Origin of the sequence: Aquidulcibacter sp. (assembly GCF_020253525.1) — a bacterium.
In the GTDB taxonomy this organism is placed as follows: Bacteria; Pseudomonadota; Alphaproteobacteria; order Caulobacterales; family Aquidulcibacteraceae; genus Aquidulcibacter.
The window spans coordinates 1-47316 of record NZ_JADCBK010000067.1 but is presented as its reverse complement, the minus strand read 5'-3'; the positions used below and the strand labels follow the sequence as shown (position 1 = coordinate 47316).

40 protein-coding genes and 1 pseudogene are annotated in these 47316 nt (G+C 56.3%); 15 read left to right on the top strand and 26 right to left on the bottom strand.

Annotation, left to right across the window (positions count from 1 at the left end; genetic code table 11):
* Positions 1-342 (bottom strand): annotated as a pseudogene (locus tag IOB61_RS09215) (hypothetical protein); the annotation flags it as partial.
* Positions 343-356: 14 nt separating this feature from the next.
* Complete coding sequence (locus tag IOB61_RS09210; protein ID WP_290815444.1) at positions 357-1718, bottom strand: terminase family protein; 1362 nt, start codon at positions 1716-1718, stop codon at positions 357-359.
* A gap of 302 nt (positions 1719-2020) precedes the next feature.
* Here IOB61_RS09210 and IOB61_RS09205 point away from each other — a divergent pair, with 302 nt between their 5' ends.
* Positions 2021-3976 carry a transglycosylase domain-containing protein gene (locus tag IOB61_RS09205; RefSeq protein WP_290815442.1) on the top strand — a complete coding sequence of 652 codons (1956 nt, stop codon included), beginning with the start codon at positions 2021-2023 and terminating at the stop codon, positions 3974-3976.
* Between the two features lie 2 nt (positions 3977-3978).
* Here IOB61_RS09205 and IOB61_RS09200 read toward each other — a convergent pair whose 3' ends face one another.
* Positions 3979-5622, bottom strand: a complete 1644-nt coding sequence (locus IOB61_RS09200; protein ID WP_290815439.1) for a GMC family oxidoreductase — start codon at positions 5620-5622, stop codon at positions 3979-3981.
* Between the two features lie 212 nt (positions 5623-5834).
* On the opposite strand from IOB61_RS09200, the gene IOB61_RS09195 reads away from it, so the two are divergent.
* A complete protein-coding gene (locus IOB61_RS09195; RefSeq protein WP_290815436.1) occupies positions 5835-6551 on the top strand; it encodes a TonB family protein in 717 nt (238 codons plus the stop codon).
* Here IOB61_RS09195 and IOB61_RS09190 read toward each other — a convergent pair.
* From IOB61_RS09190 to IOB61_RS09125, 14 genes are all read right to left on the bottom strand, one after another.
* Positions 6548-7996 (bottom strand): serine hydrolase, encoded by a 1449-nt coding sequence (locus IOB61_RS09190; protein WP_290815433.1) that lies wholly within the window; start codon positions 7994-7996, stop codon positions 6548-6550. The two genes, IOB61_RS09195 and IOB61_RS09190, sit on opposite strands and share 4 nt — an antisense overlap.
* A gap of 36 nt (positions 7997-8032) precedes the next feature.
* Positions 8033-8749 (bottom strand): DUF6445 family protein, encoded by a 717-nt coding sequence (locus tag IOB61_RS09185; protein WP_290815430.1) that lies wholly within the window; start codon positions 8747-8749, stop codon positions 8033-8035.
* 5 nt (positions 8750-8754) lie between these two features.
* Positions 8755-9309 (bottom strand): DUF1254 domain-containing protein, encoded by a 555-nt coding sequence (locus IOB61_RS09180; protein ID WP_290815427.1) that lies wholly within the window; start codon positions 9307-9309, stop codon positions 8755-8757.
* Complete coding sequence (locus IOB61_RS09175) at positions 9309-9908, bottom strand: DUF1214 domain-containing protein (protein ID WP_290815423.1); 600 nt, start codon at positions 9906-9908, stop codon at positions 9309-9311. Before IOB61_RS09175 ends, IOB61_RS09180 begins: the two co-directional genes overlap by 1 nt.
* Before the next feature lie 89 nt (positions 9909-9997).
* Positions 9998-10795 (bottom strand): hypothetical protein, encoded by a 798-nt coding sequence (locus tag IOB61_RS09170; RefSeq protein ID WP_290815420.1) that lies wholly within the window; start codon positions 10793-10795, stop codon positions 9998-10000.
* A gap of 54 nt (positions 10796-10849) precedes the next feature.
* A complete protein-coding gene (dapE, locus tag IOB61_RS09165; RefSeq protein WP_290815417.1) occupies positions 10850-12004 on the bottom strand; it encodes a succinyl-diaminopimelate desuccinylase in 1155 nt (384 codons plus the stop codon).
* 28 nt (positions 12005-12032) lie between these two features.
* Positions 12033-13004 (bottom strand): Gfo/Idh/MocA family oxidoreductase, encoded by a 972-nt coding sequence (locus IOB61_RS09160; protein WP_290815415.1) that lies wholly within the window; start codon positions 13002-13004, stop codon positions 12033-12035.
* A 181-nt stretch (positions 13005-13185) separates the two neighbouring features.
* Entirely contained in the window at positions 13186-13668 is a 483-nt protein-coding gene (locus IOB61_RS09155; protein ID WP_290815412.1) for a DUF3291 domain-containing protein, read from the bottom strand.
* An 8-nt stretch (positions 13669-13676) separates the two neighbouring features.
* Positions 13677-14528 (bottom strand): 2,3,4,5-tetrahydropyridine-2,6-dicarboxylate N-succinyltransferase, encoded by an 852-nt coding sequence (gene dapD, locus IOB61_RS09150; RefSeq protein WP_290815409.1) that lies wholly within the window; start codon positions 14526-14528, stop codon positions 13677-13679.
* A 102-nt stretch (positions 14529-14630) separates the two neighbouring features.
* Entirely contained in the window at positions 14631-15002 is a 372-nt protein-coding gene (locus IOB61_RS09145) for a tRNA-binding protein (protein WP_290815406.1), read from the bottom strand.
* Positions 15003-15010: 8 nt separating this feature from the next.
* Positions 15011-15328, bottom strand: a complete 318-nt coding sequence (locus tag IOB61_RS09140; RefSeq protein ID WP_290815403.1) for a cupin — start codon at positions 15326-15328, stop codon at positions 15011-15013.
* Complete coding sequence (locus tag IOB61_RS09135) at positions 15321-16043, bottom strand: pyrimidine 5'-nucleotidase (RefSeq protein WP_290815400.1); 723 nt, start codon at positions 16041-16043, stop codon at positions 15321-15323. Before IOB61_RS09135 ends, IOB61_RS09140 begins: the two co-directional genes overlap by 8 nt.
* Positions 16040-16969: an acetylglutamate kinase gene (argB, locus tag IOB61_RS09130; RefSeq protein WP_290815397.1), complete on the bottom strand. Its 930-nt coding sequence runs from the start codon at positions 16967-16969 to the stop codon at positions 16040-16042. Before argB ends, IOB61_RS09135 begins: the two co-directional genes overlap by 4 nt.
* 104 nt (positions 16970-17073) lie before the next feature.
* Entirely contained in the window at positions 17074-17940 is an 867-nt protein-coding gene (locus IOB61_RS09125) for an isoaspartyl peptidase/L-asparaginase family protein (RefSeq protein WP_290815395.1), read from the bottom strand.
* Between the two features lie 128 nt (positions 17941-18068).
* Between IOB61_RS09125 and IOB61_RS09120 the strand changes: the two genes are divergently transcribed.
* From IOB61_RS09120 to IOB61_RS09105, 4 genes are read left to right on the top strand one after another with little or no spacing between them, the layout of a single operon-like run.
* Entirely contained in the window at positions 18069-19064 is a 996-nt protein-coding gene (locus IOB61_RS09120) for an NADPH:quinone oxidoreductase family protein (RefSeq protein ID WP_290815392.1), read from the top strand.
* Positions 19061-19384 carry a putative quinol monooxygenase gene (locus tag IOB61_RS09115; protein ID WP_290815389.1) on the top strand — a complete coding sequence of 108 codons (324 nt, stop codon included), beginning with the start codon at positions 19061-19063 and terminating at the stop codon, positions 19382-19384. The genes IOB61_RS09120 and IOB61_RS09115 overlap by 4 nt, the downstream gene beginning before the upstream one ends.
* Before the next feature lie 30 nt (positions 19385-19414).
* Positions 19415-20269, top strand: a complete 855-nt coding sequence (locus IOB61_RS09110) for an SDR family NAD(P)-dependent oxidoreductase (protein WP_290815386.1) — start codon at positions 19415-19417, stop codon at positions 20267-20269.
* A 12-nt stretch (positions 20270-20281) separates the two neighbouring features.
* The gene (locus IOB61_RS09105) at positions 20282-21214 is read left to right on the top strand and encodes a DMT family transporter (protein WP_290815383.1); all 933 of its coding nucleotides are present in this window, start codon (positions 20282-20284) and stop codon (positions 21212-21214) included.
* On the opposite strand, the gene IOB61_RS09100 is transcribed toward IOB61_RS09105, so the two are convergent.
* Positions 21186-21890 carry a lysoplasmalogenase gene (locus IOB61_RS09100; RefSeq protein WP_290815380.1) on the bottom strand — a complete coding sequence of 235 codons (705 nt, stop codon included), beginning with the start codon at positions 21888-21890 and terminating at the stop codon, positions 21186-21188. The two genes, IOB61_RS09105 and IOB61_RS09100, sit on opposite strands and share 29 nt — an antisense overlap.
* Before the next feature lie 4 nt (positions 21891-21894).
* A complete protein-coding gene (locus IOB61_RS09095) occupies positions 21895-22647 on the bottom strand; it encodes an SDR family NAD(P)-dependent oxidoreductase (protein WP_290815377.1) in 753 nt (250 codons plus the stop codon).
* A gap of 322 nt (positions 22648-22969) precedes the next feature.
* Here IOB61_RS09095 and dapF point away from each other — a divergent pair, with 322 nt between their 5' ends.
* From dapF to IOB61_RS09075, 4 genes are all read left to right on the top strand, one after another.
* On the top strand, positions 22970-23803 hold the full coding sequence (gene dapF / locus IOB61_RS09090; protein ID WP_290815374.1) for a diaminopimelate epimerase: 834 nt from the start codon (positions 22970-22972) through the stop codon (positions 23801-23803).
* A 76-nt stretch (positions 23804-23879) separates the two neighbouring features.
* Positions 23880-25169 (top strand): adenylosuccinate synthase, encoded by a 1290-nt coding sequence (locus tag IOB61_RS09085; protein ID WP_290815371.1) that lies wholly within the window; start codon positions 23880-23882, stop codon positions 25167-25169.
* Between the two features lie 6 nt (positions 25170-25175).
* Positions 25176-26876, top strand: a complete 1701-nt coding sequence (locus tag IOB61_RS09080; RefSeq protein ID WP_290815368.1) for an AAA family ATPase — start codon at positions 25176-25178, stop codon at positions 26874-26876.
* Between the two features lies 1 nt (position 26877).
* Entirely contained in the window at positions 26878-27096 is a 219-nt protein-coding gene (locus tag IOB61_RS09075) for a hypothetical protein (RefSeq protein ID WP_290815365.1), read from the top strand.
* Between the two features lie 3 nt (positions 27097-27099).
* Here IOB61_RS09075 and IOB61_RS09070 read toward each other — a convergent pair whose 3' ends face one another.
* Both IOB61_RS09070 and IOB61_RS09065 read right to left on the bottom strand, forming a co-directional pair.
* Positions 27100-28302 (bottom strand): chromophore lyase CpcT/CpeT, encoded by a 1203-nt coding sequence (locus IOB61_RS09070; RefSeq protein WP_290815362.1) that lies wholly within the window; start codon positions 28300-28302, stop codon positions 27100-27102.
* A 103-nt stretch (positions 28303-28405) separates the two neighbouring features.
* Positions 28406-32101, bottom strand: a complete 3696-nt coding sequence (locus IOB61_RS09065) for an EAL domain-containing protein (RefSeq protein ID WP_290815359.1) — start codon at positions 32099-32101, stop codon at positions 28406-28408.
* 261 nt (positions 32102-32362) lie between these two features.
* Here IOB61_RS09065 and IOB61_RS09060 point away from each other — a divergent pair, with 261 nt between their 5' ends.
* Both IOB61_RS09060 and IOB61_RS09055 read left to right on the top strand, forming a co-directional pair.
* On the top strand, positions 32363-33514 hold the full coding sequence (locus IOB61_RS09060; protein ID WP_290815356.1) for a hybrid sensor histidine kinase/response regulator: 1152 nt from the start codon (positions 32363-32365) through the stop codon (positions 33512-33514).
* A 147-nt stretch (positions 33515-33661) separates the two neighbouring features.
* Entirely contained in the window at positions 33662-34882 is a 1221-nt protein-coding gene (locus tag IOB61_RS09055; RefSeq protein WP_290815353.1) for a pilus assembly protein TadG-related protein, read from the top strand.
* On the opposite strand, the gene IOB61_RS09050 is transcribed toward IOB61_RS09055, so the two are convergent.
* The gene (locus tag IOB61_RS09050) at positions 34883-35821 is read right to left on the bottom strand and encodes a nitronate monooxygenase family protein (RefSeq protein ID WP_290815350.1); all 939 of its coding nucleotides are present in this window, start codon (positions 35819-35821) and stop codon (positions 34883-34885) included.
* Between the two features lie 25 nt (positions 35822-35846).
* The gene (locus IOB61_RS09045; protein ID WP_290815346.1) at positions 35847-37961 is read right to left on the bottom strand and encodes an acylase; all 2115 of its coding nucleotides are present in this window, start codon (positions 37959-37961) and stop codon (positions 35847-35849) included.
* 12 nt (positions 37962-37973) lie between these two features.
* Here IOB61_RS09045 and IOB61_RS09040 point away from each other — a divergent pair, with 12 nt between their 5' ends.
* Together IOB61_RS09040 and IOB61_RS09035 are read left to right on the top strand one after the other, a co-directional pair.
* Positions 37974-38102: a hypothetical protein gene (locus IOB61_RS09040; RefSeq protein WP_290815343.1), complete on the top strand. Its 129-nt coding sequence runs from the start codon at positions 37974-37976 to the stop codon at positions 38100-38102.
* A 35-nt stretch (positions 38103-38137) separates the two neighbouring features.
* Positions 38138-39268: a zinc-binding dehydrogenase gene (locus IOB61_RS09035; protein WP_290815340.1), complete on the top strand. Its 1131-nt coding sequence runs from the start codon at positions 38138-38140 to the stop codon at positions 39266-39268.
* 9 nt (positions 39269-39277) lie between these two features.
* Here the strand turns inward: IOB61_RS09035 and IOB61_RS09030 are convergent, their stop codons facing one another.
* Together IOB61_RS09030 and IOB61_RS09025 are read right to left on the bottom strand one after the other, a co-directional pair.
* Entirely contained in the window at positions 39278-40324 is a 1047-nt protein-coding gene (locus IOB61_RS09030) for a LacI family DNA-binding transcriptional regulator (protein ID WP_290815337.1), read from the bottom strand.
* 347 nt (positions 40325-40671) lie between these two features.
* Complete coding sequence (locus IOB61_RS09025; RefSeq protein ID WP_290815334.1) at positions 40672-43920, bottom strand: TonB-dependent receptor; 3249 nt, start codon at positions 43918-43920, stop codon at positions 40672-40674.
* Positions 43921-44085: 165 nt separating this feature from the next.
* Between IOB61_RS09025 and IOB61_RS09020 the strand changes: the two genes are divergently transcribed.
* Positions 44086-45591: a tryptophan halogenase family protein gene (locus IOB61_RS09020; RefSeq protein WP_290815331.1), complete on the top strand. Its 1506-nt coding sequence runs from the start codon at positions 44086-44088 to the stop codon at positions 45589-45591.
* A 59-nt stretch (positions 45592-45650) separates the two neighbouring features.
* Here IOB61_RS09020 and IOB61_RS09015 read toward each other — a convergent pair.
* A partial coding sequence (locus IOB61_RS09015; RefSeq protein WP_290815328.1) for a glycoside hydrolase family 3 C-terminal domain-containing protein occupies positions 45651-47316 on the bottom strand: 1666 nt, incomplete at its 5' end.

Below are 47316 nucleotides of genomic sequence, written 5' to 3'. Positions count from 1 at the left end.
AATTTGCAAGTGACCAAAGAAGGCTTCCAACAATTCCGGCCCAGATTGTTCGGGATTGGGGCGCGTCAACAGGGCTGCAAAGCGGTGTGTCTGTCCCTGATCGCTTGTGATGGAAAACGGCACTGATGCCGCAGCTTCGGCCACCAAACGCACGCAACGATAGGCAATTGCGTTGCGCTGAAAGCCCTCCCGCGCCAGCGCCCCATAGTCACGCGGGGTCCAGACCGGACGCCCCGGGCTGGTATAGGCCAAGAGGGATGACCCCATTTTGGCTTCAGGCCACGCCTCTGCCGCATTGGAATTTGATTTTGAGAAACGGTTGAGTAAAGGAAAGACGGCCATGACTGAATATCCGTTCATAGGCTACGGGCGGAGGGATTAGTCCCTTGATCGAGAATGAGGTCGGTGAGGGCCCAGACGAGCGCATCGACGCGATCAGGAGAGCCTGTGAAGCCCGGCGCGCCGAAACTGCACATCTGATCCTCTAATTCTCGAAAGTGCGCGGCGTGGCACACACGATCCTGGGCATAGAGAAGCGCGATAGGTTCAGCCCGGGCGCGTTTGCCATGGCTGGCATGAACCAAACGGATCGGGGCCATGGGAACAGCAAGCCGCAGCACGGTGCGCACCATTTCTCCGCCCTGATTGGCTTCGGCGACGATCATATTGGCGCGGAAGTGCTCATAAGCCCCCGCAACGCGCGCAGCCCAGTCGGCCGGCTGTAAGCCTTGTTCAGAAAGGTCCGCCAGAATAATCGCACGACGGCTAAGCCCGACACCGGATGCTGCGGCCACAATGATTCCGCAGGTATCAGCATTGGCCCCCGCGCTGACGGGTGGGTCCACAGCCACGACGATGCGGTCAAACTCGCCATCCAACCGACGGGCACGCACCTCGGCCATTTGGGTGCGTGTCCACAGTGCGCCTTCGGCGTCTTCAACCAATTCGCCTTCAAGTTCTTGCCGCGCCCAAACCGAACCATGCCAACGCGCGGCTAGATCTTCGACAAATCCATGGGCCAGAAATTGCCGATTATCCTGGGTGGCAGAGCGCGTGATCGCGCAGGTCGGGTCACCAAAAAGGTTTTTGAGAGCCGGTATGGGTCGAGGTGTGGTCGAGAGAACCAATTGCGGATCTGCGCCCAAGCGCAAAGCTGGTCTCAAGGTTGAAAACACCGCGTCGGGCTTTGGCCAAGCGGCCATTTCATCGCCCCACGCGCCGTCAAATTGCGGCCCGCGCAAACTGTCGGGGTCTTCAGCAGAGAAGAGGAGCGCATAGCCGCCATTGGGCCACACCAAGCGACGGCGCGACACGTCAAACCGAGGTCGCTCTTGCGGACTTGCTATGGCTTGTAGACCCGATTGGCCTTCGACCATCACATCGCGCACATCGGCAAATGTGGGACCAATCAAAGCCATGCGAGAACAAACGGCGTTTTCCATCTGCTCACGCACCCACTCGGCGGCAGAGCGCGTCTTGCCCGAACCACGTCCACCAAGAATGAGCCATGTCCGCCATGCTTGGACGGGCGACAGCTGGCTGTTGCGCGCCCAAAATGGCCAAAATCTTTGCAAGTGCGCGGCTTGGGCTTGATTGATGCCCGCGACAAATCGGAGCTGTCGATCTTCGGGCAGGCTGGCAACCTCGCTGAAACGCCAGCGAAAGGTCGTTCGCTGTGGGAAGGGCCAGGTGGGGCTGCTGGTAGGCTTGCCTGTCACGTTGCATGTCTTTCTCCAAGCGCGCCAAAAAGCGCGGGTCGTTGGTAGCGAAGACAAGGATGACGCAAGGCACGTATCGGTCTGAGAGAAAGCGACAAAAAATCGGGTGCCAAACAGCCAATGGCCCGAAAAATCGGCACTTTTGACTGGCTCAGATAGCGATTTCTTCAGGGATAAAGCTTGACCCATGGGGCGGATCAGCGGCGTTCTCTGACCTCATTTAATGGACGGGTTTCAGGCTGATGCAGGGCGTCTTTCGCGCGGACCTTTTGGAGCGCAAAGCCAAAATCAGAGCCTATCATATGCGCCTACTGACCATTCTGGCGGTGTGCGTAATCGTCCTTATTTGTCTGACCACCTACGCAACCTGGCGGCACTTTTTCTCGGATTTACCAAAGATTGCCTCCAATGAAGAAATGTGGACCGCCAATCGTCGGACGAGTTTGGAGATGGTCGATGCCAATGGCGAGACGATCACGATCCGCGGCCCGCGCTATGGCCGCAAAGTCAGTGTCGATGCCCTACCGGCCCATGTTCTACAGGCTTTCCTGGCCGTTGAAGATGCCCGCTTCTTTGAACATGGTGGCGTGGACCTGTGGTCAATCGGTCGGGCCGTGTTTGAGAATATGACTGCGGGCCACACCGTGCAGGGGGCCTCAACCATTACCCAGCAATTGGTCAAGAACGTCTATTTGAGCCCAGAGCAGACCTTTAAGCGCAAGTTGCAGGAAATGGTGCTGGCCTGGCAGATCGACAGCCGACTGACCAAGAAGCAAATCCTCGAAATCTATCTCAATCGGATCTATTTTGGTCAGAATGCGTATGGGATTGACGCGGCTGCGTGGCGCTTCTTCTCAAAGCATCCAAGCAAATTGACCTTGGCTGAGGCTGCCATGTTGGCAGGTCTTCCCAAAGCTCCGGGTCGATTGGCGATGGATTTGACTGCCGCTCCGGCGATCGAGCGGCGCGCGGTGGTTTTACAACGCATGGCCGCAGCCGGCTTCATCAGCCAAGCCCAAGCCGAAGCCACCATGCGCGAACCTGTGGTCCTGAAAGTCACGCCCGATATTCCAGAAGGCCAAATGGGCTATGTGATTGATATGGCGCAGAAAGAGGTCGAAAGCGTCGGCAATCAAGTCGCGCCGGACCGTGTTTTGCGCCTGACGGTCGATGGCAAAATGCAAGCCGCCGCCGTACAGGCGGTGCAGGCCTTGGTCGGTGACGGCTCGGGTACCGGTGTGACGCAAGCCGCCTTGATAGCCATGGATCGACAGGGGCGCATTCTCGCGATTGTTGGTGGCCGTAACTATGATGAGAGCAAATATAATCGCGCCACCATGGCCAAGCGCCAACCGGGATCAAGCTTTAAGCCCTTTGTCTATGCTGCCGCTCTCGAAAGAGGCATGACGCCCGATACGATCCGGGTGGATAAGCCGATTAGTTTTGGCGGCTGGCGGCCGCGCAATTTCAATGGCGGCTTTTCAGGTGCGATGACGCTGTCGACAGCACTCACGCGCTCGGTCAATACGATTGCGGTGCAACTGGCCTCTGAAGTCGGGATAGATCGCCTGATTTTATTGGCCCAGCGACTGGGCATTGACAGTGAATTGCCGCGCAATTTGTCCATCTCGCTGGGGGCCGGAGAAGTAACGCTTCTGGACATGACCCGCGCCTATGCCACTTTGGCCAATGATGGGGTGCGGGTGGACCCCTATTTGATCGAACGGATTGATACCACGCGCGGTACAGTGGCCTTTCAGCGCGAAAACAAAGCACCAGTCCAAGTCTATGAACCTCTGCGCGCGCGCCAAATGACGGCGATGCTCGCCGATGTGGTTGCCTTTGGAACGGGCAAGCGTGCGCGCCTGCCAGGCGGCCGCGAGGCTGCTGGCAAGACTGGCACCTCGCAAAACTTCCGCGATGCTTGGTTTGTTGGCTATACGTCTGACATCATTTGTGGTGTCTGGGTTGGCAATGACAGCTCTAGCCCGATGAATGGCGTCACCGGCGGCACCCTGCCGGCGCTGATCTGGGAAGACTTTATGGCCGCAGCCCATGAGGGCAAGCCTTTGTCGCCGCTTCCCACGCTGGACGATCTCAAACGGCCAAGCCCCAATACGCTGGCGGCTTTTTATGAAAGCTTGGCCGACATGTTTGCCGCGGCAGGCGGCCAAGATGTCGCCGCCCTACCCGCTTTACGTAAACTACCCAGTCAGACAGCTGTAGCACCGACGCCGCCTGCCAATATGGGCCGCTGAGTTTAAGCGGCCTGACGGGCCGCCAAAATCATATCAGACGCTTTCTCCGCAATCATAATCGTTGGGGCATTGGTATTGCCCGAAATGAGACGCGGCATGATGGAGGCATCGACAACACGCAAGCCCTCCACCCCAATCACCCGCAATTGGGGGTCAACCACGGCCATCGGGTCCCGCCCCATCTTGGCGGTACCAACCGGGTGATAAATAGTGGAACCGGTTTCACGGGCATAGGCAAGCAAGTTTTCGTCGCTGACAACACCAGAGCCGGGCTCCATTTCTGCTTCGATCAAGCCGGCCAAAGAAGGGGCCTGTGCCATGCGGCGGCCAATCTTCAGACCCTCGACAATGGTTTGTTGATCCAAGCTATCGGCCAGATAATTGGGCCAAATGCCTGCATGTTGACTGGGATCAGCCGACTTGATTTGAATGCGACCTGTGCTCTCAGGCCGCAATTGGCAGGGCGCGATGGTCAGACCCGGTTGGTCTTCCAACACCATTTTTTGCTCTTCAAACAGCTTCTTCTGGTCCATGGTGGCGGGCAGAATGTGATATTGCACATCGGGGGTTTCGAGGTCGGGCCGCGTCTTGACGAAGGCGGCAATATGCGCTGCCGAAAGCGTCAAAAGGCCTTTGCGTTGGAAAAGGAATTTCAAAACCTCGCCCACAAAAGTCAGCCCCTTGGTCATTTCATTGACCGACTTTACCCCTGCTTTCAGGCGATAGCGCATGCCGACGACATAATGGTCGCGCAAATTCTCGCCAACGCCCGGCGCATCTACTTTGACCTCTATGCCATGACGCTTGAGCAGCTCAGCCGGGCCAATGCCTGAGAGCTGCAGCAATTGCGGTGAGTTGATCGCCCCGCCCGAGAGAATGACTTCTTGCTTGGCCGACGCCGTCAGCAAATCGCCATCGACAGAGAATAAGACCCCTGTCGCCCGCTTGCCATCAAACAAGACCTTATGGGCCAGAGCATGGGTCCGGATGGTCAGATTGGTGCGGTGCTTGATCGGGTTGAGATAGGCGACGGCTGCTGAACAGCGCATGCCATTCTTGACGGTCAATTGGTAATAGCCAATCCCCTCTTGGTTTTCGCCATTCACATCATCATTGCGCGGAATACCGGCCTCAACACCTGCCTGAATGACCGCATCGGAGACAGGATGCCTTTGGGTGACATCCGACACATTGAGCGGGCCACCGGTCGCATGGCCCTGCAGACCAGAACGTTCTTGGTTTTGCGACTTCAAAAAATAGGGCGCACAATCATCCCAGCCCCAGCCTTCACACCCTAATTGCCGCCAGATATCATAGTCGCGCTGTTGGCCGCGAATATAGAGAAGGCCGTTGATAGAGCTGGAACCACCCAGCACTTTGCCGCGCGGCCAAACATGCTGGCGACCATTGGTGCCAGGATCTTCTTCGGTCTGATAGAGCCAATTGACCTTGGGGTCCTTCAATGTCTCGGCATAGCCAACCGGGATATGAATCAAGGGTGAGGTGTCCTTCCCACCGGCTTCCAACAGGAGCACGCGGATCTTGGGATCAGCGGTGAGGCGATTGGCCAAGACACACCCCGCGCTACCTGCGCCAATGATGATATAGTCATAGGTTTCGCCCGCAGGCAGATTGGCGTCGCTCATCCCAGTTTCCTCTGTTTTTGCTTTGATTTGCCGCTAGCTTAGTCGAGACGAACTCAAAGGAAAGCGGTTTGTGGGCATTGGGTGAAAAAATGACACTGCCGTCAACATGACGTAACGTAAACTTTGTACTTGACGTAACGGAAATCTGTCATAATTGTTATAACACTGGCCAGCATATCAGCTGCTCAGCTCCAATTTTAGGAGACAGCGTCATGAAACAGCCCCATGCCCTCGCATCCCCGACTCAAAAAATGCTGTATCGAACCGCCGCCCTCACGGGGTCAGGCATTTTGTGGATTGGCCTTGGCTATCTCGCGCTGACCTACGTGCCGACGATTCAAAAGCTGCAACCGCCTGAACCTCCGCCCATCGATATGGCGCACCCTGACAAGCCAAAACCCATCATCCCGCCTAAGCCGGAACCAGATCGGCCTGTCAAAAACCAACAAGCCCAACAAACCCCGGACCATGCTGCCCCTCTAACCGAAAGACCCACGACCGAAATTGTGCCACTTGGCCCAGTCGAAAGCCTAGTGATTGGCGCCGTCCAGGATGGGCCTTTGGTCTTTTCGGGCGGGGCAGAGACGCTTGGGCAAACAATTGATCCTTTGCCGACAGAGGTAAAACCAGAAACCCCGCCTGCCCCACCCCTCGTCATTAATCCGGTCCGCCAAGCTGGGGCTAATCCGGTATTTCCGCGCAAGGCCCTCGACCGCGAAATATCGGGCGAAGTGACGTTGAGCTTTACCGTCACGGCCGAAGGCAAAGTCGCCAATCTTATGGTGATCAATGAGGCACCGAAAGGCTATGGCTTTGCCGAGGCTGCGCGCAGAGCGGTCGAAGCTTGGACCTTCCAGCCCCAAACCATCGACGGGATCGCAGTGGCCTATCCCGCCCGTTACACGATTAGCTTTAAGCTCGAAGACTAATCTTTCGCCAAGCGGGTTGTGGCTTCAGCAGATGCCGCAGCCATGACCCGCGCCACGGCATCATCCGCATCAAACCGATTGGCAATTGCCGCGACAGCCACTGGCTTTTCAGGGTCAAAACTCAATTCTGCCAGCCAATAGGTGTTCGACCCATTGTGCCACAAGCTGCCGTCTTGTCGCTTCACCCATCCAAATGCGTAATCTGCTTTCGCTGGCGGCGTATGAAGATAGCGCCAAGTTACGACTTTGAGATAGTCGTCTCGCCTGCCTTGATGGCCAAGGCTATGGGCAAGTCCAAAGGCTAGTAGGTCTGGGATGGAGATGTGCACGCCACCAGCAGGTGCCATCGAGGCGGGATTATCCGCTTCGCTACCATGGCCGACCCCGATCAGACGGCCGCCCAAGAGTGCTTTTCGATGGCCTTGCGGATTGCCTGAAGGTGGTGGACCAAAACCAGCTGAAGCCATGTTCAAAGGCTTGAACACTTCTTCCACCATCAAATCCTCATAGGCCTTGCCCGTAACCGCCTCGCACAAGGCACCGGCCAGCACATAGCCATTATTGGGATAAACCATGCCCGTTTGAGGGGCTAAGGCGAAGGCCTTTTTGACCCATGTCAGGCGCCCTTCGCGTGGCCCGGCCGCCCCCGCCTGCGCAATCATATCCAAAGGCGATAAATTGGTGGGCATGCTGGTTTGGCCCGTCATCAAATCGGCGAGCGTTCTTTCCTGATAGGCGGGCAACATATCCGGCGCGAGGGTGCCAAAGGCGTCAGCCAGTTTCATGTTCCAAGACAACAGGCCCCGCTCAACCAAGCGGGCAACCAAGGTGGCCGTCATGGATTTGGTGATAGAGCCGACATGCCAGAGCTGGCTCGTCTTCACCGGGGTGGGATCCGATGTGGCGAGCTGTCCCGCGACAGCTTCGCGCATTTCGCTCGCCTGACCGCGCAGGATCGCAAAGCCGCCGACTAAAGCTGGGATCTGATATTTGGCCTGACCCGCCGTTACCTCGGCCTGAAGATCGCCCAAGTCCTTTAGCCCGCTCTTTTCGGGCTCCGCCCCGTCTGCCAAGCGCGATAAGGTCAAAGGTCGCGCACTGCCTTGCGACCAAGTGCCGTCTAAGGAACCTTGTTCCGTCAAACTCAAGGTCAAGCGCCCGCGGATCACCGAGAAGGTTACATCCAAATCTGTCTCGCCGACACGGCCTCCATCGGCGGGAATGGGTCGGTTGCCTTGGTCGACAGAATAAAGAACCGGCAATTGATTGGCTTGGATCACCAAAATAAGGCGCAGCGTGGCAGGGCCCGCAACCAATTCCCCACCCCAACGCCCGATCAATGCCGGTGCAGGCTCGGCTTGGACACTCTTGCTGGCCCCAAAGAGCCCTGCCAGAAATGGAAAGGAAACCAAAAGGGAGCGGAGCGAACTGCGGCGCGAAACCATAACCAATCCTAACAATCCAAACCTGTGGGACCCGCCTCAATCCATACCCAAAAACGCATTCACCGTCAGCCGTCCCGTGGCAGGATTTGGGTCGAACGCAAAATCTTTCGGAATATGGGCGCAATGCAGGCTGGAGCTAAGATAGACAATCATCCGATTGAAGCGCGCTTCATGACGGCCAATCAACTCATAGATGGGGCTGGTCTCGTCAATATAGGCGGCATCTGGCAGGCCGTGGTGAGCGACATCGGCATGCAGGGCTGCTTCAAAGGCCGCAAACCGGCCCGCGTCCACACTTTCAAAGCCCGTACTGCGTTGCCGGTAAAAGGCGGTGCCACCTTGCCTGTCGCCCTGCCCCAAATACAAAAGGGCTGCGACACGTCCATACTCAAGGCTGTCAAAATGCGGCAAGCGCTGGATCGGCTGCAACTGATCGGACGGGGTAGTCACCAGCGAGAAATTGCATTCTCGCAAGCCTGCCCGGCCAGAATAGTCAAAGCACCGTGGCAAGATTTCAGCCAAAGGTCCCAACAGCGTTTGAAACGACGATGGGGGCACTGGGGCCCGGATACCCGGATAAAAGGGGCCATTTGGCGCAAAGTCAGGGCCTTGAACGGCTAGATCAACCATAGCATCCGGATCGGTCAGATAATTGTCCAGCACCACCACTTTGATTGGTTCGCGCCCATGGTGATAGACGCGCGCGATCCGCCCTTGCGTTTCAAATTCCTCAACCGGATCTGACGGCAGCACCTCCCTTACACCCCATCTATCACAGCGCGACAATAATCCTTGGCGCGCTCGCCCTGCACGCGCTTGAAAGCTTCGGCACTGGGCGCAAGCCGACGGACTAGCAACAGCCCCTTATCGCTGGGCAGACTAACCACAACTTCGCCCGGCCGTGCGGCTATGGGCGAGCGGGCCGAGACAACCATGATGCGGGCCCCTTCAGGACCGATTTTGCGGTCATTCAAGGTGAAGACATTATCCGTATTGCCCGCATAAAAGGCTGCGGACGTATAGTCTGCTCCTTTGCCGATAAAGACCCGGACGGGGCCTTTACGGAGGTCTAGCGCACAGGTGGAATAAGCCAGATCAGGCGACGAACGCACAATCTGTTGGTTTTGCGGTGTCACCATATTGCCATGCGCCAAGCGGTTGAGGCCACCAGAGGCTTCGCCAATACGGGTCATGGCGATATTCATAATGACGCTGGGGATAAGGCCGATCGTCAATAAATGACCCAAAACCGCCAACAAAACACCAAAGGCGAGCGGTTTCAGCCAACTGGCTTGCTTCTTTTCTTGCGCCATTAGTTTGCCCCCCCTGAAGTTGGCGTTTGGGTGCAGGAGATTTTCTTGACCCGGGGCAGTTTCAAGGCCTGTAGGGCAGCCTTCTCAACCGATTGTGGATTATAAAGGCGGATGGTCAGCGAAAACGTGCCGCCGCCTTTACTGGACAGCCAAGGCCCGGGCGTTGTGGGCCGCGTCGCACTTAATGTTCCCGTCCATGTCGTTGCTGGGGCGACAAGGGCGCGGGTCGCGTCGATGGAGCTTGCCCCATCGGTATTGATCGGCAACATCTGATTGGCCCCATAAATCGTGATGGACCACCAGCGCGTTGGGATCGCCTCGCCCTCCAAGGCATAGGTACAGCCTTCAACCAGCTTGGCCCCATCCTCATCGACATCGCGGTTGAAATAGACTGTCTCTTCTTTGGTCAAGGCGAGGAGGCCAACACGTGCAATGGTGGCGCGCAGCCAAGGATTGGCGGCAGACGCCCCGACAGTTGGATCGGTTGACCAGCGGCCCGAGACAAGCTTTGCGTCACTGAATAGGCCGCCTGAGACAGCTAACGCTGAGCCCACACCCAGGCCTAAGCCCAAGACGCCGCAGATAAGCCATCGCCACATGGGCACTTCTCCCCCCTGAGTTCTTTGTTGCGGTCAGCTTAAGCGACTGGGCAGGAAAGAATAGAGCCCCAATACACTTCCGTCAGCCTTCAGGGCTGAGCGATGGCAAGGCACAATTCTCGCCCGATCAAGGCAGCCGTGCCAACATCGCCGCTGTCCCACCGCAAGACCAGCGCCTTGGCGCGCAGGCTCAAAAATGGAGCTTCCCCACCTGCCGCCGACATGGCCAAAGCAGGTCCCAAACGGGTGTTCCACACCAGCGCTGGATCCCGATCTGTGGCCCACGCCAAGCCATCCACACCACCGGGTGTCGGGACCGGCGTCAGAACGCCATCGGCCGGCAGCGCGAACGGCCACGGGGCCGCTTTCGGTGCAAAGATAAGGCTAAAGGGCATTTTCTGCTTCAGCCGGATTACCAGAAACACATGCGCGCCCGATTGAACAGCAGCCAAGGCAAAGCCCTGCACGCGGCCTGTCATGGCATCTTGCACCTCACGGGCGGAAATGGCGCGCAAGCCCGCATCTTCGGCATCCGATAAGGCTGCTTGGATCGCAGACTCATTAACAATAGAGGCGGCTTGGATTTGGGTAGTCACGCCGTCGCGGGCCCCTTGCGCCATCAAGCGCCACAGGGCGACCGCCCCTGCCCCCGTTGCCGCAAGAACCAGAAGAAGCACAAAAGCCCCTACCCCATAGGAGATAAAGCCCGGCGCATTAAGTGCCAAAGGTGCCAAGAGCGCTAAGAGCAAAAATGCGAGTACGAGCCCACCGGCTGACAGCGCGACCAAAACGCCCTCTGAGCCAGTGCGCGCCTTGGCCGCATCAAACCCATCACGCAAATTCTGCATGAGATATTTGGGGTTCAACAAGAAGGGTGCGCGCGCCATTTCCCCCTTTTGGGCTGACTCTGTGATTTTGGGCAATCCTGCGCCGAAAACGGATTAGGCTTGCGCAAAATAGCGGTCCAGCACGCCTTCATAAATGGTGGTCAGGGTTTCGATATCGCGTGTCTCCACCCGCTCATTGACTTGGTGCATGGTCGCCCCAACCAAGCCAAACTCACACACTGGGCAATAATCCTTGATAAAGCGCGCGTCGGATGTGCCACCCGTGGTCGATAATTCCGGCCTGCGCCCGGTCACGGCCTCACAGGCATCTTGGATGAGGTGGGTCAAAAGTCCTGGCGGGGTAAAAAAGGCTTCGCCTGAGACCATGATGGAAAGATCAATCTTGCCTTTGAACCCTTCTTCCGCACGCCGGGCTTCGGCCAGAAGCCAAGTCGACAGGCTTTCACCTGTGTGGGCAGTATTGAAGCGGATGTTGAAACGGGCCGTCGCCTTTTCTGGGATGACATTGGTGGTTGGATTGCCCACATCCATCGTCACAACTTCGAGATTGGAGGGCTGGAAACCTTCGGCCCCCTCATCAAGCTTATGGCTTTGAATCTGGTGCAGGAAGCCAATCAAGGCCCGCACGGGATTGGCCGCCTTATGGGGATAGGCAACATGGCCTTGAATACCTGTCACGGTGACGGTGCAATTGAGCGAGCCGCGGCGGCCATTTTTGATCATGTCGCCCATGGCATCCGGATTGGTCGGCTCACCCACCACGCAGTGATCGAGGACTTCGCCCTCCGCCGTAATGGCTTGCAGTAATTTCTTGGTGCCATGTAGCGCGACGCCTTCTTCATCGCCGGTAATGAGGAAGGAGATCGAGCCCTTGGGCTTGGGGTTTTTTGCCAAATAGCGTGCGGTGGCCGCGATAAAGGCGGCGATCCCGCCTTTCATGTCGGCGGCACCTCGACCGATCAACAAACCATCTTGCAGGGCCGCCTCGAAAGGATCGACTGACCACTGCGCGAGGTCCCCGGTCGGAACCACGTCTGTATGGCCCGCGAAGCAGAAATTGGGGCCCTCGGTGCCGAAGCGCGCATAGAGATTATCAATATCTTCGAACCGATAGCGTTTGACGCGAAAGCCCAAGGCCTCCAGCGCCTGTTGCACCACGTCGAGCGCGCCAAGATCAGCGGGCGTGACAGAGGGTTTGCGGATCAGGTCGCAGGCCAAATGAATGGGATCGAAATCAGATGTGGTCATAAGCCCAACCTAGGGCAGATTGGTGGCTCTAGCCAGAGGCGGCCACCCGACGGATCGCAGCCATCGCTGCCGCATTGGCGATCAAGTCCGCGCCCTCGGTCCAAACAGGCTTGCCGGTTTGAATAGCGTCCACAACGCCATCGAACTGATAGGCAAAGGTTGGGCGACGCGGGAAGGTTTCGCGGGTTTCTTGGCCGTCGATGGTCAGTTTCAATTCCGCGCCATATTGGGGGGCTAAAGGATTGTCGATATCAAGGCGACCCTTGGTGCCAACAAGTTCTAGCCGAGGCGGCTTGCGCCCGCCTTCTGGGTCCATATCGCAAATCACATCGGCCTCAAGGCCGGTTGGAAAGGAGAAATGGGCCGTTGTGCGCCGATCTACACCATCAGGTTCAAGGTCTTGGTGGGCGGCGGTCACAAGGGGTTCTGCCCCAGCCAAATGGCGCAACCAACTGACGGGATAACAGCCAAGGTCTGCTAATGCGCCCCCACCTTGGGAGGCTTGCCAGCGAAACTCCCGCGCATTGCGGACGATGGGAACCGAAAACTCCGCTTCACCGGAAACAAGCTCACCCAATTGGCCGGACTGAACAATGTCCACAGCCCGACGAAACAAAGGATGCCAACGATAATGAAAGGCCTCGATCAAGCGCTTACCGGCCTTATTGGCTGCATCTACCAAGGTTCGCGCATCGGCCTCATTCACCGTGGCCGGCTTTTCAAGGAACACATGTTTGCCCGCTGCAAGGGCCTTGAGGCTCCACTCACAATGCCCAGCAGGTGGCAGAGCAATATAGACCACATCGACATCATCGCGCGCGATCACTTCCTCATAGGTTCCCGCATGGGGGATCGAATGGGTCATGGCATATTCAAGCGCGCGCTCCCGCGTCGAAGCCCCAATCGCCACCAGAATTGCATCTGGATTTTCAGCTATGGGATCGATCAATGCGGGTTTGGCAATGCGTGCCGCGCCGAGAATAGAGAACCGAAGAGCCATCTACTTCCAATTCATCTTTACGGAGATAAAAACTTAAAGTCCGCAGTCTTTATCCGAATCGATAAAAACGCAACGGCCACACTTTGGTTCCGTTCGGCAGCGGGTCAAGCCCCACAGATCACGAAAACGTGATAATTATGACAAGGCTCAGATTATTTTCCAGATCGACGGTAAAATTGCACTAACCGCAGCGTTTAGAGCGCCATTCAGCGACCTGAGGCAAGCTTTCCCAGCCAAAAGCCGTTTCGCTTGGCCCCTGGGCGCGCAAGGTCTCAAGACGCGCCATCCCTTCCTCATAAGTTGGAATATGGCCAATTGGCACCCACCAAAACGCCATATGGGCGGTCCCGAGTGAAGGAAACCATTCGGCCTTTTGATTATAGACTTTGACATGGGCGGTCTTCCAAACAAAGTCTTCCAAGGCTTCAGCTGTCTTCCACACGCTCATGTTAATCAAAAAGCGCGGATCGTCAGAGGCGCGAATATCCATCGCATTGCCAGAGTCAGACTTGAGCCGCCACACAAAGCCCTCTGCCCGTTCGGCAATGGCGTTCACCGCATCAATACGGCTGGTGAAGCCTGCAAAGCGCGGATCATCCTGATCATAGCGCGACACGGAGACATTGATTTGGGCGAGATAATGATTTTCTGGCTGTGGAAACATGAGGCCTCCTAATCGCGTAGTAATTCATTGATTCCTGTTTTGGACCGGGTCTGCGCATCGACGGTTTTGACGATAACAGCGCAAGCCAAGCTGGGTCCACCCTTGGGGTCTGGCAGAGAGCCTGGCACCACCACCGCATAGGAGGGCACTTCGCCGCGATAGACAGCCCCTGTGGCCCGGTCGATGATTTTGGTCGAAGCGCCCAAAAACACCCCCATCGAGATGACAGCGCCTTCGCGCACAATCACGCCCTCGGCCACTTCAGAACGGGCCCCCACAAATACATTGTCTTCGATGATAACGGGGCCGGCTTGTAAAGGCTCCAACACCCCGCCAATGCCTGTGCCGCCAGAAATATGGACATTGGCCCCGATCTGGGCACAGGAACCAACCGTCGCCCAGGTGTCGATCATGGTGTTTTCACCCACATAGGCCCCGATATTCACAAAGCTTGGCATCAGGACCGCGCCCTTGGCAATAAAGCTGCCCCGGCGCACGACAGAGCCCGGCACCATGCGGAAGCCTGCTTCGCGGAAATCAGCCTCCAACCAGCGCGCGGTCTTTAAGGGCACTTTGTCAAAGGCGCGCCCGGCATGCTGCACCGGATGGGGATCATGCTCAGGGTCGATCAGATAATTGTCATTGAGGCGGAAGGACAAAAGCACGGCTTTCTTCAGCCATTGATGCGTCGTCCATTGACCGTCTGCGCCACGCGAAGCCACGCGCACCACGCCTTGATCCAACAAGGTCAAAGCCTCCCCCACGGCATCTCGTACAGGCCCTGTCGTCTCAATGGAGATAGCGGTCCGGTCTTCCCACGCGGCATTGATGGTGGCTTCAAGGTGGTTGAGATCAGTCATGGGCGTGGTCATTTTCAGCTAGCAGGTTTGGCCATAAGGCTTTCTGCTATGCCCGTGCTTGATCGGTCACGCAATCGCTTGCGTCACTAACGGCACAAGGAATTAGAACAAACGTCCACCATTCGGCACGTTTTGATCGGGAGCAAATAGGACCACGTGGCCATCTGCATCAGGGAAGCCCAAGGTCAGCACTTCTGAACGTATGGGTCCAATCTGACGCGGCGGGAAATTCACCACGGCAGCAACTTGGCGCCCAACCAAGTCATCCAAACGATAATGGGTGGTGATTTGGGCGGATGATTTCTTGACGCCCAAGGTCGGGCCAAAGTCGACCATCAAAATGTAAGAGGGTTTGCGCGCCGCCTCAAACACCTCGGCTGACACAATCGTGCCGACCCGAATATCGACCTTCAAGAAGTCGTCAAATGTAATCGGCTCGGCTTGCGGGGCTAAAGGATCGTGCAAATGGTGCATGGGCTAACCTAGATCGAACCCTTTTCTTCAACCACCAAAATCCGGGCGACCCCTACAGGGCGCGCAATATGTTCATCGCCCACATTGGCCACAAAAATATCATTGGGACCAAGCCGTACAGTCTTTTCAGCGCCATCGACCTTATAGGACATATCAACCGCGCCATCGACCACCATAAAGACCTCCGCGCCGGTGTTGGTGTGCCAAATATAGGGCTGATCGGTCCAATGCAGCCGCACCGTCGCCCCGGCAATTTCCGCCAAATCCCGCGCACCCCAAGCCCGCTCTGCGGTGAATTGGGTGATGTCTTGATGGATCTCAGCCATGCTGGGTTCCCGCTTCAACAACCGCTTCCAAGAAGGCGGTCAAATCATTGGTCATGTGATGGACATGGTCGGGCGTCTCATCGACAGGCCCTGCCGGGCGGCCATCAACAGGCTCGTGACTCCAATCCTTCCACGACCAGACAAGAATGGTGGAAAAGCCAAGCTCGTGAGCCGTCAGCAAATTGCGCGACAAATCTTCCACCATGACGGATTTGGTCGGCTCAACCACATGGCGGTCAATCAACACATCAAACGCTTCGCGCTTGGGCTTGGGCACATAGCCGGTCGCCTCAATGTCAAACAGATCGTGGAAAACATCCTCCAACCCCAAAGCTTTCAGCGTGCGCTCAGCATGGCCGCGCGAGCCATTGGTGAACACCAATTTCCGGCCGGGCAAAGCCTCAATCGCGGCGCGCAATTTGGGCGCGGGCACCACAGGGCTATAGTCCAAATCATGGACATAATCGAGGAAGGCGCTGGCGGGCATATTATGCTCGCGCATCATGCCGTTTAGTGTGGTGCCATAGGTGGTATAATAATGTTTCTGCTTGGCCTTGGCCGCATCATAATCTAGGCCCAAATAGCGGCCGACAAATTCAGTCATGCGCTCGTCAATTTGGGCAAATAAATCACATTCGGCGGGATAAAGCGTGTTATCGAGATCAAAGACCCAATCTTCGGCCTGATAAAGTCGGGTCAGCGGGCGTGTGGTCATGAGCGAATAAGGGTTCCTGAACCGGAGTCGGTGAAAAGTTCGTTGAGGATGGCGTGGGGCGTCCGGCCATCTAGGATGACGACGGCCTCCACACCGGATTCAATCGCCGCAATGGCTGTCTCTAATTTAGGGATCATCCCGCCATTCGCAACGCCTGACGCCATCAAAGCGCGCGCGTCGGCGATCGTCATCTCAGGGATCAGATTGCCTTGGCCGTCCTTCACCCCTTCAATATCGGTCAATAACAAGAAGCGCTTGGCGTGTAGCGCCCCGGCTAAGGCCCCAGCAGCGGTATCGGCATTGATGTTGAAGGTCGCACCGGCTGGGTCCACGCCAATGGGGGCCACCACCGGCACATAATCCTGCTCGGCCTTGATCAAGGTCATGACCAATTGCGCATCGACTTCTTTGGGATCGCCGACAAAGCCCAGATCAACCACTTGCTCAATCAAGCTTTCGGGGTCCTTGCGGGTGCGTACAACTTTTTCGACCGTGAACAGGCGCGCATCCTTGCCCGACAGACCCACGCCACGCACATCGGCTTCGCGGCCCGCTTGGGTAATCAAATGCGCCAATTGCTTATTGACCGCGCCCGACAGCACCATTTCGGCGATTTCCATCGTGGCGGTATCAGTCACGCGCAGACCGTCAACAAACTCAGACTTTACGCCCGCCCGGTTCAGCATGGCGCTAATCTGTGGCCCGCCGCCATGGACGACCACGGGGTGAATGCCCACAAGCTTCAACAAGACGACGTCAGCGGCAAAGCGCTGGGCGGTTGCCTCATCGCCCATGGCATGGCCACCATATTTAATCACCACGGTTTCGCGGTCATAGCGCTGGATAAAGGGCAACGCCTCGGCCAAGGTTTTGGCGGTTGCAAAAGCAGTCTCAGCTTTGCTGGGGGCGGCGGTGTCAGCAGTCATTGGCGTTAGATTCCCAAAGGGCTCAAAGGCGGGGAGTTCGCTTTAACGATGTCTGCCCCGCACGCCAAGCGGTTTGGGCGTTTGTATTCGGGCAGGGAACAGATTTACCGAAACGTCTTCACCTCAAAGCGGCCGGTATGGGTGGCAATTCCGCGCTTCATGCCTTCGCTGACATAGGGCGTGGAGACATTGCCCATGGCGTCAACGGCGATCAGGCCGCCATCGCCGCCTTGGGTTTCCATATCGGCCAAAGCCCCGGCGCACGCCGACGCCAAAGTCTGCCCACCATAGCGAACGCGGGCAGAGATATCGGCGGCCACAGCCGCGCGCATGAAATATTCGCCCTGGCCGGTACACGAAACCGCAACCCGCTCGTCCGCCCAAGTCCCTGCCCCGATCAAAGGCGTATCGCCAACCCGGCCAGGCATTTTGTTTAAGAGGCCGCCGGTAGACGTGGCCGCAGCCAAACGGCCTGCAATATCGCGCGCCACAGCGCCCACCGTGCCATGGGCAAGCTCTCCGGGCTCCACCGGGCGGCGCACGGCAGGGGTATAATAAGCGGCAGGGTCTTCAATCTCTTCAAGGCCCATGTCGCGCGCAAAAGCCTTGGCTCCAGCGCCAACCAACAGCACATGCGGGGTTTCTTCCATCACTGCGCGCGCCGCCATAATGGGCGAACGGAAGCCGACCAAGGCCCCAACAGCCCCAGCACGTCGCAGCGCGCCATCCATCACCGCAGCATCTAATTCATACTCACCATTGCCATTGGCCGAGGCCCCCTTGCCTGCAACATGGAAGCCTGAATCTTCCAATTCCCGCACCATGGAGACCACCACATCCAGCGCGGATAAGCCTTCTTCCAGCATATCGGCCCCACGCTTCAAGACTTCGGCCATATGGGCTTCCTCCCGATCATAGGTGCGACCACGGGCAGGTCCTGCCCCACCATGAAGTGCCAATGCCCAAGCCATGAAATGCTCCCGATACGCTGGGGGCCCAAAAGGGTGCCCAAGAAAAATGAGAAATGAGACATCCTGCTCTAGTGCGAAGCGTAGCACTTCGCTATGCCTTTCAAAACAGATTGCTCAGGAGACACATCATGAAGGCGCTATTGTCCCATTCACCCGGCATGCCCGAGACCCTTAGCTTATCGGAATTGCCTGAGCCCGTCGCAGGCAAAGGCGATGTGATTCTCGACGTGAAGGCCGTCGGCATCAATTATCCCGACGTCTTGATCATTCAGGACAAGTACCAATTCAAGCCAGAGCGCCCATTTGCGCCAGGTGGGGAAGTATCGGGCGTTGTCTCCGCTGTTGGGGAAGGCGTCACCCACCTCAAAGTCGGTGACCGCGTGATTGGCTCGACCGGTTGGGGCGGCTTGGCAGAAAAAATCGCACTGCCTGCCGCACGCTGCATCCCCATCCCCGACAGCATGCCGTTTGATGAGGCAGCAGCCTTCATCATGACCTATGGCACCAGCCACTATGGCCTGAAGGATCGCGGGCAGTTGAAGGCGGGCGAAACTTTGTTGGTGCTGGGCGCAGCTGGCGGGGTTGGTCTTGCGGCAGTTGAACTGGGTAAAGCCATGGGCGCCAAAGTCATTGCGGCTTGCTCGACCCAAGAAAAAGTCGACGTCTGTTTGGCCCATGGCGCAGATGAAGGCCTTGTCTATCCAACGGGCGAATTTGATGCCGAAGGCAAAAAGGCCTTGGCAGATTTGTTCAAAAAGGCCTGTGGCCCCAATGGCGCTGACGTGATTTATGACGGTGTGGGTGGGGCTTATGCCGAAGCCAGCTTGCGCGCCATTGGATGGGAAGGCCGTTTCTTGGTCATTGGCTTCCCAGCAGGCATCCCCGCCATTCCCCTCAATCTAACGCTTTTGAAGTCCTGCCAAATCGTTGGCGTGTTCTGGGGCGCCTTTACGGCGCGCAACCCAAAGGCGAATCAGGAGAACATCGCCGAACTGATGGCTTTGTATGCAGCGGGAAAAATCAAACCCCATGTCTCTGCACATTTTCCATTGGATAAGGGCGCTGAAGCGATCCGTCATCTGATGGACCGCAAAGCCACTGGAAAGGTTGTTGTGACGTTATGACCGAACCAAAGCCTCCCGGCGCTGTGATTGTGGCCGGGACTTTTCGGGCAAGGCGGGGTGTCACCTTGCCCGTATTGGCAGCGATGGCAGCGATGTCGACGGCATCACGGGCAGAAGAAGGGTGTGAACTATATACCTATGCCGTTGATGCCTTTGACCCGATGACCATCCGGGTCTTTGAGATCTGGGCAGATATGGCCTCGTTCAAGCGCCACCGCGAAGCCAATCATACCAAGATCTGGCGCAGTAAATGGAATGATCTTGGCCTTGGTGATGCCAATCTGACTTCATTCGAAGTCGATAATAAAGCCGCGCTCTAGACGCGGCGACACTACTCAGGGAGTAAAGCCATGGTTGGACGCGTGAAAGACAAGGTCATTGTCGTAACAGGGGCTGCCAGTGGCATTGGCCTTGGAACGGTCGAGCGCTTGATTGAAGAAGGCGCTTTTGTTTTGGCAGCCGACATCCAAGATGAAAAAGGGGCCAATCTGGAAGCCCGCTTCAAGGACCGTCTGATCTATCGCCATTGCGACGTCACCGATGAAGCCCAAGTCAAAGCCATTCTCGATGCTGCGGCAAGCCAGTTCGGCGGGGTCGATGGCCTGTTCAATAATGCAGGCTCTGCCGGCATTATGAGCCCTTTGGAAGACGTTGAGTCCAAAGACTGGAAGGCAATTTTTGATGTGCTGGTGACTTCGGTCTTTTACGGCACCAAGCATGCGGTGCCACATCTGGCCAAGCGCGGCGGTGGCTCAATCGTCAATACCGCTTCCATTGCGGGCCTTGAAGCTGGGTGGGGCCCGATTGCCTATTCCACGGCCAAGGCCGCCGTGATCCATTTCAGCAAAGTGGCCGCTGCCCAATTGTGTGCGAAAAACATCCGGGTCAACGCAATTTGCCCGGGCCTGATTGCAACTTCCATCTTTGGTACGGCACTGGGCCTACCTCGCGAACAAGCCGATCAACTTGCAGCCCTCATCGCCCATCAGGGCGGGGCAGCCCAACCGATTGGGCGCGCAGGGCAGCCTAAGGACATTGCCGAAGCGGTCCTGTTGTTGATGAGCGATGCAGGCAGCTTCATGACGGGCACGCATTTGGTCGTTGATGGCGGGATCACGGTGGGTCCACGCCATGCGTGGGACCCTGCCGCGCCCTCCCCCATGGCTTCTATTTTTGGCGATGCCGTGCCGACACCGCAAAGCTAGATCAGGGCTTTCATGGATCAGACCACAAGCCCTGCCCCTAAGAAATTGCCGCTGTCGCCCAATAGCATCGGCGCGCTTTGGATGTTGGGGTCTGCGGCAGGCTTTTTGGTGATGGCAGTGCTGGCCAAGGGCTTGGGCTCGACCACCAGTGTTGCCATGCTGATCTTCTGGCGCTCCTTAGCAGGTGTGGTGGCGGTCTTGCCCTTTGCTTTGATGGCCGGGCCACAAGTGTGGAAGACATCAAGGCCCGGTAAGCTCCTTTTGCGGTCCAGCTATGGCACGATTGGCTTTTTTGCGGGCTTTTACGCGCTGGTGCATCTGCCTTTAGCCCAGAGCCAAGCTTTAAGCTTCTCGCGCACCTTATTCATGACGATACTGGCCGTTGTGATCTTGAAGGAAAAAGTTGCGTGGCGGCGCTGGACGGCGGTTGGCATTGGCTTTGTCGGGATCTTGATGATGACCAAGCCTGATTTCTCAGCCTATGCGACCGCGCTTGATCCCGCAACGATTGCCGCTTTGGTCTCGGCACTGGCCTTTGCCTTTGCCCTCGTCACGGTTAAGGATTTGACCAAGGATCACTCGTCTTTGACTTTGGTGGTCTATGGCAATGTGTTCACCACATTGGCAGGCCTGCCCTTCCTAATCCTTGACCCCGTCTTGCCAGACCTAAAGACCATGGGCCTTTTGATCGCCATGGGGTTCGCAGGCGTGGTCGCCCAATCCTGCTATGTGCGGGCTTTATCGACGGGGGAAGCCTCGCTGATGGCCTTGATCGACTATATACGCTTGCCCTTGGTGGCGATTGCCGGTGTGATCTTCTTTCACGAAATACCCGACACTTTAGCCATGGTGGGGGCAGCCATCGTCATCATCTCGACGCTCTACATCACCTTGCGCGACGCCCAGACCAAAACGGCTAAGCCGCTTGCGCCCCCACCAGCCTAGTACCCCATTCGTTTAAGATGCCCAGCGTGATCAGCGCTTGGCCGCCATAATAAAGGGTCCAGACCGCTGGGCTGGTGAGGCGATGCCAGGGCGAGTCTGGTTTGAGGGCAAACAGTTCGACGCCCAAAATCATGTCCGAGGTCGCAAAGGCCACCACGCCAATCACGGCATAGGTCAGATAGGGGCTCGCCGGTAAAGCAAGCGCGGAAAAGCACATGCCGAGAATAATGACAAAATAGAAGCTCAATGGGACCTTCATCGGTCCCAAATGCCGCCAGAGGATTCCAAATAGCAAGGCAGCACTGGTTGCTAAGAGGGCAAGGGCGAGAGCGATCTGCCACGTTCCAATGCCATGTTGAAACGCGCCAAACTCCAGAAACAGCGGGATATAGCAGCCGTGCGCGATGGCAAAGGCGGCCACGCCCGCCATAAAGCGCTTCTCACCCGGCCCTGCCAGCAATAAATCGCCGATCGCACTGGCCGCCAAGGCATAGAGGAGAAAGCTTGGGCCTTGGGCCTGCCAAACGACGAGGGCAAGACCTGCCACCGCAGCCGTTTTCATAACACTGCGCAGTGGATTGGGCGCTTGTTTGTTGAAGATGAGGCCATAGAGGATCGCTGCCGCAGCCGATAGCATCCATAGCCACACCATAGGCTCAGCGAAATTAATCAGCATAGCCTTAGCCCCCGACGCGTAAGGACAGGCCACCATCGACGCAAAGGCCTTGGCCTGTGATAAAGCCCGCGTCATCGCTGGCCAGAAAGAGGGCGACTTTGGCAATATCGTCAGGTTCGCCCAAGCGGCGCAGCACCGCCTTATTGGCCCAGGTTTCGGCAATCTCTGGCCGTTGGTCCCATAGGCCTTGGGTCATGCCGGTGCGAATGGCACCGGGCAACAACCAATTGGCGGTGACGTGATATTTGCCCAGCTCAATGGCGAGTGCACGCGTGAAACCTTGCACGCCGGACTTTGAGGCCGAATAAGCCGCCAATCCCATGCCGCTGCCTTCGGCCATGACTGAGGCTGTGTTGATGATTCGACCCGCAGCACTGGCTTTCAGATCTGGGATCGCTGCACGCGTGAGGCGGAACATCGCCCGCAAGTTCACGTCCAGGGTCTGGTCCCAATCTTCATCGCTGGTCCGTTCCACCAAACTATTGGTCGCGATGCCCGCATTATTGAACAGGATATCGACCCCGCCCAAATGGCTGCGCGCTGCCGCCAAGATTTGGTCTGGTGCATCCGAATCGGTGACCGACTGGCCGTGGGTTCTAATGCCCGACCCTTCAAAGGCCTGAACCAGTTTCTCACCGGGCAAATCAACGGCAAGCACCACGGCCCCTTCGCGCGCAAATAGATGTGCGGTAGCCAACCCAATGCCGGAAGCGGCCCCGGTGATAATGGCGCGACGGCCAGCCAAGCGTTTGGTCAAAAAATATCCCCTCTTTGCGTTTGCAAAGAAGGGATAGTGGATTAGGGCGCAGTGTCGATGGAAAAAAACTTGTGTGCCGGTTGAACTGCAGTCCGCAGACCCTGGAGGGGGGCTGGGGGGGCTGTTGGGAAACCAGAACCTGCGAGATGTTCTGCTGTCCAACCGACAATGCCCTTATCGACCCCGCTTGTGGCGCGATCTAGGTGCAAATGCGGCGGAATGGGGGCATTGCATTAATTATTTGTCATTTAACATCACCAAAGCATGAAGATGGTTTCTACTTGGTGTTTTACTTCGCTTCAAATGCGCCTAGATAACAGCCATGAAATTCGCAAAAATGAACGGCCTCGGCAATGAAATCGCTGTCCTAGACGCGCGAGAGCGTCCGCTGACGCTCAATGCGAGCGCGGTCGAAGCCTTGGCCACGGCTGGAAAAGGCATTGGCTTTGACCAATTGATGCTGCTCCTGCCGCCGAAAAACCCGATGGCAGACGTCTATACCGAAATCTGGAATGCCGATGGGTCCAAAGTGGCTGCCTGTGGCAATGGTTCGCGCTGTGTGGCTTGGTATGTGATGCGCGAGATGAACCGCGAGAATTTGGTCATTGAGACCGAGGCAGGCCTTTTGGGCGCGGTCAGTGTCGGGCCCAACCTGATTAGTGTGGATATGGGCGAGCCGATTTTAGACTGGGAGTTGATCCCCATGTCTGAGCGGATGGATACCATCCGGATTGAGCTGCAAGTCGGCCCGATTGATGACCCGATCCTGCATGGGCCAGGTGTGGTCAGCATGGGCAATCCCCATTGCGTCTTCTTTGTTCAAGACGCCGAACTCGCCCCCGTGGAAGCAGTTGGGCCAATGATTGAATATCACCCCCTCTTCCCAGAGCGCACCAATGTCGGCTTTGCCGAGATTGTCGCCCGCGATCATATCCGTTTGCGGGTTTGGGAGCGGGGTGCAGGCTTGACGAAAGCCTGTGGCACGGGTGCCTGTGCGGCTTTGGTCGCAGCCGTTCGCCGCCGCCTGTGTGACCGGGTCGCCAAGGTCCAAGTCGATGGCGGCATGCTGGAGATCGAATGGCGGGAAAGCGATAATCACGTCATTATGACCGGTGCCGTTGCCCTTGAAACCGAAGGTACCATTCGGGGAAACTAGGCAGATCGCAGCCTGATAGCTTGACGTGTTCGCCGTCAGACCCCAAGCACCCCGCGCAAGCAGGGAGTTTAGACTCATGGCGAATGTGGTGGTTGTCGGGGCCCAATGGGGCGACGAAGGCAAAGGCAAGATTGTGGATTGGTTGAGCGATCGTGCCGATGTGGTCACGCGCTTCCAAGGCGGCCATAATGCCGGTCATACATTGGTTGTGGGCGAAAAGGTCTATAAGCTCTCGCTCCTGCCTTCGGGCGTTGTGCAAGGCAAATTGTCGGTGATTGGCAATGGCGTGGTTGTCGACCCGCATGCGCTTCTCGATGAGATCAAGCGCGTCAGCGACCAAGGCGTGGTGATTGATCCCTCAATCCTCGTACTTGCCGATAATGCGACCCTGATCCTCGCCTTACATCGCGATTTGGATGGCGCACGCGAAGCCCAAGCAGGTGCGGGCAAGATTGGCACCACGGGTCGGGGCATTGGCCCTGCCTATGAAGATAAGGTTGGCCGTCGCGCCATTCGCGTCGCCGATCTGGCTGACCCCGATGCGCTGGACGCCAAGATCGACCGCTTGCTTGCCCATCACACCGCTTTGCGCAAAGGCCTCGACCTGCCCGAGCTCGATGGCGCGGCGATCAAAGCCGAACTCATAGGCCTTGCACCTAAAATCTTGCCCTATGCCCAGCCTGTTTGGAAAGTGCTGGAAGAAGCCCGCCGTCGGGGCCGCCGCATCCTGTTTGAAGGCGCACAAGGCACGCTGCTCGACATTGACCACGGCACCTATCCCTATGTGACCTCGTCCAACACGGTTTCAGGCCAAGCCTCCGCCGGCACCGGCATGGGCCCCAATTCCTTGGGCTATGTGCTGGGCATCTGCAAAGCCTATACAACCCGCGTCGGTGAAGGCCCCTTCCCCACCGAATTGTTTGACGATGTCGGCAAGCGCATTGGTGAGCGTGGGCATGAGTTTGGCACCGTCACAGGCCGGCCACGTCGCTGCGGCTGGTTTGACGCGGTGCTTGTCCGCCAAGCTGCCATCGTCGGCGGCATCAGCGGCCTTGCCCTCACCAAACTCGATGTGCTCGACGGGTTTGAGCAACTCAAAGTCTGTGTCGGTTATCGGATTGGCGACCGCGCCTTGGATTGGTTCCCTGCAGGCCTGAAAGATCAAGCCAGCGTTGAGCCCATCTTTGAATATTTCGACGGGTGGCAGGAAACCACACGCGGTGCGCGTTCTTGGAAGGACTTACCCGCAAACGCCATCAAATATGTGCGCCGCATCGAAGAATTGGTGACCCGCCCCGTCGCCCTTCTGTCCACCAGCCCAGAGCGGGACGACACAATCTTGGTGCGCGATCCATTTGAGGGGTAAGGGCTGATGAGCAAGATCGCTTTCAACTACGCACTTGGTCACTTTAATCCCGGTACTATAGAGTTGGATTTGTCGAGCCGGATCAATACATTTGTTGGGATAAATAATATCGGGAAGAGCCAGTTAGTCAGGCAGGCAGTCGCCTTCATAGGTCAAAACTATCTGTTTCAGTCTACAGGTACTGTTAGTTCAACTTTTGAAGTTTCGAGTAAAATTATCAACGAACTTCTACGTCAAACTAACGCACATATATTCGATCTCATGAGTGCTTTTTCAAAAAAAGAGCAAGAAATCCCATTCAATGCAACAATAATTAAGTATTCAAATTTAACAACAAACCCAAAGACAAACATTTCATCCCACTATTCAATGGAGAACGGCGATAGTGTTCCTTATGGATTAGATCATTACTTTTTTGAAAATTTTTTTTATGCTAAATCATTTGAGAAACCAGTATTCATCGCAGCAGAGCGCGACTTTCAAACTGCGCCCGGTTGGTCTGGACACCAAAAACCCGCCTATCAAGAGAACGGTAGCAATGTCCAACAAGCTTATGATTTCCTACATAGGGCAGTGGCAACCGGAAGACAAATCAACCAAACTATCTTACGACAACTAAATCAGGTTTTGGCACCGGACTTTGCTTTCACTGAGATTTGGCCAGATACTGCGGAAGGTAGTCCTGTGCTTAAGTTAGGATTAGGTGATGCCAAGTACCGCAGAATTGACGAACTAGGTAGCGGGATAAAGACAGTTCTCCACGCATTACTGGTTTTGAACGCTTACCACGAAATCTGGGAAAACATCCCCTCGTGCATCGTGATCGAAGAAATTGAGAACAATCTGCACCCGCGTGCTATTCGGCGATTAATCGATATTCTTGTTAAAGAAAGCGCTCATGCTGAGACGCGACTGATTTTCATCACGCATTCGCCCGTCGTTATGGAGCACTTGGCGTCAGTGCACGACGCAACGACACACCATGTTTATCGAGAAGGCGATGCCACTGTTTGCCGTCCAATTCAGCACTTCAAAGACGCATGTAATGCGCTGACTGATCTTGGTGCGAGGGCAAGCGATTTGTTGCAGGCCAACTTTGTGATTTGGGCTGAAGGTCCAACAGAACAAATTGTCATCCCTCATCTGATTTCAAAGTATGCCGAGGACCTCGCTTTTGGAACAGACTACATTGTGGCTCTTTATGGTGGAAACTTGCTCCTTCATTTCTCTGGAGACATGCCTGAGTTCACTAAATCAGATGAGAATATGTCCGATGACATTGGAGATCATCGGATCGAAGTCGCTCGTTTGAATCGGAATTTTGCTTTCGTGATGGACAGCGATGGTGAAGTAGAAGGTAAGCCCCCGAAACGAGCTAAAGAAGCTATAAGGCAGGCACAGAAAGATGGTCTCAAATTTCCAGTTTGGACCACATATTGTCGCGAAATAGAGGGCATGTATCCAATTGAGATATTCACTAAAGTTTACGGACTGCCAAGGAATGCGTCAGCACTGGCAGAGCGAGATCACACATGGGGAGCAAGTGACATTTTGGCTGCAGGATGGGGCATAGAAAAGGGCCGACAAATCAAAAAAATCGAACTTGCCAAGGAAGCAATCAGGTTGGGATTCGAACTCAATTACGAAGAAGATATTAGCGCTCTAAATGAGATAATCGACGCAATTCGTCATGCGAAAAGTCTTTAAGATGCAACATGACAAAGAAGTTCCCGCTGAAAACCCTCCCAATCCCAACTGGGATGATGAGGACGCCGATGATGCCCCGCGTGAGCTGACGCCGGAAGAGCAGGCGTTGCATCAAGAAAATATGGCCAAGCTCGGCCGGGTTATGCGGGCCTATCTGATTTTGAAGATTGGCCTATCCGCGCTTCTGATTGCGGTCGTTATCAAGTTTTTTGGCCGCTAGACTTTAGCGCCATAAGGCGCGTGGGTCGCGCGTACAGCTGACTTGGGTGCCGCCGACATCAAGGGCCAAACGGTTGGCCGTCGGCTCTCCCCAAGCAAAGCCCTCGGCACGATCATCACTATCTTTCAACAGATAGAGGGTAAGCGAGGGTCGGTTCTGTCCAATCGGCCATTCCACATTGCGGAGACGTAAGCGCAGCTTAGCAGGGTTGCCGCCCGCAAACTCAGCCGTCACCAAGCCACCTTGGTCGTGCACCACAAGGTCAGACACAATGGCGCGTTCAGCACCCTTGGCAACCGAAGCCCAGCACGAAAAAGTCTGTGCCCGTTTCAGGCGCGTCGGGGGGGTATCACTGCCACCAAAGACCCGCACGCCGCGTTCGTCCACGCCAACGTCGCGCACCTCCCACACATTGGCCGAAATATCATGCTGCTCGCTGACCGACAGCACGCGCTTATCGGCATTGGTCACAAGCTTGCAGGCGGCAGGCCGCGTCGCGCCGCTAAAGCCTTCCCCGCGCCGCCGCCAAATGATGTCGCAGCCCATGACGGGGGTAAAAGCTTCTTTCTTGAGCTGACCGGGCTTTAGGCCTTCCACCCCTTCAACGAGCCGCCACGCCCCTTCTAAGGGCTTGCCTTCCTTTGGCGCAAAACCAGACAGGCGAATGCCGTTCAATTCTGGATCGACACTCAAGGTCCAGATGCGTTGGCGGGCAACGGGCCCCGTTTCACCGCCTTTGCGATACTCAACATAGAAGCTGACGGGGCCGAATTCAGGGGCTTCAATCGGCTTTACCACGGCATGCAAGCGCTCATGGCGCAAAGGCAGCGGCACATTGAGTTCGGGTTCAAAAAAGGTCTGCAACTCATTGTCCCACCGCCCAGTCAACAGGTCAGCAAGGTCGAGTAAGTCCTTATTCAAAACCTCCTTCATCGCGGGCGTGAGTGGCTTTACCGGCACAGGAACCGGTGTGGGGTTGGCAAGTTCTGGCACACCAGCCTGTTCGGCAATCGATTGGGTAACCAGTTCCTTCAGGATACCCTCTGGCGTCATCTCGGGCGGTAAAGCTTGGGTCGCTCCAGAAGGTGGCGACAAAATACCGCCTGTGGGGGTTGCTTGCGCGCCCAAAACTGTCGGCAACAGGTAGGCACAGCCCGCGACAATCAGGGCGGCGGTAAGATGGTACTGGCGTGTCGTAATCGGCATGTCCAAACCCGTTTAGCCCCCGTTTTCCCCCATAAGGCGAAAGACTATGTCATGATTTTGGCAGACCCTGCCAGCCCTCGCTCTGCGATACTCGCAGGTTCACTTAAGAGGCAAGGGCGGTGGGGCTGGAAGGCAAGGCCGACGGACTTGCGCTCGCTGCAGCGGCACTGCCAACCAAGGTTGGACTGGCGCTTGAAGGCGCTGGCGTCAACAGGCGGGCAAATTCGCTTGCCACCATGGGCTTGCCGAACAAATAGCCTTGCAGAGTATGCACGCCTGCCGCTTTTAAGACCGCATGCTGGGTTGCCGTCTCAACCCCTTCTGCCACCACTTCGCGCCCCAAGGCCCGGCCAATACTGGAAACGGCTTGGATGATAGCCAAAGCCTCACGCGAGGTTTTGGGGTCGAGATCGAGACTGGTGACGAATTCGCGGTCGATCTTGATCTTGTCGAACGGGAAGCGGTGCAGCGAGGTCAAGCTGGAATAGCCCACACCGAAGTCGTCGAGCGCTAGTTTACAGCCCATGGCTTTGAGTTGCGCAAATAATTGCCGCACCCGGTCTGGATCGCCCAAGAAAGCCGTTTCGGTCACTTCCAGAACCACGCGGGCCGGATTGTAGCCTGTCTCAGCAAAGAGTTCTTTCAGATCGCCGACGAAATTCTCGTCAATCAATTCCAACGGCGATACGTTCAGCGCAATCGGCAGATTGCCCCAGTCGGCGGTGTCATTGAACACTGCTTGGCGAACGAAATGGCCGATATGGGCGATGAAGCCAGACTTTTCTGCAATCGGAATGAAGACGTCTGGGCCGACACGCGCGCGGCCGCCGCGATCCCAGCGTAGCAAGGCTTCGGCCGACACCACTTGGTTGCCCATGCGGTCATAGAGCGGCTGATATACCATGCTGAGCGCACCGGTCTCAAGATCGGCTTCAAGCTCATCGCGCAAGGCTTTTTCTTCCGGCGACAAAATCGCCGTATTCAAGACTTCAACCACCGAAGGCTTTACTTCGGGCTTAAGGACCGGGGTCTCAGGTTCTGACAGATCGGTTTCCATCAGCTGAGCCAGGCGGTCGAGCGTCATGTGAAGAAGCGCGATGGCGCGCTCAATCTCAGACGGGGAGACGGGCGTATTGTGAATGCGAACAGCCGCCTCAATGCCACCGGCAAGCTTGGCTATCGCTTTCGCACCAATATTGAGGCTCATAGATTTGAGTGAATGGGCCGCTTTTGCCAGACGCTCGCGATCGCCAGCATCCAACGCTTCTTGCAACTCGATTAAGGTGCTGGGGGCGTGATTGCGATACAGGCCGACCACACGCACAACGAAATCGCGTCGGTGCGTTTTCAGATCGCGTAGGAAAGGCAGAATGACGGCATCATCAAACAAACCGTCTTCACCGCTATCGTCGGCCTGCTCGGCCATAGGCATCGCTACATCATCTGAACGCGCATCCATCATCTCCAGCGCTTTGGTCGCGAGATGGGCCGGCAGATTGGCTTGCAGGATTTCGCCCAGCGCCACCAAGGTAAAGGGCTTGTGCAACACCCCGTCCATACCGGATTCAGCCCAAGCATTGGCGGCGGTTCCAACCACATGGGCTGTCAAAGCAACCACTGGCAGGCGCTTGCGCCCTTCTTGGGCCTCTCGTTTCCGGATCGCGCGCGTGGCTTCAAAACCATCCAGAACGGGCATCGAGCCGTCCATCAGCACCAAGTCATAATCCTTGGTCGCCAGCATGTTCAGCGCATCTTGGCCATCGACCGCGGTGTCGGCCTTGATTTCAAAGCGCGACAAGGCCTCCACCGCCACTTCGCGGTTCACTTCCCCATCATCGACCACCAGCACGCGGGCGTCGGGATAAGCGACGGTAATGGCTTGGTTCATCAGCCCACCCTGGCTGATCGCGAAGCTCGTGCCATTGCGTAGGGCATTGATCAAATGATCCAAGTCGGCATGACGCACAGGCCGCTGCAGCGCGGCGACGGCTTGGCCTGCCCGCACCATGGAATCGGCAGCCGCATCATCTGGATCGGCAATCAGCACCAGCTTCTTGGGGTTAAAGCCGGGCGGCAATTCGGTGCGGTGGGCTTTGTCGGCAATAAGAAGATCGGGCTGCAGTGCCTCTGTTTGACCCAACACAGCCCCGGCTGCGGCAAAGCGACGGCTAATCGCCCAAGCTTCGACTTGGCCTTCGACAAACACCTTCACGCAGGAGGGGACTTCGGCTTCTTCCAAATGGGGTGGGGCCGCCAGAACGCGGGCCTCGCCGGTCAAAGCGGGCAAGCGCACGTGAAAGCTGGTGCCATGGCCCTGCTTACTGGTCGCGCCAATCTGGCCGCCCATCGCTTCAACCAGCCGCTTGGAGATCGATAGGCCCAGACCCGTACCACCAAAGCGGCGGGTCGTGGTTTGGTCTTCTTGCGAGAAGGCCGAAAAAATGCCGGCAATCTTATCTTCGGCAATACCAATACCGGTATCTTGCACGATCAAGCGCCAGAATTGGCTGTCGGGGTCGGGCTCCAGCCGAACCAACACATGGCCGGTCTCGGTAAACTTCAACGCGTTAGACACAAGGTTGGAGATGACTTGGCCCAAGCGGACAGAATCTGCGGGAACCAGTTTGGGCGCTTGGGGGTGGGCGGAAGCCACCAATTCCAAGCCCTTTTCACGCGCCTTGGTGTGGAACAAAGCCAAGACATCATCGACCAAATCGAGGACGTTGATTTCGCAAATCTCAACTTCAAGCTTGCCCGCCTCAATCTTGGAGAAGTCGAGAATGTCGTTGATGACGGCCAGAAGACTGCGGCCAGACTTCACAATCGTATCGGCATGGCGCTTGGCTTTGGCCGGCAAGGATTCTGCAGCCAAAAGCTCTGCCATCACCATCACGCCATTCATGGGCGTGCGGATTTCGTGGCTCATGGTCGCCAAAAAGTCTGACTTGGCAGCATTCGCCCGTTCGGCCGCATCGCGGGCCACCAAATAGTCGCTGGTGCGGGCGGCAACTTCAGCTTCCAGACCCCGCATGTGCGCGTCAATGCGGCGGTCCCGCTCGCCAATGGCTTCCAACATGGCGTTAAAGCCGGTCACAAGCGTGCCGACTTCGTCGGTCGTGGTGGCTTCCACCCGTTGCGAGAAGTCGCCCTTCTCGCCAATGGCGGCCACAGATTTGGTCAGGTCAGTCAGTGGTTCGGTCAGGGCGCGTTGGATCCGCCGGGAAATCTCTAACGACAAGAGCAATGCGAGAAAGGCGATGCCCAACACACTGCCGATGGAGCGCAGCAGCGGGGTTAAAAAGTCGTTGGCCATATGGACGACGACGACGCGCCCCAAGACCTGTCCGCCCAATTCGATGGGCGAGACGACTTCCACCGATTTGGTGGTGATCAGCGCCACAAGATTAGGATCAGCACTTTCACTATCGAGCCGCACATCGTTGCGCAAACGCGTGCCAGAGCCATTTTCAGCCAGCGACACGCCATTGGCCAATTCTACGCGCGCATACACAATCCCCGGACTGCGAGAAATGGCGCGAATAGCGATAAAGGCCCGTTGCCGATCTTGGGCTTGAACAGCCTCAGCCGCACTACTGGCCAAGACTTGCGCTGCCGTTCGCATTTCCGACCAACGCACCTCTGCATGGCGGGTCATGTCTTGATAGGCAAAAATCATGGTGACTGGGACAACCGAGAAAATCACCGAGCCCAAGACCAGTGCCGCCAAACGTGAGCGGATGGAGCTTGGCTTTTTAGCCTTTAGGACTTTCTGTTTTGGAGGCTTTTTCTGAGATTTCACCTGATCAAACCCGGGTAGTGGCATGAGACTGATTAAGTAGCGCGGACACATTAAGTGCGGGTTAAGCCAACAGTTTTTGGCCACTGATAAAGCTGATGACGGGGCTGCAGTGCGAGGACTTAGTTTGACGGGCGGTTAACTGATTTAAGCTATAACCCGTGCGCAACAGGAGTTTAATAAACGTGCAAAACGCCGTTCTCAGCCATCTTAATGGGCCGTTGGTGACAGCGTTCGCGTGCCTCTATGCCAGGGTCGCGCCCTATGACTGACTTTGGCAAAGCGCCCGAAACTAAAGTGGCACCTCAATTTGTCGCGACAGATTATGCGCGCATTCTTGTGGTGGATGACGACCCTATCTTGCGCGAATTTGCGGGCGTCTATCTATCTAGCCCAACCATGGAAGTTGAAGTGGCCGAGGATGGCCGCGCGGCCCTCGAGCGCCTGAAGAAAGGCGGGATCGACATTGCGCTGGTCGATCTGGAAATGCCCATCATGGATGGCTTTGAGCTGATTGCCGCCGTCCGCGCTGAACCCAGCCTTGAAGATCTGCCTATTGTGGTCATTACTGGCCGCGAAGATATGGAAGCGATCGACCGCGCCTATGGCACGGGGGCAACCTCGTTTGCGATTAAGCCGCTCAACTGGCGCTTGGTAAGCCACCAATTATCCTATGTGCTGCGCAACAGCCGTGCCGATGCCAAACAACGTCAAGGCCGCCGCTTGGCAGAACAAGCTGATGGCCTGAAAACCAATATTTTGCGCTTGATGCGGCATGAATTTAACACGCCCTTCAATGTGATCTTGGGCTTTGGCCGTCTGATCGAGAGCCATAGTGATAATGCCGCCATTCAAGGCCATGCCCGTCAAATCTTGATGGCGGCTGAGAAGTTTAAGCGCATGCATGATCAATTGATGGAATCGGCTCGCATTCTGTCTGGCGATATTGAAGTCACCAAGAAGGTGTTTTCCGTAGCAGATTTGATTAAGGCTGCGGCGCGCGAAGCTTTGCGGGCGGGCGGCAAGTCTACGGACCTTAAACTAGCCGACCGGACGGGGAATTGCGAAATCACCGGCGATTACGACTTGCTGTTGACGGCTTTGCGCAATCTTATCGAAAACGCCTTTGCCCACGGCCAAGCGCCGATCCATGTTATCGGACAAAGAACCGCCACGGGCCGTGTGGCGATCCGCGTCTGTGATGCAGGCCAAGGCATGGACCAAACCAGCTTCGCGCTGGCGATACAGGCCTTCAAGCAAGGTCATTCTGCCCTACACCGCACAGAGGATGGCCTGGGGCTGGGCTTAGCCACTGCTGTTGGCAGCTTGAAGGCTGTTGGCGGTGAAATACATCTTGTCAGTGGTGAAGATGTCGGCTTTGGTATTGAGATGGAATTCCCGCTCGAATTAGACTGACTATTCGGGCCTGATTAGAATTCACCCTCACCGAACCCAATCATGGTTTTTGAATACTTACGAATACTGGCCGCATCTGTGCGTCCAGTTTAATGTCATGTTTAACTTGCAGGCCTACAAGCAAACTAACAGCAGTAGGCATGCAAAATGTTTGACCGACTACGCGACAAAAAATCACGGCGGGGAAACATTTCACTGGTCGGTGCTTTGGCACTGGTGCCATTGAGTTATGCTGTGCTGTGCGGCGTCGAAATGGCTGGGATCGCCAAAAGCAAAGCAAACTTGCAAGCTGCCGTCGATGCAGGGGCTTTGGCGGGTGCCGGTGAACTCAGCGTTTCTACCCGTGGCGATGATGGTATTCGCAGCACGGCCATTGCCCTCGCCGCCAATGCCATCAGCGGCATGACCGACACCACCCAACCCAGTTTCACCGTCGAGATTGATCGCCAAGCTGGCACCGTCCGCGTGACTGGCCGGGCGCAGTTTCAATCGATGTTTTCGGGCTTGGTAACAAGCAATGCACCGCTCGTGGCCACCTCTACGGCGGAATCCTTGAGTAAAACGCCACTCTGCGTGCTGCAAATCGATCAGACCGCTGCGATTGGGGCGAATGTAAAGGATCGGGCCATCATTCGGGCACCGGGCTGTTTGGTTCAATCCAATTCCGGAATCTCAGTTGTCAATTTGGCACGCATTGAAGCCGGTGTTGTCCAAGCAGTTAAGTCTGCGACAGGCATGATTACGCCCGCGGCAAGTGTTGGAGCTCTTCCGATTGAGGATCCGTTTCAGACACTTGACCTTAATCCCCCCTCCGGCTGCTTAACGAGCGCAGAGAGCATCCAGTATAGCGGCAACGAAACCGTTAGCCTGCCACCTGGTGTGCATTGCGAACAAATCTCGATCAATGGCAATGCCAAAATGATCTTGGAGCCCGGCGAGCATTATTTCAAAGGCGAGATGGAGTTCAATGGCAATGCCACGCTGAAAGGCGATGATGTTGTCTTGATCTTTGACACCAACCGCGCCTTCTCGTTTGGTCAAAATTCCACTGTTAACCTCACAGCGCGCAAGACAGGTCCTTTAGCAGGGTTTCTGATTGCAACAGGTCGCACCAATACCAAACGCTTCACGATTTCATCGAACAAGGTTCGTGAATTGCTCGGAACCATCTATATCCCCGGTAGCGAGCTTTACATCTCGGCAGCTGGCAATGTGGCCCAAGACTCAGCTTGGAGCGTGATCGTCGCCAAGTCTTTGACCTTGGACAAAAACCCTGTCTTGGTGATCAATAAGAATTATGTCGGCTCGGGCGTGCCCGTCCCGCAAGGGGTTGGCCCATCGGCAAGCACGCCGCGGCTGGCGCAATAATCAGCCAAAGTTTGAAGCGCCAGCCATGGCCCCCATCCGGCTGGAAATGGCGTGAAACTCTGCCACTGTTTCATGAATGATCTCACGAGCCGTCTTGATCTCATCAATCAGGCCTGAGGTTTGGCCTGCGAGGCCGACAGCGGCCTCCATATCGCCGCCAAAATAAAGGTCGAGTATGCCTTTGAACGTATCAGGCGGCATCACGCCTGCCTCGTAGATGGCAGCCGTCCTCTGGGTTTTAAGTGCGCGAATACAGGGGCTTGCCTTCTTATTGAGGACATAGGTCCCCGTCTCTTTGGCATCGAGTATGGCTTGCTTATAATTGTGGTGCACGGGGCTCTCGGCACAGCTGACAAAGCGCGTGCCCATTTGGATAGCTTCAGCCCCCAACGCGAAAGCCGCAGCCATGCCCTTGCCGTCACAAATGCCCCCTGCCGCCACCAAAGGCACATCGGTGACACGCCGGATCGCCTGCAACAGCACCAGGGTGGAGACTTCCTCAGGGTTCTTAAACCCGCCACCTTCAGCCCCTTCGACCACCAGACCATCAATGCCAGCTTCCACGCATTTCAGCGCCGCATCGACTGTGGGGACCGCGTGATAGACGACAATGCCGGCTGCCTTCAGGGGCGCGATGAATTTGGCGGGGCTGCCAGCTGAAGTGGTGACAAATTTCACCCCCGATTCACAAATGAACTGCAAAATCGCGTCATTTTTCAAGAACATGATCGGAAGATTGACGCCAAAAGGTGCTTTGGTCAGGTCCTTCATTTTCAAGATTTCGGCTTGGCAGTTTTCTGTTTCACCCGAAGATGTTTCGATAATCCCCAGACCACCTGCCTCACAAACAGCCGAGGCCAATTGCGAACGGGCGATCCAGCCCATGGGGGCTTGGATGATGGGGTATTTTGCGCCGGTATGGGCCAAAAAGCGGTTCATCTGGATTTCCTTCTCAAGAGAGGGTTTAACGGCCGGGCCGATAGCTGCGCGTAGTTTGGCCAGCCAAGTCACCCCGATTGAACAAGACCGGCTTGGTCTTCATTTCAACAAAGAGTTCGCCCTGATCGGCAAAATGGGGCGAGGCCTTATCCAAAGTCGCCGAGCCATATTGGTGGATGCTGCGCGAGGATAGATTACCTTCCTTGTCCCAACTGACGAACATGATGAACGTATCGCCACCATTGGCCGTCAATGTCCCGTCCTTTTGGGTTTCCCCATAGACCGCGCGATAGACGTCGGGGCCCCCGTCAATCGGCAAGTCCAGCTTGCCGCGCCGATAGCGATTGACCTCGCCCCAGCTGGGGTCCAACCGCCCGAAATGGGTTTTGAGTTGGGTGATGGCGGCATCGAGAGCTGGCCGCAGGGGTGGCAGTGGCTCACCATTTTCCGCTGCACGCCCAATCGGCTGGCCCATCAGCACCGCTAAAGCCGCGCCGCGATTATTCCGATCGGTTCGCCTATCCCAGGCTTTCAGAATTTTCTGCGCTTCCGCCAAATCGGGATTGCCCGTGGCATCATAGGTCAAAACCTCGCGGATCAGGCCAGCCAAAATGCTTTTATCGCTAAAGGCCAAATCATATTTATAGGCCTCAAACTCTTCCGCCGAGATGGACTTGTCACGGGCATAGGTTTCTAAAACACGATAGGCGCGATTGGTCATATTGGTCTGCAAGCCCAAATGCGCGCCTAAATTTTCGGGGCGGATGTTGTCTGGGCCATCGGTTGCAACCAGTGGGGTATTATTGGAATTGAACACCAAACCCGATTGCGGGTTCCACAGCTGGGGCAGCTTGTCGAAGGCCACCCTGCCCTGCCACAACAAATCGCTGCGGTCGCCCGGCAAAATTCCCTGCCAATCCACACCATCCTTGCGGATGGGGAATTGGCCATTCGACAAATAGCCGATATTGCCGGCCTTATCGGCATAGATGAAATTGATACTGGGCAGGGTCTGCATCGCCATAGCCGCCCGCCATTCTGTGAGGTTTCTGGCCTTATTGATTGCCATATATTGATTGGGCTGGCGCAGCTCATTCTGCCCCGCATAACTGACGGCAAAGACGCCATGATCGGTTTCAAGTGCCGGGCCATGCACAGACCACAAAAGATCGCGCTTTACCGTCCACAGGATCGGCCCCCAGACCTTGACCCGGAATCTGGCGACCTTCTTTTCAAAGGCCACCCATTTACCGTCTAACAGATAGTGGCCGGGCTTTTTGGGGTCAGTGGTCAGGCGATAGACGTCAGCCAGATCAGGCTTATTGACCGTGCTGGCCCAACCCAGATTGGCATTATGGCCGTGCAGCATGAAGGGGGAACCCGGGAAGAAGCCACCCGCAATATGCCAGCCTTCCCCGCTTTCAAGGACGGCCTCATACCACGCCACCATACCGTCATAAGGCTGGTGGGAATTGACCAGAAGGCGGGTTGCGCCATCGGTGGAGCGCTTGGGCGCAATCGCAATACCATTAGACCCCTTTGGCGGGGCTTTATCCGGCCCTGTCGCAGGCTCTAAGATCGATTTGAAAACCTTATCCAGCCCGTAAAAGAACGGCCCACGAAAGACGGTGCCTGCCGCGACATCCTTGCCAGATAGCGGCAGAAGCCCTGCGGGCACTCTGGCAGGGTTTTGCGCGGCATAGAGATTAATCCCATCGGCATAGGCCTGCATGATCGCGCGGGTCTCTGGATTAATCTCGCGCTCATAGCCTGCATGCACATTGTCCCAGACTTTCAGCAATTGCACCAAATAATCGCCAATGGCCGCATCCTTGCCCTTGGTCTCGCTCATCGTGCCGCGCGTGGTCAGCACCGCTTCGGAAATGGTAGCAAAATCATCTTCTGAATGGGCATAGCCCATGCCAAAGGCGACATCGACGTCGCGCGGCCCAGAAATATGAGGCACACCAAATTTATCGCGCTCAATCAAAGCATTATAGGCCTTGGCCTTTTCCAAATAGGGCGCAGGATTGATGCTCTCCGGGAAAAGGGCCAGCCGTACACCGGCCGCATAGGCCCCGCCGACTAGGATAAGGACTAATAGACCAGCCCACAGGCCAATCTTGCCGCGTCTTTGCATGATGTTGCCCCCGTGAGCGCTTATGAAGCCGCGCCCTTGGCCCATCTTGGTAACGCAATTGCGGGCAAAGTCTATGGGGGCGAGGCGATGGTCCGATGCCCGCCTGCGATTTTTCGCGACAAGTCCGCCCGTGTGGTTTAGCTAAGGTCAAAATCATAATTTGCGGAGAAAACACCATGAGCGACACCCAACTCCACGGCCTTGAATTGCGGTCCACTGTGACGTCGGAGGGCAAATTAGTCCTCAATCTTGAGCCGGTTACGATGGATGAACCCGGCCCCGATGAAGTGATTGTTCAAGTTGAGGCTTCGCCCATCAATCCGTCTGACTTGGGGCTTTTGCTTGGGCCGGCGGACATGGCGACCCTAGAGGCCAGTGGCACGGCCGACCGGCCGATCCTGACCGCAACCATTCCCCCTGCCCGCATGGGCATGATGAAGCCGCGCTTGGATGCGTCTATGGCTGTCGGCAATGAAGGCGCAGGCACGGTGGTGCGCGCTGGGGCGAATGCGACCGGGTTACTTGGCAAAAAAGTCGGCATGTTCGGCGGCTCCATGTATGCCACCTACCGGAAGATCCTCGCGCGCGATTGCTCGCCGCTTCCTGATGGCGCAACCGCGGCTGATGGGGCCTCGATGTTTGTAAACCCGCTGACAGCCCTTGCTATGGTCGAGACAATGAAACGCGAAGGCCATGTCGCCCTCGTCCATACCGCTGCAGCGTCTAACCTTGGGCAGATGCTGAACAAGATTTGCCTCGCCGACGGCGTGCCCTTGGTCAATATTGTCCGCAGCGCTGAACAGGCGAAAATTCTGAAAGATATTGGCGCGAAATATGTGGTGGATTCAACGTCTGACACCTTCCAAGCCGATCTGACCGATGCGGTGACCGAGACCAAAGCCACCCTCGCCTTTGACGCAATCGGCGGTGGGCGCCTCGCCAATTCAATTCTGCATGCGATGGAGGCCGCAGCCAATCGCAATGCCAAGGAATATAGCCGCTATGGCTCGTCCACCTTCAAGCAAGTCTATATTTATGGCGGCCTCGACCTGCGCCCCACCGAATTAGATCGCGGTTTTGGTCTATCTTGGAGTGTGAGCGGCTTCCTCTTGACGCCCTTCTTGCAGAAGATTGGCCTCGAAGCGGCCCTCGGTTTGCGCCAACGTGTGGCGCGTGAGCTGACGACAACTTTTGCCAGCCATTATACCTCGACCCTGTCCTTGGCCGAGGCGTTGCATCCAGACCATGTCCGCGCCTATGCCCGCAAGGCAACGGGCGAAAAATACCTGATCAATCCGAGCCTTTAGGCTTAAATCCTAGGCCTTAGGTGGGGCGGTGCTCGCGCGGACAACCAGCGAGCCCGTCACCAAATAGGGTTCATCGCTTTGCGAGGTTGCTTGATGGATCAGAAGCTCTACCGCCTTAGAGAAGGTCGCCGCAATGGGTTGATCCACGGCCGTCAATTGCGGCGTGGTGAAGCGCACGACGGGGGTATTGTCAAAGCTAATCACCGATAAGTCGTGCGGGATGGAAAGATTGCGCTCATTGGCAATATCCAAAGTCGCTAAGGCCATTTGGTCATTGCTGGCGATAATGGCGGTTGGCGCAGGATTTAGGTCCAACAATGCCGCGGCGGCTGCCCGCCCACTCTCATAGCTAAAGTCTCCCGGCACACATAGGCCAACATCTGAGAGGCCCGCTTGCGCCATTGCTTGCCGCCAGCCATCGACGCGCCAATGCGACAAATTATAGTCCGGGGCACCGGCAATAAAGCCGATCCGCTTATGGCCAAGATCAATCAAATGCTGGGTAGCTTGCGCTGCCGAGGCCGCATCGCCCATATGAATGGCAAAGCCACTGCCTGGCGTCAAAGAGCCGATGCGGGCAAAGGGAATAGCGCGCCGCTCCAGCAAATTGGTGATTAGGGGGTTTTCAGAGTGCGGCGGCGTGAGAATGATGCCATCGGGCTGAAGTGCCGCGATCGTACCGCTCAGTTCGCGCTCCACATGGTCATTATGGGTGTCGACAAGCTCAAAAATCATGCGATAGCCATGCTCTGCGCAGGTCAACATGCCCCCCAGCAGCATTTGGTCAACCCAGTCTGCCCCACGCCGCGCCCGCCATTCGGCAATCGTCCGCTCGCGGTCATTGATGACCAGAATGAGGTAAGAGCGCGAACCACTCATGCGCTGAGCGGCAATTGAGGGCACATAATGCAGCTTCTCAATCGAAGCTTGCACCCGCGCCTTCATTTCTGGGCGCACATTGGGCTCATTATTGATGACACGGCTAACTGTCTGCAACGAGACACCCGCATCAGCGGCAACATGGGAGATGGTGACCGATTGATTGCGACGGCCCATAACCTACCCCTTCAACCCCTGACACCAACATGTGCGGGCAAACTGTGCGGCTTCCAAAGGTGGTGAGTTAGACTCAAGGCGCATAAAAACTACTTTCGGTGGAACAGTCATGACCTTGATATCCCGCCACAAATTCCGAAAAAAAGCTTAAAGGCTTAACCATGAACAATCAAAGGATATAACAAACTTACACAGCAATTTGATTACTCTCGATTAGCTTAGATCGTCGTTGCTTTGGTCCCAATACAAAGTCAATCGATTGCATGTTTAAACTGGGCCAAGGCTTGAAACTGGATGAAAAAAGCGAGCCTTGAGAGATAGCTCAAGGCTCGCTTCAGGTGGATAGATTAGAACTCTACCCGTGCCATCACGGTGAAGCGGCGGTCGTTGCGGAAGGCCGAACGCGTCACACGTGTGCCCTTAAAGTCGATCACCTGACTGGTCTGGGTGACTTCGTCGAGCAGGTTCACACCCTGGATGCCAAACTTAACGCGGGGGCTCCAGGTATAAAAGATCGAGCCGTCAAGCTGGCCTGTCTCCTCGCCGTAAATGGGCGAGAAGGGGAAGATGACATCGCGCGGGGTTTGCAGGAATTCCGACCGCCAATTATAGGCCAAACGCATCGCAATCGGGCCCTTTTCATAGAAGCCGACCGCATTGATCGTATGTTCGGAAACACCGGCCAAAGGCGTAGAACCCGCAAACGGGCTCTGTTCGGCCCCGAGGTTTGAGTTGCTAAAGTCGCCTGCATCCACATAGGTGTAAGTGAATTGCGCACCCAAGCCGCTCAACAAGCCCGGCAGGAAGTCATAGGTCTGTTGATAGGACAGCTCGACCCCTTTCAGGATACCCCCATCGCTATTGACCGGACCATTGACGAGGATGTCGCCATTAACCCCTTTGGGACTGGTGAAGCGGCGAACCGAAGCCCCGCCATTCACAATACCTTGGATGTCCTTCATGAAGGCTGAAACCGAGACATAGCCCACTTTGGCAAAATACCATTCATAGGACAGGTCGTAATTCCAAGACTCGATGGGGCGCAACAAACGGTTACCCGTCCCGATTTGGAAGAGCGGCCCAGTTTCCAAGGTGCCACCGGCTTTCAGGTTGGCCGTATTGTCGGAAATACCCCCGCCCGTGGCAAAGGCGTTCAAGTCAGGCCGCGAAATCCCTTTCGAAATCGCCATCCGGACCAACATGCCATTGCCAAAGTCGGCTTTGGCATTGAAGCTTGGCAAGACATGGTCAAACTTGATGTCGGCGCTGTCATCCAGCTTTTCACCGGTAAAGAAGGACCCAAAGGCCGCCAAACGTGTCGCCGATAGGCCGCAATAGCCCGGTGCAACTTGGCCCGCCTGAACCGCATTACAGGCTCTTTGCAGCTCTGCAACGCTCACAATGCCATCGCCATTACCGCCGACATTGACGCCATTGACGATGTTCACCGCATCAAAGAATTCGCCGGTCGGCAGCTGGATCGAACCGCCGCTTTGCACCGTGGTCTGCACATAGCGCAGGCCAAAATTGCCGTTGATCTTAAGATTGCTGGAATATTCCTTGCCAAAATCCACGCGGAGGAAGGCAGCAGAAGTCAATTCTTCCACGTCTGAAATTTCACCGGGCGTCCAAGGACCGCCAAGCACATTGTTAGACCGTGCAGAGATTGGGAACCACGCATTTGGGGTCAAAGTGTAAGCGGTGATCGCGCTGGCCTGTTTGCGGATTTCCCCGCTCAGATAGTCGCGTACCGTATTGTCGCCCCCAAAGAAGAAGGCAGAACCATCGCCCAAAGGCACGGGCACATTGCCGCGCTGGAAGTTGTCGCCAAACGGATTGCGAATGGCCGACGAGCCTGGGAAGTCCTTGGCATACGCACCACCGCAGCCAAAGGCTTGGAAGTCGCCGCAATTCCAATTGCCACCACGACCGGTCCAAGGTGCACCCAAATTGCCCCAATTGGAGAAGTTGGCATTGCGGGTGATGCGCGAACGATCACTCCAACGCGCGCCAAAGCGGACGCCTTTGAAGAAGCCATCTTCCTTCAAATCATATTCGCCATCGAGACGAACGCTCGTCATCTCGCCTTCATTATAGACTTGGTTGTCCAACAAGAACCAATAGAAGGTCTTGGACGGGTCTGTGAAATAGCTGGCGGGCGAGTTGGGTGATCCAGGTTGCAGGAACTGCACCAAGGGCGTGTCGCCCGTATTGTCGATATAGACATCGCTATAGGTCTGCATCGCCGAGATGAAGCCATTCTCGGTGCGGTCTGAGCCAATATGTTGAAGCTCGAAGTTAAAGCGCATGCGGTCAGTCGGATTGAACTTCAAAGTGAAGGACACATCTTCGGTCGAGGCAGCATCTTCGCGCTGGAAGCGCAAAAGTTCAGTTGGGATACCACGCCCGCCGGTAAAGGGCTGAAGCTGGGTCAAAGTACCTTTCGCAAACTGGTTGCCGGCAAAGGTCGCAGTGGTGCCCGGTGCCACAACGGGGAACAAGGCATCGTCATTGACCAGAGCCAAGGCCGAAAATTCTTCTAGTGTCGCTTCGGTGGTTGCCTTCAGATATTCCAGCGTGGCCAACCAGCGCTTGTCATTGCTTTCCCATTGCCCAACGATCGAGATCGCATCACGGTCCCGCGTCAGATCGGTTGTGCGCACGCCTGCGCCCTTTGGCACAAAGACAGCGTTTGCAGGTGGGAAGTTGGACGCATTAAAGGCTTGGCCGCCGCTGAAACCGCCAGAACCGACAGCACGCACGCGGATACAGGCCGAAGTCAGCGACGCATCGCGATAGCACGGGTCGGTGATTTGCGAGGCATCGGTCTTGGTCACCAATTGCGATTGGGCATAAGCCAATTGCACGCCAAAGGTACCGACGTCGGTCTCATAGGTGTTGGACGCCAAGAAAGAGAAGCCAGGCGACCACTTTTCGGCCATATCGCCATAATTGCTCTCAATCGTGCCCGCAAAGCGTGGGCCCTTTTTATCAAGCGGTTTGCGGGTAACCAGATTGACGGTGCCGGAGATGCCGCCATCAATCATGTCGGCGGTGGCGTTTTTGAAGACTTCGACCCGGCCCAACAGTTCTGGCGAAACGTCATTAAAGGAAAGCTCGCGGCCACCATTTGCCGAGAAAATGTCGCGGCCATTCAACTCAGAGCGCACATAAGGCAGACCGCGAATGATGACGCCCGACCCTTCGACCGAAAAACGGTCTGGGTCGTTGCGCTGTTCAAAGCGCGAAATATTGATGCCGGGAATACGCTGCAGCGCTTCTGCCACCGAACGATCTGGCAAAGCGCCAATATCTTCGGCGGTCACCACATCGACAAAGGTATCGAGGTTGCGCTTAATCGATTGCGCATTTTGCAGCGAACGGCGGAAGCCGGTGACCACGATAACTTCGGCTGGTGCCTCAGCTTCTTGGGTTGCAGGGGGTGTGGTCTCGGCTGGCGTGGCGGGCGCTGCTGCCGTCTGTGCGAAAGCAGGCTGCGAAACCAGCGCCAGAAGGGCGAGACTGGATGCGGTAGTCAAAGCGGTAAACCGCCGAGACCGAGACGTGGCTGTGCCTGCGTTGAGTTGATAGGCCAAATTTTCCTCCCCTGACTCCCTTCTTTTTTGAAGGAAGCTAATCATCTTGCGTGAGGCGTAACCGAAATTGAGAGCGTTCACAAGAAAAAATGAACGTTCACATTTGCGTCATCCGTGCTAGATGGCAAGAAAATACAGTTAAGATGACTCAGGGGGTGACGAGACATGGCAATTGAGACAATCGTAATCGTAGGTGGTGGCACGGCGGGCTGGATGGCAGCGGCTGCTTTGTCGCGCTTGCGTGCGGGCAGGCCTGTCAATGTCCTTGTGATCGAATCAGAACAAATCGGCACGGTCGGCGTCGGCGAAGCCACCATCCCACCCTTCCTTGATTTCAACCGCTTGCTGGAAATTGACGAGCGCGAGATGTTGTCTGCCGTCCAAGGCAGCTTCAAGCTCGGCATTCAATTCGTCAATTGGGGAAAGATTGGCGATAGCTACATCCATCCGTTTGGCAATTATGGCTATCAAGTCGACGGCGTGTCCTTCCACCATATTTGGCACAAGTTTAAAGAGGCAGGCGATAAAAGGCCGATCCAGATCTTCAATATTGAGACCATGGCGGCCCATCATGGCCGCTTTGCCCGTACCGAAGATTATCAGCGCGACGATCTGCCCCCGATCAATTACGCCTATCACCTCGACGCAGGCCGCTATGCCAAATATTTGCGTGCCTATGCCGAAAAGCGCGGCGCGATCCGGATTGAAGGCAAGGTCAATGATGTCGCGTTGGATGGCGAAACGGGCTTTGTCACCTCCGTCACCATGGATAATGGCGTTGTCATTGATGGCGATTTATTCGTCGATTGCTCAGGCTTCCGCGGCCTGTTGATCGAGCAGGCGCTGAAGACGGGCTATGAGGATTGGTCAAACTTCCTGCCCTGCAACCGCGCTGTGGCCCTGCCCTGTAAGCGCGACGATGGCAGTCCGCCCCCACCCTATACACGCGCCACCGCCCATCGCGCGGGCTGGCAATGGCAAGTGCCTCTCCAGCACCGCAATGGCAATGGCCATGTCTATTGCAGCGACTTTATGAGTGATGATGAGGCGCTCGACATTTTGGTCAATAATATCGCAGGCAAACCCCAGGCAGAGCCCAATTTCCTGCGCTTTGTCACTGGTCGGCGGAAGAAGTTTTGGAACAAAAATGTCGTGGCCTTGGGCCTTGCCGCGGGCTTTATGGAGCCCTTGGAATCAACCTCCATCCATTTGATCAATACCGGCATCAATAAGCTGATCGCCCTTCTTTCGCTTGATGGCATCACCCAAGCGCAAGAGGATGCGTTTAACCGCCTGACCGGCAAGGAATATGCCCGTATCCGCGACTTCTTGATCTTGCATTATAATGCCACCACCCGCGACGACAGCCCGTTCTGGAATTATTGCCGCAACATGGTTGTGCCCGATAGCCTGACCGAAAAGACCGACCTCTTCCGCCTTAATGGTCAGATTTTCCGCGAGGATGACGAGCTTTTTACCGAAACCAGCTGGGCGGCGGTGATGATGGGCCAAGGCATCACCATGCAGGGCCATAATGCGATGGCCGACGCGCTCTTGAGCCCCAAGACCAGCGATGAATTACGCGGGATCGAGCAATCCATCCAATTCGTCGTCCAACATATGCCCAGCCATAAGGACTATCTGCAACGCTATTGCCCGGCCCCGATGTAGGGGACTATGCGCACGCACTCCCCTCTCTCCTTGGGAGAGGGGAGTGCCAAAGCCCTCATTCAAAACCGGCAGGCCGTCTCGCCGCCATCATCAACCAGCGTGACCGCGGAGATCGACATTTCAAAGCTGCCGCTCGATTGGATCGAGACGGGCATGCTGGCGGGGCTGGCCTTTTTGAAGCAGGAGAGTGGCAGAATTGCACGCATCCAGCCTTTTTGTTCGGCATGTGCCAAGGACGCGGTGATATCGATCTCATCGCGGCAATTGGGTCCGCAACCCATCGACAAAGTCACAGGACCATTTGGGCGCGTGCCGACTTGATAGTCGATCTGGATCGCGCGACCTTTGGCCAAGGCGGCAGGGTTCAGCCCCGCAGAGGCTTCAAAGCCGAATGAGCCGCCTGCTTTCCAGCGAATGGTGCGGGCATCTTCCTGCGCATTGCGGTCCATGGCGACCACTTCGACGGCGCCGTCAGCGCTTTTGCCTTTCGCGCCAGCCAAAGTCAGGCGTTGGCCCTTGCCATCGGCGGCCACCATCGTGAAGGGGGCGATGCTTTGACCCCTGGCAAAGATCGCGACGTCATTTTCTGCATTGGGCTGGCTCAGGGCACAGCCTTCATCCAGCTGTGTCCAAGCGGCTGGGGCACCATAGGTCAAGCCAAAGCCATAGGAGAACAAAGGCTTATAATTGGCGTCACCCAGATTAAGGGCATAGGCGTCACAGGCGTTCGGCCAAGAGAAGGACAATTTACCCTTAAAGTCGTTTTGGACTTTGCCGTCCTTGGTCTTTAACAAAACATCGGCAACCCCACCGCCTTCGCTGCCGGGCAGCCAAGCTGCCACAAAAGCATCCGCAGCATTGAGTTCCTTATTCACCCACAAAGGACGGCCAGTCAGGAAGACGGCCACAACCGGGATTTGTTCGGCTTGGAACTTCTTCAGCAAAGCCAAAGGCTTGGCATCGCCATAGGTTAGGTTTTTGATATCGCCCATGAATTCGGCATAAGGCCTTTCCCCAAATACCACGATGGCGACGTCGGGTTTTTGGCTATAGCTGCCATCGACCGAGAGAATAGCTTTACCGCCAGCAGCCTCGGCCTGTTTGGCAATGCCGGCAAAGATGGATTCAGCACCAGGGAAGTCGGCATTGGTCAAATCGCCACCACCCTGCCAGGAGATGGTCCAGCCACCGGATTGCTTGGCGATATTGTCTGCCCCCTCGCCTGCTACCAGAATGGTCTTGCTGGGATTGATCGGCAAAACGCCGTCATTCTTTAACAACACAAGCGATTCTTGCACGGCTTTGCGGGCAACAGCCCGATGCTCTGGCGCGCCCAACACCTCAAACTTACCGCCCAGTTTGCGGGCCGAAGGTGCCGGCAGATCAAACAGGCCATAGCGCATTTTGACACGCAAGATCCGGCGAACGGCATCATCCAAGCGCGTTTGCGAGATTTTGCCACTCTCAACTGCGGCCTTCGTATTGGTCAAAAGCGCCTTCCAGTCCTCAGGCACCATGAAGATATCAAGGCCGGCATTGATCGAGTCTGGGCAGTCCTTATTGGTACAGCCCGGGATACGCCCATGGCCGTTCCAGTCACCTACGACCAGCCCGTCAAAACCCATTTCGACCTTCAATAATTCGGTCAGATAGGATTTGCTGCCATGCATCTTCTGGCCATTGATGCTGCTGAAGGAAGCCATCACCGTCTGCGCGCCGGATTTT

Excerpts from the sequence above, each read along its gene's own strand:
- IOB61_RS09200 (WP_290815439.1), bottom strand. The coding sequence starts at position 5,622 with ATGAGCGACGCCAATCTGCCTGCGGGCGAAACCTATGACTATATCATC.
- IOB61_RS09070 (WP_290815362.1), bottom strand. The coding sequence starts at position 28,302 with ATGCCGATTACGACACGCCAGTACCATCTTACCGCCGCCCTGATTGTC.
- IOB61_RS09195 (WP_290815436.1), top strand. The coding sequence starts at position 5,835 with ATGAAACAGCCCCATGCCCTCGCATCCCCGACTCAAAAAATGCTGTAT.
- IOB61_RS09125 (WP_290815395.1), bottom strand. The coding sequence starts at position 17,940 with ATGGCTTGGGCATTGGCACTTCATGGTGGGGCAGGACCTGCCCGTGGT.
- dapF (WP_290815374.1), top strand. The coding sequence starts at position 22,970 with ATGAAATTCGCAAAAATGAACGGCCTCGGCAATGAAATCGCTGTCCTA.
- IOB61_RS09060 (WP_290815356.1), top strand. The coding sequence starts at position 32,363 with ATGACTGACTTTGGCAAAGCGCCCGAAACTAAAGTGGCACCTCAATTT.
- IOB61_RS09160 (WP_290815415.1), bottom strand. The coding sequence starts at position 13,004 with ATGGCTCTTCGGTTCTCTATTCTCGGCGCGGCACGCATTGCCAAACCC.
- IOB61_RS09100 (WP_290815380.1), bottom strand. The coding sequence starts at position 21,890 with ATGCTGATTAATTTCGCTGAGCCTATGGTGTGGCTATGGATGCTATCG.
- IOB61_RS09035 (WP_290815340.1), top strand. The coding sequence starts at position 38,138 with ATGAGCGACACCCAACTCCACGGCCTTGAATTGCGGTCCACTGTGACG.
- IOB61_RS09140 (WP_290815403.1), bottom strand. The coding sequence starts at position 15,328 with ATGGCTGAGATCCATCAAGACATCACCCAATTCACCGCAGAGCGGGCT.
- IOB61_RS09020 (WP_290815331.1), top strand. The coding sequence starts at position 44,086 with ATGGCAATTGAGACAATCGTAATCGTAGGTGGTGGCACGGCGGGCTGG.
- IOB61_RS09045 (WP_290815346.1), bottom strand. The coding sequence starts at position 37,961 with ATGCAAAGACGCGGCAAGATTGGCCTGTGGGCTGGTCTATTAGTCCTT.
- IOB61_RS09050 (WP_290815350.1), bottom strand. The coding sequence starts at position 35,821 with ATGAACCGCTTTTTGGCCCATACCGGCGCAAAATACCCCATCATCCAA.
- IOB61_RS09120 (WP_290815392.1), top strand. The coding sequence starts at position 18,069 with ATGAAGGCGCTATTGTCCCATTCACCCGGCATGCCCGAGACCCTTAGC.
- argB (WP_290815397.1), bottom strand. The coding sequence starts at position 16,969 with ATGACTGCTGACACCGCCGCCCCCAGCAAAGCTGAGACTGCTTTTGCA.
- IOB61_RS09055 (WP_290815353.1), top strand. The coding sequence starts at position 33,662 with ATGTTTGACCGACTACGCGACAAAAAATCACGGCGGGGAAACATTTCA.
- IOB61_RS09085 (WP_290815371.1), top strand. The coding sequence starts at position 23,880 with ATGGCGAATGTGGTGGTTGTCGGGGCCCAATGGGGCGACGAAGGCAAA.
- dapD (WP_290815409.1), bottom strand. The coding sequence starts at position 14,528 with ATGACTGATCTCAACCACCTTGAAGCCACCATCAATGCCGCGTGGGAA.
- IOB61_RS09105 (WP_290815383.1), top strand. The coding sequence starts at position 20,282 with ATGGATCAGACCACAAGCCCTGCCCCTAAGAAATTGCCGCTGTCGCCC.
- IOB61_RS09205 (WP_290815442.1), top strand. The coding sequence starts at position 2,021 with ATGCGCCTACTGACCATTCTGGCGGTGTGCGTAATCGTCCTTATTTGT.
- IOB61_RS09175 (WP_290815423.1), bottom strand. The coding sequence starts at position 9,908 with ATGTGGCGATGGCTTATCTGCGGCGTCTTGGGCTTAGGCCTGGGTGTG.
- IOB61_RS09155 (WP_290815412.1), bottom strand. The coding sequence starts at position 13,668 with ATGTTTCCACAGCCAGAAAATCATTATCTCGCCCAAATCAATGTCTCC.
- IOB61_RS09170 (WP_290815420.1), bottom strand. The coding sequence starts at position 10,795 with ATGGCGCGCGCACCCTTCTTGTTGAACCCCAAATATCTCATGCAGAAT.
- IOB61_RS09135 (WP_290815400.1), bottom strand. The coding sequence starts at position 16,043 with ATGACCACACGCCCGCTGACCCGACTTTATCAGGCCGAAGATTGGGTC.
- dapE (WP_290815417.1), bottom strand. The coding sequence starts at position 12,004 with ATGACCACATCTGATTTCGATCCCATTCATTTGGCCTGCGACCTGATC.
- IOB61_RS09075 (WP_290815365.1), top strand. The coding sequence starts at position 26,878 with ATGCAACATGACAAAGAAGTTCCCGCTGAAAACCCTCCCAATCCCAAC.
- IOB61_RS09110 (WP_290815386.1), top strand. The coding sequence starts at position 19,415 with ATGGTTGGACGCGTGAAAGACAAGGTCATTGTCGTAACAGGGGCTGCC.
- IOB61_RS09080 (WP_290815368.1), top strand. The coding sequence starts at position 25,176 with ATGAGCAAGATCGCTTTCAACTACGCACTTGGTCACTTTAATCCCGGT.
- IOB61_RS09030 (WP_290815337.1), bottom strand. The coding sequence starts at position 40,324 with ATGGGCCGTCGCAATCAATCGGTCACCATCTCCCATGTTGCCGCTGAT.
- IOB61_RS09180 (WP_290815427.1), bottom strand. The coding sequence starts at position 9,309 with ATGGCGCAAGAAAAGAAGCAAGCCAGTTGGCTGAAACCGCTCGCCTTT.
- IOB61_RS09145 (WP_290815406.1), bottom strand. The coding sequence starts at position 15,002 with ATGCACCATTTGCACGATCCTTTAGCCCCGCAAGCCGAGCCGATTACA.
- IOB61_RS09115 (WP_290815389.1), top strand. The coding sequence starts at position 19,061 with ATGACCGAACCAAAGCCTCCCGGCGCTGTGATTGTGGCCGGGACTTTT.
- IOB61_RS09190 (WP_290815433.1), bottom strand. The coding sequence starts at position 7,996 with ATGGTTTCGCGCCGCAGTTCGCTCCGCTCCCTTTTGGTTTCCTTTCCA.